The organism is uncultured Fibrobacter sp. (assembly GCF_947305105.1).
In the GTDB taxonomy this organism is placed as follows: Bacteria; Fibrobacterota; Fibrobacteria; order Fibrobacterales; family Fibrobacteraceae; genus Fibrobacter.
The window spans coordinates 1-57,671 of sequence record NZ_CAMZCS010000020.1 but is presented as its reverse complement, the minus strand read 5'-3'; the positions used below and the strand labels follow the sequence as shown (position 1 = coordinate 57,671).

Below are 57,671 nucleotides of genomic sequence, written 5' to 3'. Positions count from 1 at the left end.
CGGCAAAGAGCGAGCCCACCATCACGGCATGGCCGCCAGCGGCCAAGGCCTTCACGATATCGCCAGAGAACTTGAGGCCACCGTCAGCGATAATCTTCACGCCGACCTTGCGAGCCATCTTGCCGCATTCAACGACTGCGGAGAACTGCGGGTAACCCACACCGGCCACGATACGCGTGGTGCAGATGGAACCCGGACCGATACCCACCTTGACGATGTTGGCACCGCACTTGGCGAGTTCTTCGACAGCTTCCGGCGTGCAAACGTTACCGGCGCAAATCGTGAGCTTCGGATATTTTTTGCGAACGGTCTTCACCATGTTGCGCACACCGATGTGGTGGCCGTGAGCCGTATCAATAATCAACAGGTCGACGCCGGCGTCCACGAGGGCTGCCACGCGTTCGAGAGTATTGGCAGAGGTACTGACAGCGGCGCCCACGAGCAACTGGCCGTTCTTGTCGAGGCTAGCGTTCGGGTTGTTTTCGCGCTTCAAGATGTCAGTCATCGTGATGAGGCCCTTCAAGGCACCGGAAGCATCCACGAGCGGGAGCTTTTCAATGCGCTTTTCGGCGAGGATTTCCTTCGCCTTGGAAAGGCTCACCTTCGGGCTGGCCGTCACCGGGTTCTTGGTCATCACGGAACGGATCTTCACGTTCATGTCGCTCACCGTGCGGAGGTCGCGGCTCGTGAGCATACCGACGAGTTTGCCCTTGGAAAGAATCGGGAAACCGCTCACCTTGTTGCGGGCGCGGAGTTCAAAAGCTGCAGAGACCGGCTGGTCTGCATCGAGCGTCACCGGGTTAGTGACGATACCGGACTGCCACCGCTTGACCTTGCGGACTTCTTCGGCCTGGTCTTCGACGCTCATGTTCTTGTGGATGATGCCGATACCGCCCTGCAAAGCGAGGGAAATGGCCAAGGGAGCCGTCGTCACGGTATCCATGGCGGCACTGATGATAGGAATATTGAGCTTGATATTCGGGGCGAGCTGGGTGCTCACGTCGGTCTGGGCCGGCAAGACAGAAGATTCAGCGGGAACTAGGAGGACGTCGTCAAACGTCAAAGCTTCTGGCAAAAGTTTCATAATGTACCTCTTTTGCGTATAGAATATAGAAAATTTAGACGAGAGACGTGGGAGGAAAAATGAAAGATTTTTATCAAAAAGAGGAAAAAAGTTAAAGAAAGGCGTCACTCCTTCACGCAGCGGATATAGGCGGGACTATTTTTACTGAACTCCATCGTGCCGTACGAGAAGAATTGAGCTTGTTGCGGATCCATGGCATGAAAACTTACAGAACTAACATAGGCTAGGCTGTCGTTTACCTCCGTGGAAGACCAATACTGCCAGGCCATTAGGAAGGGATCAAGTTTCATCGTTCTCGCATTATCTCGCAACCCGCCCAATTGCCGGAACAGGCTGTCCCATTCCACCTTAGTGGGCAGCCGCCACCCCTCGGGGCATTCGTCCATCTCGGCCCACGTGAACGTGGTGTCGTGCAAGTTGTCAATCATCCAGTAGAGGCGCGACGCCCTGATGTAGGCATAGATTTTCCCGTCACGGGCATCTACGAGTGAATCAGTGAAGATATTCCAGCTTTTAGACTTACAAGTATAACCGAATTTGTCTGTTTCCCGGAATTCACCGTTCAAATCACTTGTACATAACCCGATTTCTCTTTCGATATCCAACGTTTGTCGCCACTTTCCAGACTCGCACACATAAGGAATACTATCCGGATTCTCGGACGAAATAAAAAAGTCCGTTCCGGAACATTCAATTCCATAAGTGTCGCTTTCCATTCTTGTAGCATCCATCCACCGCGTTGTAGAGTTGCAGTAACCTGTATAACAATGGCTATCAGGGCTCTTACACTTGTAAACTTCATCGTACCGAGTTTTCTTGAGTTCGTTCAAATTCTCCTGATTACAAGTGCCAAGTCCAAATTCCTTCTCCCAAAAAACAGTGAATACTGCATCTATATCCGATACAACGCTGGGACTGACAAAAGCAGAACTCGTGGAATCGAATTTTCTTCTCCATGATTCAATATCGGTTCCGCGTTTACCAACTGGATAAATCACATCACCAGACATACGGGAAAGGTTGTTTGTAAAAACATCTTTTGCAATGCGGTACATTGCGGAGTCGTTGTTCCACTTGCCTTCCAGCGCAAAATCTTCCAAAAGGCTTTCGAAAAGAGGATCAGAAAGACTACCCGGTACCCAACTCAGCAAGATTGACCCAGCCATCAAGAAGATATCGTCTATTGTATTGCCGAAAAAACTCCACGTTTCAGGGGGACGCGCCTCCCGTTCATTTCCGTTTTCGTCCAAGAATTTAACATGGAACAACTCCAATATCTCTTTCCGAGATTGCCTCTTGGCCTCGTCAAAAGAGAGATGCTTGTTGCGGACCAGTTCCCGCACGCGTTCAGTTTCCAGATGCGTAAACAGGTTCACGTTGATTGTATCTTGCAAACCGATATCCACAATCGCATTCATGATAATATCGTTCGTCGCCAGTACGGCTCTGACTTCCGAATATTTTTCCATCGTCGTTTCCCCGGCAACCGAAATCTGTACAAGTTTCGATTCGACGGAATCCACTTGGACCGAATATTCGCCAAAGTCGCCCTCGAACTTGCCCATATAAGCCTTCCCTACGCGGTCCAAAGTCGATTCGTCCAAGAAAACCACCCTGACTTCAGCCTGATCCACTGGAGTTCCCTTCTGCGCAAATCCATGAATTATCTTGGACTTGCCGATTCCCCCATAGCTACTGCTAGAAACTTTGCTGCTGCTAGAAACACTGCTACTGGAAACCTCGCTACTGGACGATGCCGTACAATCGTCGTCACATTCGTCAGGAGTCGCGCTGCTCACGGACTCCACATCGTCGGATTCAAGAGTGATGATTTTCCCATCATCATCGCCACCGCAACCAGATAAGAAGGCAAAAGAAAGGAGTACGAAAAACAGGATCCAACGCTTCATAAAAATCACTCCTTCACGCAGCGGACACGGGCGACTTCGTCCTTTCCAACACTATTCAAATCGTATCCAATTCTCACTCTGCTCATAGGCCAAGGCAGGTCGGCAGTTGTAGACCAAGGAACAAGGGATGCGCTTACGGCATGGCCTTCATCTTGCTCCGTCGAGCTCCACCATGGGCCGGAATCTTCGGTAATATTCAATGGCGAAGCATTTTCGAGGAACGTGTAAAACTGTTCAAAAAGCCGTTCCCATTCCGCTGAAGTCGGGAGCCGCCAACCTTCGGGACATTGGTCAGCCTCGTCCCACGTAAACACTGTATCGCGCAAATCACCGAGCAACCAAAAAAGACCGGCCGCCTTACGGAATGCGTAACGTGTCCCGTCGCGAACGTCTTCGAGCGTATCGGTAATGGCGACCCATTCTTTCTTTTCGCATATATAACCATACTTGTCCGATTCCTGGAAAGTGCGCTCCATCTCTTCGTCACACACGCCGACTTTTTCCTCGATATCCAGAGCCTCGCGCCACGAGCGGAACTTGCACAAGTACGAAATACTGTCCGGATTATCAGCCGTCACAAACAAGTCGTTTATCTCGCATTTTATTCCATACGTATTTCTGTCCTTTCTTCTTGCCGGCATCCACCGGGTACGGGGACCCACGTAGCCATCGAACACATCTATCCTCACGCCTTCTCCCGACATCATAATACCGCTAAAACCACAAGTAAAATAATCGCCATACTGTGTTTTCTTTACTTCGTCGTAGTTAAGCGAACAATCGCCAAGATCAAGTTCGCGTTCCCAGAAAACGTTAAATATGGAATTGATTTTCTTTTCAACAACACCGGAAAGATAAATTTCCGTAGAGTCGCGCTTTTTCCTCCACGGATCGATATCGGAACCAGCCATAGAACGGTCGATGACGCCACCGTTTACCATCGTATCGAGTTCATTATAGAAACACGATTTTGCCATTTGGTATACCGCGGAATCGTTTAGGCATTTACCTTCCTTCGCAAAATCTTCCAGGAGTTTTTTAAAAACAGGGCCCGCAAGGCCTTCCGGAATCCACCCCAATAGGTAAGACCCCGCCATCAGAAAGATGTCATCAGGCTCATTCGTATAAAAGCCCCATGTTTCAGGAGATTTGCCGTCACTCGGCTTGCCGCTCTTCGTCGTAAACGAAGTATGGAACATATCGACAATTTCTTTCCGGGACTGAGCCTTGGCCTCGTCAAAAGAGAGGTGCTGGTTGCGGACCAGTTCCCGCACGCGTCCGGTTTCCAGATGCGTAAACAAGTTCAAATTAATCGAATCCAGGGTCCCGATATCCGCAATGGCATTCAAATCGATATCGTTCGCAACGGCAATCACGGAAATTTTCGACGAACTTTTCCCAGAAACCGTAACTTGCACATACCTTGATTTAACGGAATCAATCTGGACAGAATATTCGCCGTAGTCCCCTTCAATCTTGCCATAATAGGCCTTGCCCATCGAATCCAGAGTAGACTCGTCCAAGAAAACCACCTTGACCTGGGCCTTATCCACCAGCGGTCCCTTCTGTGCAAAGCCATGAATCGTCTTAGGCTTGCCTATACCCCCATAACTGCTGCTAGAAACCGCGCTGCTACTAGAAACACTGCTACTCAATGCATCGCTGCTGCTGGATGCGTTGCTGCTAGAAAAAGAGCTGCTGGAAAAATCCTCTTCTGCAGATAAATCAAGGGGATCATCGACCTGACTACTATCGCACCCCGCAAATACGGCAAGAAGCGAAAGGATGCTGATGAGATAAAGCCGTTTCATATACCCCCACGGTCAACCCATATAAAGTATATAAAACGGCACGTCGATGCAATACGGGCCAGACTTTTTTAGGAAAAAAACACTCGCCGCGTATCATATTCCGCGGGGTATGTGGCTACTTCCCGTTGTAGCGTTCCATGCACTTCTCGATACCGAACTTGAAGTAGCATTCCACAAGCGCAGGGACCTTGGCGATTGCCTCTTCGAAAACGGGGCGGTCTTCGGGCGGGAACTTGGCCAGCACCCAGTTGCTCAGGTCGAATTTCGGAGGGCACTTTCCCACGCCAAAACGGATGCGCGGGAACTTGTCGCCCACGTGTTCAATGATGTTCCGAAGTCCGTTCTGCCCGCCGTGGCTGCCGTCCTTGCGGCAACGGATGCGGCCTACGTCCAAATTAACGTCGTCGCTGAAGACGAGCAAGTGGTCGGTCTTCACCTTGTACCACGTCATCAATGCCTGTACTGCCTCGCCCGAGAGGTTCATGTAAGTCTGCGGTTTTGCAAGCAGGCATTCCTCGCCTGCGATGTTCACCTTCATAGTGAGCGCCTTGTGTTCGCTTTTCCAGTCCTTGTTCGGGTCGGCGAGTTTTTCGACAGCCATGAAGCCCGCGTTGTGGTGGGTGTTGGAATATTGCGTACCAGGATTTCCGAGACCGGCGATGATGTACATTAGTGAGTAGTGGTTGGTGGTTAGTGGTTAGTGCTAATATAGAAAAAGCTATGAGGTATGAGGTCGGCGCGTTGCGCCTTTGAGGTGTGAGGTAAGTAGGAAGTAGACAGTAGACAGTAAACAGTGGTTAGGAGATAAGCGAATTTGTCGCCGCTCATTGCTCATCGCTCACTGCTCATGACTCACTGCTCGTGCCTCGTGCCTCGAACCTCGGGCCTCATCGCAAAAAAAGAACCTGCCTGCGCTGGGCAGACAGGTTCAATTTCGCTTGCTTAAAGCAATTACTTGGCTTCGGCGGCCGGAGCAGCGGCTGCAGCAGGAGCGGCAGCGGCGTCAGCAGCATCGTCCTTCTTCTTGGACTTGGACGTAATCGTGAAGATCACGGTACGCGGACCAGAAGCGAGTTCCACGCCTTCCGGGAGCTTGAAGTCCTTGGCGTAGAAAGTGATGTTGGTGCCGAAATCGGAGATATCCATGTCGAGGATGGTCGGAATGCAAGCCGGCTTGGCAGCGAGCATCAGGTAGCGGGTTTCCTGAGAGAAAAGACCGCCCTGAGCCTTCACACCAATCGGAAGACCGGACAGCTTGACCGGAACGCGAACCTTGACCATGGAATCCTCAGCAATCTTGAGGAAGTCGATGTGGATGATCTTCTGAGAGATGGCATCCTTCTGGTAGTTGTAGATGACGGCCGGGTTACCAGCCTTGCCATCGATTTCGAGGTCAAGAAGCGTGTAACGCTTGCCCGGAGCGAGAACCTTGCGCAAGTCGATATCGCTTACGGTGATGTTCAGCGCTTCCATACCCTTACCATAATAGACGGCCGGAATCTGACCAGCCTTGCGCAAACGGGCGTTATCGCGGTTTGCAACTAGCACTCTCGAGGTAGCTTTGAGCGTTGTGAGTTCCATTTTATTTATCTCCATTTGGATTAAGAAAAAATTTCATTGGGGTAGCTGGATTCGAACCAACGAATAACGGAATCAAAATCCGTTGTCTTACCACTTGACGATACCCCAATGGTGCGGGCAAATATAACAAAATTTGGGATTTTTTAAAGGGGAGAGGAATCTTTTGAGGGATTAAACAGCTTTCCTTGTTATAAAATTTAAGCGGGAGGGGCCCCAGCTCAGAGTTGCGAAGGCCGCACGGGCCCCTCCCTGCACCCTCCCCATCCTTGGCCGACGCTCCTTTTAACAACCCGTTTTCCTTCTTTCTCAATGACTAAACGAATATCTCGCATTTACTAAGGGAATGCCCTTTTACAGGCATCTCTGTGAGTTTATGCCTTTTGTATTCAGATTTTTAATACAGACTACTTATGCCAGAATTTGGTGAGGGCGAGGTAGCGGGTGTCGGGTTTGAGGGCGGTGGCGGCGGCTTCGGCCGTTGCCTTGTCCGCAAAAATCCCGAATACGGACGCACCGGACCCGCTCATGAGGGCGACCCGCGCCCCGAGGTCGAGGATTTTGTCCTTCATCGCCTCAACAAGCGGGTGCTTCGGGAACACGGACACCTCGAAGGCGTTAAAGAAAGAACCCGAGTCAAGCAGATGGCAACCGAAGGCCTTTTCTGCATCGGTCCCGCCAGCCCAAGCGGCCTTGTACGCCTCCCAGCGGTCCGGACCGGACTTGGGGACGCCCGCATAGGCATCCTTGGTCGGGACAGCATCGAGCGGGGTCGCAATCAGCAGGACCTCCCCTGCCGGAAGGTCAAGCGGAGGAATAAAGCTCAAACGTTCGCCGATGCCCTCGGCGAAAGCCGAGCCGCCTCTGACAAGGAAGGGCACATCGGCCCCGAGCTTTGCCCCGATTTCTTCCAAAACCGTGGCCTCGAAATTCAAGTTCCAGAGGCGGTTCAGCAACCGGAGGGTTGCTGCGGCATCGGCACTCCCCCCGCCCAAACCAGCACCGAGAGGCATGACTTTCTCCAAGAACAAATCGGCTCCCAGCTTCGCCACGCGGGCCTTTTCACTTTCCGCGACACCGGAACCGGACGCAGCCACCTCGGCATAGTCCTTCAAAGCGAGCGCCGCCCTGTACACGAGGTCGGACTCCTTGGGGTAGTCCTGCGGCACACTGTACTCGAGTGTCACCACGCCGTCGTCCCGGAGCTCTGCCGAAACCGTGTCGCCAACATCCACCGTCTGGAAAAGCGTACCCAAGTCGTGATAACCGTCCTCGCGCTTGCGAATGACATCAAGAAAGAGGTTGATTTTTGAGGGAGCGTATTCTTTCATAGGAGTAGGAAGTAGGAAGTAGGAAGTAGGAAGTAGGAAGTAGACAGTGGTTAGTGGTTAGTGGTTGGTGATTGGTGGTTAGGGGGCTCGAGCCTCGGACCTACCTGAACGCGCCGGAGCGTTCGAGTTGCATGAGTTGGTCCATGTCAATGAGCATGGCGCGGGGTTTGGAGTTGCCCGTACTGCGAGCGCACAGCCCCATGCCGTAAAGCTGGTCCACAATCTTGCCCGCGCGGCTGTAGCCCACGCTGAAGTGGCGCTGCACCGCCGAGGTCGAAAGGCCGTTGCCGCATTCAATAGCCCACTTGGCGACTTCGAAAAGCAGTTTGTCCTTCTTTTCGTTCATGGCTGCATTGCCATCTTCTTCGTCTCCGGCACCATCTTCCACCACGTCAAAACTCTCGAGCTGCGGATAGCAGACGTTCTGGTTACTGCAGGCATCGGCAAGCTTTTCGGCTTCCTCGTCGCTGAGGAATGCGCCATGCAGGCGAATCGGGTCTGGTGCGTTCACGGCCTTGTACAGCATGTCGCCACGGCCCAGCAACTTTTCGGCACCGGCATGGTCCATCACCGTGCGGGCGTCCACCTGCGAGGCCACCTTGAAGCTGATACGCGTCGGCAAGTTCGCCTTGATGTTACCGGTAATCACCTTCACCGACGGGCGCTGCGTCGCAAGCACCAGATGGATACCCACGGCACGAGCCTTTGCGGCGAGGCGGCTAACGTTCTTCTCGATTTCCTTGCCCGCGACCATCATCAAATCGGCCATTTCGTCGATAATCACGACGATGAACGCCATACGGTGGCTGCGGTCCTCTTCGGGAACATCATCCGGCAGCTCGCCGGCATCGAATTTTTCGTTGAAACCATTGAGGTTGCGTACCTTCGCCTTCGCAAGCACCTCGGTACGGCGGTCCATCTCGTAGCAGAGCCACTGCAGCGCCTGGATAGCGACTTCCGGCTTGGTAATCACGGGAGCCAAAAGGTGCGGGATGTTCTCGTACATCTTGAGTTCCACGGCCTTCGGGTCCACGAGAATCATGCGAAGTTCGTCGGGAGTCTTGCTGAGCAACATGCTCGCCATGAGTGCGTTGATGCAGACGGACTTACCAGAACCCGTCTGGCCCGCAATCATCAAGTGCGGAGCCTTCGCCAAATCCATCGCGAACGGCTCGCCCGAAATATCCTTGCCGAGCGCCATCACGATCTTGTCGGGACTCGGCTTGAACGCGGCACTTTCGAAGATGTCGCGACCGTAAATCGTCTGCGTCTTCCTGTTCGGGATTTCGATACCCACAGCGCCCTTGCCCGGAATCGGCGTCAAAATGCGGATGGATGTCGCCTTCAAGGCCATCGCGAGGTCATCTTGTAGAGAGCTGAACTGGTTCACCTTCACGCCCGGGCCCGGTTCCACCTCGAAGCGGGTAATCACGGGGCCAGTCTCGCAACCGACCACCTTGCCCTTCACCTTGAAGTTTTCGAGCTTTTCCTCGAGCATGCGGCCAATCTCGTTCAGTTCCTCTTCGGTATAGTCGGCAGGCTGCGGGTCGTGCGTATCCAAAATCTCGTCGACCGTAGGAATCTTGTATTCGTCGTAATGCTGCGTCGGGTCGGGCTGAGGGATGCCCGTCGACTCGGCGGTCCCTATCCTGTTGGGCGGCACGTAAGTCGGGTCGCGGCCCACTTCGTCGGCACTCACAACCTCCGGGTAGAATGTCTCGTCATCGTCAGCGACGGGTTCATCAAAGCGGGTTCCATCGCTTCCCATCAAATCTTCACCAAGCAACTTCGGAGCAACCGTCGGGTCATTTTCGAAATCGGGTTTGCCCGCGACAACCGTCTGCGCTTCGGTCACATGCGGCGGCACCGGCGGCACCTCCACGGTTTCCACCTCGCGGGTATTCGAGCCACCGCGCACGGCACCCTTCACCACCAAGCGACTCGGGTGAGCCTTCTCCCAATTAATCAAGTCGCGGGCGCGGCGTAGCGCGGCAATCCGGTCCTTGATTTCCATAATTTCAAGCGCGTTCATGCGCCCTTCGTTGCGGCGGAGTTCTTCCTCGAGGCGGGCGATTTCCGGATCTTCGCCATCGGCAACCGCAGGGGGTTCTGCGACCGGCGGCGTATTCAAAGTATTCTCGTCCGGCGGCAACGGGCGTGCATCTTGGACCGGAACGTTTTCAGCAGGAGCCGTAAAGTCCGCCTCGCCTTCGAGCCAGTTATTGCGCCCGCTGAAAGGCTTCACCTTGTTCTTGCGCAAAATCTTGTAATCGTTAATGTTCCCGAGAAGAGTCTCATCGCTCATCATGGAAACACCGCGACGGTTCACCACAGTATCTTCGTCGTCGGAGGATTCCCCATCGTTATCCACTTCTGCCGCAGGAGCATTCGTCCGACGCCCAAAGAGCGACAGGAACCAGCGCATTGTCTGGGCTAAAAAGCGGAAATGCCGAGGACGCAGGCCAAACGAAAGCACCAAAATGAGAGCAAGGCCTGTGAGCAACACGATTAACGGAGCAAGGATAGACGCCGGACCAAAAAACGGCAACAGCACATACTGGCTAAAGAAATGCCCGACAGCACCCCCGCCCATCGACAGCGCCTCGCTAGACGGCAGCGATTCGCCATAAGACTTGAGGGCAAGCAAGAAACTCAGATCGAACGTGAGCAAGGAACACCCGATGGCAAAGCGGAGGAGTTTTGCGCGCAATGCAGGCAATGCGATACAGATGCCCCAGAACATGAGCGAGAAAGAAAGGAAAATCGCCCCGACGCGGCCAAAAACGTAGGTGGACAAACTCGGAAGAAGATCGCCGAGATAAGGCCCGAGCCAATTTTCATGGCCTGCGGTACATGCGGAGGTGATGCTCCCCAGGAGAATCAGGGCCCCGATGGCCGCAATAAGCCAACCGACAACCACCCAGAAGAACGGAGAATCTTGAACGTTCTCCGCTGCGGCACCGGACTTGGACTTGGTTGATTTCTTGGAGCTATTTTTCTTTTGGGTCGCCAATCTGGCCTCCTTATCGTCTACGGCATAATATAATTATTAATCCATGTCACGTTGTGACAACTCCGGGCTTTTTTTTATAAATTGAAACTAGTCGAAGAATAGGGGAAACATGCGAACGAAGCTATCTAAAGGATCCAAGAAACTCATTGCGGGATTAATCGGTGCCACAGTCACCACTATCGCCATTTTCCTATTCGCCAGTTCGCAGAACGATCTTTTCAACATCACGCACAGCGGTGCCGACACTATAGAAAACAACTTCTACGACCTCTTTTTCAAGGCAGTGACCAGCGTCGACGAAGAAGAAAACTACTCCAACGACAAAGTCTCCGTATCCAAGGGGTACGACCCCAACATCCTCATTGTCGACATCGACGAGCCCTCGCTCGCCAAGCTCGGCAACTACAACGAATGGGACCGTTCTATCCACGCGAACGTGGTGCGCAACCTCACCGCAGGGGGCGCTGCCGCCATAGGTTTCGATATTCTCTTCAAGAATGCAGATTTCGGCCAGCAAAAAGCGAACCAGATGCTGGGAGTCCTCAAGAGGCTGTACCCGGAAAACATGTGGGATTCCCTCTATTCGGCCATCAAGGAAAGCTTCAACTACGATTCCCTACTTGTCAAAGCGGTCAAAGAAAGCGGGAACGCCATATCGTGCCTGATGTTTGATGAAAGCAAGTCGTACAAGCACGAGACCCAGTGGAGGCCGCTCAGCACGACCGAACGCGCCGACGCGCTGGGCTACAGCTCCACATTCCGCCTCGACCAAGCCGACTCGGCCAACAACATCGAACCCAAAGACCTCCTCGACAACATCTTCCCCGAACTGGCCCAGGCTTCTGCACAAATCGGCTCCGTCAACGCCTACCCCGACGAAGACGGCGTGGTGCGCCGCGTATCGCTGCTCTACAGGTTCCCCAACCCGGAACTCTACCCCGATGTCACGCCGCATATCTATTCGACAATGTCGCTCATGACTGTCTTGCACTTGTTCCACCAAAAGCCCGAAAACGTAGTCATCAAGTTGGGCAAGTACATCGACCTTGGCAAGCCTTTCGGCATATACAGGGACTCCAACGGGGGCTACCACACGACATATCCGGGATTCAGCTACCCGATGTTCCTCTCGCTCTACAACAAGCTCAAGTTCGCAAGCAATATCGAAGCAGACCAGGAACAATTCATCGACATTTCTTCCAAGATAATCGTCACGAAAACCCAAGAAGGCGATTTCTCGTTTGAAATTTTTGAGGGGCAGCTCCTTACGCCTAGGCTTTCCAAGACGCTCATGAAGCTCACGCTCGAGACGCTGGAACACCTGAAACCAGAAGAAGAACTCGACCTGGGCGGGGACATCACGCTCAAGCACGACGAAGACGGTGACGGGAGATTCCTCCTGCACGACAACCAAGAAGACGAAGAAGCCGTCATTTCCCCGTATATCCTGAGCACCATCCAGTTCTTCCGCGATTCCATTGCGCGCATGCCGGTAAACCACCCAGTCCACCTTTCCATGGACCTGGATATCCGCTACGACAAGGCCACCAACAAGTGGTATTCGAACAACATCATCCTCTCGGACAACGTCATCCGCGACATCCAGGCCACACCCGACTCCGTCATCAACAGGCTCAAGGCCGGCGAAGAACTGCGTTTTGGCAACGTGAAGCGCGTCCCCATCGACCGGTCCGGCAAATTCCTCGTCAACTACCAAGGCCGCTACAACACCGCCGACATCAACCGCGCCTTCCAGCACCTCTCCTACTACGACGTGACCAAGAACCGCCTCGATCCGGCATTCTACCAAGGGAAGATATTCATCCTCGGGTCTGCGGCCCCGGCACTATTCGACTTTGTGCCCGGCCCCCACGAAGAAAACAACCCCGCCGTGCTCATCCACGCCACCATCATCAAGAACATCCTCAACGACAGCTACATGGTGGTGCTGGCCGAACGCCATCAAAAAGCCATCATCGTCCTACTCGCCATCATCTGCATGCTCCTCGGGCTTTACCTCAAGAGTTACTGGTCTATCGGCATTTCCGTCCTCATCGCCATCATCTACACCTTCGTAGCATACAGATATTTCGAGGCGGGCACCTATATCGGAGTGGCAAGGCAGCTCATCGCCATCTTAGCGACAAACGTCATTGCGCTGATTGTGCAGTTCTACTACGAATCCCGCGAAAAGAGATTCCTCGACAACGCGTTCAAGCAGTACATTTCCCCCGAACTGATCGACGAAATGGTGAACAACGAAATTATGCCGACCCTCGGCGGCGAAAAGTCGAACATTACCGCCTACTTCACCGACATCGGCAGTTTCTCCACGTTCTCCGAGAAAATCGGCGACCCGAGCCGACTCGTGGACCTGCTGAACGAATACCTGACCGCAATGACCGACACGCTCATCCACAACAAGGGAACGCTCGACAAGTACGAAGGCGACGCCATCATCGCCTTCTTCGGGGCGCCCATGCCGCTCGAAAACCACGCCCAGAGCGCCTGCGAAACGGCAGTGGATATGCAGCAGAAACTGGGAGAACTGCGCCAGAAGTGGAAAAACGAGGGCGACAAGTGGCCCACAGCCGTCCACGAAATGCACATGCGCATCGGTATCAACTCGGGTGACATCGTCACGGGCAACATGGGTTCAACCATGCGCAAGAACTACACCATGATGGGCGACGCCGTGAACCTCGCCGCGCGCCTGGAAAGTGCGGCCAAGCAGTACGGTGCCTATATACAGATTAGCGAAGACACGCAGGCGCTGCTCAAACCGGGATTCTTCATTTACCGCTCGCTCGACACCATCCGCGTCATAGGCAAGAGCCAGCCCGTCAAGACATTCGAACTGCTCGGCAAAATCGGGGACAAGGACGAACCCGTGCTGACGAAACTCGTCGAAATATGGGAAAAGGCCCGAGAACTCTACCTCAACATGCAATGGGACGAGGCCATCAAGATGTTCACGCTCTGCCTCGATTTCGAGCCCCACCACCCCGACCGCGACCCCGGCAGCAAAACCACCCCGTCGCATGTCTATATCCAGCGCTGCGAGCAATACAAAATCACTCCGCCCGTCGCCGAAGGCGAAGTCTGGGACGGAGTGTTCACTGCGACCGAGAAATAGCGAAAGCTACGTCAACTAGGGGAAAAGTGTCTGCATGCACTGGTTGAATTCGTCATCGTTGTCGTACTCGTAGCTATACGCATAGATGATTTCATCGCCGTTGGCGTCCACTTCCTCGTTATCAAAATGGAGATAATCCTTGTTTTCGGCCTTGCAAAGGTCCTTGGTTACATTTTGGACGCTCTTAAATTCGCTAGTACAGTTTTTTCCGTTACTGCTGACATCGACGATTACTTCGACATCTTGGCCTATACTGAATTTCTTGATGTTCACGCTGACCGTCTTGTCGCCAGCGCTAAGGGTTTCGCCATTTGAGGAAAAATCGGAAGAGGTGACGGCGGGGAAACGCGTTTCATAATCATTGTCACTTGTGGATTGGAACAGAGTCTTTGCCACAGGGAAACGGTCAGCCCCATCGCTTGACATGGCACGATAGAACATCATTCTATAATAGCTTGTTTCGTACTTGCGGTTTCGAGTATACTCGTCGTCTACATAAGACACGGAAACTGAATTTGACGAAATGATCATCTTGTCGGCATATTTCTGGTAATATTCAGAATCGGCATCCTCATCGCAAGAGGTTCTATCGGCGTCCATATAGTACGTGCAGGGAATAATCGTCCAAGTGCCAGTGATATCGCCGGAATGGCCACCAACAAACATTCTGCCCTCTCTTCCATATTTACCGTATTCTTCGCTCCAGAAGGAATAAACAAGAGTGTCCCCTACAAAACGGTACATCGCACGCATGGTTTCGGGCTCCGTCTTCACGTTTTTCCACCCCACCGACTCGCCATCCCAGATACATAAATTCACACTCGATTCGGACAAATAGATTGTAACAGTCTGCTCTTTCTTGTTCACGGAGATCCTGTAGGTTTCATACGAGCCGTCTCCCCCGCTCGAGCCAAAGCTAGAACTCGCATTGGTTCCGTTGTCGTCGCTGCAAGCGGCAAAGGTTAAGGCACCCACGAAGGCGCAGAACAGGGCCGAATAGGCTTTGAAAGACATTTTCACAGAAATCTCCTTTTTTTTGTTTACAAACTAAACGTAATTAAAAAAAATCAAAAAAGGAGATTTTTTTTCTTTTATTCCAAAAAAAAGAGAACCCCGCTCAAGCGAGCGGGGTTTCTTTGTAAAAGATTTCAAGCGGAAGCGCGGAAATCAGGTTGCCCGGAGGCTGTTACGTCCGCGCCACTAACGCTTAGCAGAAATCAATTACTTGGTGATGACGCGGGCCATTTCGCAAACCTTGTTGCTGTAGCCCCATTCGTTATCGTACCAGGCGCAAACCTTCACGAAGGTCGGGTCGAGCTGGATACCAGCCTTGACGTCGAAGATGGAAGTGCGAGCGTCGTTGCGGAAGTCGGTAGAAACGAGAGCTTCGTCGGTGTAACCGAGGATGCCCTTGAGTTCGCCTTCAGAAGCTTCCTTCATGGCCTTGCAGATTTCTTCGTAGGTAGCCGGCTTTTCGAGTTCGGCAGTGAGGTCGACGAAGGAAACGTCAGAGGTCGGAACGCGGAGGCTCATACCAGTGAGCTTGCCGTTGAGGGACGGGAGAACCTTACCCACGGCCTTAGCAGCACCCGTAGAAGACGGGATGATGTTTTCGAGGATGCCGCGGCCACCGCGCCAGTCCTTCTTGGACGGGCCGTCGACGGTCTTCTGCGTAGCAGTAGCAGCGTGAACGGTGGTCATGAGGCCACGCTTGATGCCGAACTTGTCGTTGAGGACCTTGGACATCGGGGCGAGGCAGTTGGTGGTGCAGGAAGCGTTGGAGATGATGTCCTGACCGGCATAGGTGGTGTGGTTCACGCCGTAGACGAACATCGGAGTAGCGTCCTTGGACGGGGCAGACATGATGACCTTCTTGGCACCGGCCTTGATGTGGGCGCGGGCGAGTTCGTCGGTCAGGAAGAAGCCAGTGGATTCCACGACAACGTCAACACCGAGGGCACCCCAAGTGATGTTGGTCGGATCCTTTTCGGCGAACACCTGAATCTTGTTGCCATCGACGATGAGGAAGTTGCCTTCGAAAGACACGTCGTGGTTGAACTTGCCGTGCACGGAGTCGTACTTGAGCATGTAGGCGAGGTAGTCAACGTCGAGAAGATCGTTGATACCGACAACCTGAATGTCGTTTGCGAAGTTTTCCACGGCGGCGCGGAACACCATACGGCCGATGCGGCCGAAACCATTGATACCGAGTTTGAGAGCCATTATTGGATCCTTTTTTTGTTTGTTGTGAAATTGCTTCACCCCGCTTTTTGGGGCAGGATGGTGCGTTGTTGGCTCCAAAGATACAAAAAAAGGGGGCCTTTGTGTAGTTCCGGAAGCAAAAAAAGGGCAAACCGGCAATGGAGGATGAGGAAATACTAGTAGTCCTTGACGCAACGGACGGAGAGGGCATTGCACTTCTCATCTACATTCAAGCTACATGGTTGATATCCTTTATATTCTCGGTCTCATAATCTAGGTTTTCTGCCATCCAGGTATAAGCTCCGATAGTTACCGTCTTGTAGGTTTTACCATCGCGATCGTCTATCAATATGCCGTATTCGCAATCATCAGTACTATCTGTTTTGCAAGGTCCAGCCAAATTCGTTGTAACATCCATTTTATCAACAATATCAGGAAGCTCCGGGGCACCATCAAAAGCCATTTCTGACTCTGAATCCTTGATACAACGAATAAAAGAACCAGTAGCAGAAAAGCCAAAATCATCAGTGCCTTTACCATTCCAACCATCAACAGACTTAAGCACGTGAGCCGTATACATATCAACATACCAAGGATGGCTACCGAATTGAGTATCACCAGCTACCGTTGAAAGCAAAACACCCCATTCAGCATTCATCGGCAAATGCCAGCCTTTAGGACAGGTTCCGCGTACAGGATCTCTAGGCGTACAAATCTTCCCAACTCCGCACCCTTTGCTATTTGTAGAAAAAAATCCAGCGCTGTCAAATGCCGAGCTCCACAGGTATAGACGTCCATACTTATCGCAAACATATTCACCAGGATCACTTTCGCAAAAACTGGACGAATCCAGTTCAAACGTCTTTCCAGGGTAAGCATAGTTTAGATTTTCGGCCATCCATATCTGGTCACCAATCGTCACAGTCCTATAAACATGTCCATCGCGAAGGTCCGTCAAAGTATTGTTTTCCGCATCGTAAATGCTGTCTGCAGAAATACCTTTCCCTTTGCCCGACTTGCTCTTAGTAGACTCATTTTTTTTATCGCGGATTTTCCGAATGGACTCCGTCAACGCGGCGTCCACGGCCCAGTCAGCGCCATCGCAGGCGTAGGCCTTTTTCTCGTCTTTCACGTAAGCGGTCGTACTTTCGCGCGCATCGGTGCATACCGGCAAATCATCGAAAGAAGATACAACCAGGTCAGACATTTCGGCAAGCTCAGAGTCCTTGAGTTCCGTGTCGCTACTGGAATCAGCAACTGCAGAGCCACCGCTATCGCAGGCGGCAAGAATGGTTAATGCAAGGAGCCCTACCAGCGTAAGGCCTTTCGCTCCAGCCATAAAATCACACAATCGCTTCATTTTACCCCGCGGTCCAAACCGTCATTGAATATAGAATCTTCCCTTCGCCTCCGCATTGTAAAAAAAATAACAGATAAAAAAAAATCGGAAAAAAAGTCGGCAAAAACGTCTATAGAGGATTAGGGGCCAGAATCTAGACTCATTTATTATCAATAGGGAGAAACGTTATGAACCGCAATGAAGACAGGCTAAAGAAACTGCTTGACAAGGACTTTGCAAAAGATGTATCTTTAGAAGGGTATACCGATATCACCAAGTTACCCAAAGAAAAGGTCCTCAAGTTGAGGGCGCAAGCCTCAAAGGATTTTGCATCTGCATGATTATAGCAAAGAGCCTCCCGACGGGGGGCTCTTTCGTTACATTCTTCCTTAATTTTTTATTTTTCGCCCTATGAGCGATTCGTCTAAAATTTCACGTCACATTGTCCGTTTTTGTACTTCCCTGCTCGGTTTTTCCGTCCTGGTTTCTTGTGCCGGGAACCCGGCTCCCACCACCGAGCCCGAAGCGCAACAGGGCAGCTCCAACGCAAGCAGCTACTACAGCGACGACTACACAGCCGACTTTGACGGTTCATCCCTCCCGGCAAGCGGGAACAGTTCCGCAGGCATTTCCCTCAAGAATGGGGTCATAGATGCACCGGGCTACCGCTTTGAGCCTCCTGCAGGGAACTGGTCCATCATCGGCGGCGAAGACGGCGCCCCCTACGAATTCTACAACGCCGAAACGGGCCGCCGCGCCGTGCTCGTAGAGGTGGAGCTCCCCCAGGGCGAACCGATGCGCCTGATGGATCGCGCCCAGATGGAAATGCAGAGCTTCGAGTCCAGCGGCAAGAAGGCGACTCTCGCCGAGACCTACCCCGAGGAGGCTTTCGGGGTCACGGGCGCATTCTTCGACGTGGCCGGCAAGCGCTACGAAACGCCCTACGAGGCGGTCGGGCTTGTCACCGGCTCCGGCGGCAAGGTCTACACGCTCACGCTCTCGGCCACCGACGTGACGCTACCCGCAGGGGCGCTCAAGCAGGAATGGAAGGAATTTTTCGCCTCCTTCGCGATGAAGGAAACCACGCAGGAATCGGGCCCGGAACTCTCCCCGGAAACCATCCGCGAACACAGCAGCGACGCTCTGGGCTACCGCTGGGAAGTCAAGGACAACTTCTGGCACATCTGGAACGGCGTCGCCCGCCAGAACGAAGACCCGGATCTGGTGCTCAGCAACAAGGACGAAGACATTTCGATGTTCGTGTACGGCGCCATGGTCCCCAGCGACGAAGTCAGCCAATCCGACATGTTCAAGGTGCTCCTCACCCGCCTCGGCGTCGACCCGAATGAACCGAGCATGGATGTCCGCCGAGTCAAGGTCGGCGACCGCTACGCCCAGGAATTCACGCTCACACACGTAGTGAACAAGTTCGACTTCTACTACAAGGGCCGCTATTTCTACGACGACGGCCGCGGCATCCTCGTGGTCAGCTGGACGCAGGGCATCAACAAGAAAAAGTACGAGAAAATCATGGACAACGCCGTCGAAGGCCTCAAGGTCGGTGCAAAGCCGAGCCTCGCCAACGACAAGAAGCAGGCGAAGTTCAACGCGGCCATCATGAGCCAGGTCGGCCTGTTACGCCTCATGGAAAACCAGCCGCTCGTCGCGCTCAGCTATTTTGAACGCGCGAACAAGATGGACCCCGAAGAACCGCTGTACCTCATCAACTGCGGTTTCGTGTACCAGCTCAAGGAACTCTACGGGCCGGGCATCAGCTATTTCACGAGCCAGATGGATCTCGTGCGCAAGAACGGCAAGCTGCTCTCCATTCTGGGCGAAATGTACGAGGCGCTGTTCGACTACGGTCACGCCCGCGAATGCGCCGAAGGGGCGCTCCGCTACACGCCGAACAACCCGGAATACGTCATCAACCTGAGTGACGCGCTCTGGGGACTCGGACAGCGCAACCAGTCGCTCATCGTGGTGCAGCGCCTGTACGACACGCAGCCCAGCAGCCGCCTGGGCGTCTACCTCGCCAAGACTTACATGGGCCTTGACCAGTACGCCGAAGCCGTCGACGTGCTCTATGGCGTACGCGGACGATTCGGAATGAGCGTGGACCTCGGTTCTACCCTCATGGACGCGCTCGTGTTCCTCGGCCGCTACGAGGAAGCCCGCGCCATCAGCGAAGAGACCATCGCCAAGGACCGCAACAACTACAAGACATGGACAACCCAGGGCAAGATCCTCTTCTATAGCAGGAACTACCGCGAAGCCGAAAAGTCGCTCACCAAGGCGCTTTCGCTCAAGCCCGACAACGAAGACGCCAAGAGCTTCTTGAGCGCCACCAAGGCGTTCCTCGGCAAGGCCGACAACCGCACGCTGCAAAAGCCCATCACCCCAGTCGAAGAGCGCACGGCAAGCATCAAGGGTCTGCTCTCTCCCGCCGCGAAGAAGGCCGGAACCGAGGGCGACTTCCCCGCCGTCGTGCATTACCACAAAGAAGCGCTCAAGGCCGAGAAGGGTTCCAACTGGGTCCGCACCGACGAGATGCTCATGGAAATCCTCGACCTGCGCGGCACGGCCATCTACCGCGAGTTCACCTTCGACTTCTTGCCCGGTTTTGACCGCATCTACATCAACGCGCTCGAAGTCTACGACAGCAACTGGAACCTGAAGCAGAAAGTCGGCCTGAACGGGGCCTACATCACCTACGCCACAGAAATCGGCGGCGGAAACGAGAGCCAGACGGCGCACTTCCCGCTGCAGGAACTCGAGCCGGGCGACTTTATCTACGTGCAGTTCAGCCGCACCAACATCGAGAACAAGGGCATGATTCCCTACACCGACTACGTAAGCAGCAGCGACGTGCCCGTGGGCAAGAGCATCTTCCGCATCTATGCCGACCCGAACCGCTTCGTGACCGAAGAATACGGCCCGCTCGAGAAGAAGACGTTCAAGGGCGGCGTGGAATGGAGCATCGAGAACCCGGTCATCGTGCGCAAGGAAATGTACATGCCGGTGTACCGCGACTTTGGCGCGGGCCTCATGCTCACCGGCAAGCAGGAATGGAAGAACGTAGGCGAAGATTACCAGAACCTCATCAAGCACCAGTTCAAGCAGGCCGTGAGTGTGCGCGAGAAGGCATTCGAGGTGCGCGGCAGCCGTATCGGCGACGAGGCCGTGAAGGCGATTGTCAACTTCGTGCGCCACGACATCCGCTATCGCGATGTCCGCTTCGGCGGTCATAGCCTTATCCCGCAGACCGCCGAAGTGACGCTCAAGGAGCGTCGTGGCGACTGCAAGGACATGGCCCTGTTGCTCAAGGAAATGCTCGAGGCCATCGGGGTCAAGAGCCACCTCGTGGCCATCCACCTCACCGAAGAAGGGTTCGAACAGCTGCCGACCATCCAGCAGTTCAACCACATGATTCTCTACATCCCCAAGCAAGACAAGATTAGCGAGCGCTGGATCGACGCGACCGACAAGACGGGCAACGACCGCCCCGTGCCGCTCGACATGGAAGGCAAGGTCGCGCTAATCATCGACGATGACAACAGCAAGGTCGTGACGACGCCTATCCTCGAAGACAATCAGGAACACCAGATTGCCATAGAGCACCGCCTCCACATCGGCACCGACGGAGCCTGCGAATTCCGCGATTCCGTCACGCTGCAGGGCAAGTTCGCATCGGCCATCCGCAATAAGTTCTTCAGCCACGACGTCAAGGAACAGGAAACCCTGCTCGAGGACTTCCTCGCGAGCGGAGTCCCCGACGTGAGCATCGGCAACGTAAGAATCGAGAACTTGAACGAGTTCAACAAGCCGCTGATCATCGTGAACACCTACGCCTCCAAGGGATACTTCGGCCAGGGCGGTTCCGAGCTCAAGGGCCGCTTCCCGAACGTGTGGGAACGCAGCCTGTTCAAGATTCCGAAGGTTTCCAAGCGCCACCACCCCATCCGCATGCCGCACGAGACGCAGTTCAGCTACACGCTCAAGGTCACCGCCCCGAGCGGCCACACCGTGACGGTTACACCGCCCAAGCCGTACCCGAAAACGCCGGACTACGTGAGCTACGAAAAAGGTAAGGAATCCACCAGCGGGACAAGCGCCGGCACCTCCATCCGCTGGACGACATTCGCCCTGTACGCGGACCCCGCCGAATACGAGAAAATCCGCGCCGAGTGGAACTACCTGCTGAGCGAAACGAGCCCGATGATTGTGGTGAAGTAGCGATGAGGTGTGAGCTATGAGGTCGGCGCAAGCGCCTTTGAGGTATGAGGTAGATAGTGGTTAGTGGTTAGTGGTTGGTGGTTAGGGGTTAGGGGGTGTATTCCGAGTTTGTCCTTTAACTGCTTACTAATCACCTGAAAACTCACTGCTCATTGCTCACTGCCCATTGCTCGAGCCTCGAACCTGGAGCCTGTAGGTGAGACGAAAGGAAAAAATTGTCATTGCGAGGGGCGAAGCCCTGAAGCAATCTCCGCCAGTAACCTGTCACCACACAGCCATCTACCATGTCAATTCAAATTCATAATAAATTTACCTCGAACCTGGAGCCTCGAGCCTACAATGAAATCCCTTATTCTCTCCGATATTCATGGTTCTGCGATTGCCGCGAGGCAGGCGCTTTCCTTCTTTGAAAAGTTCCGCTGCGACCGCATCTTTTTGCTGGGCGACACGCTCTACCACGGCCCGCGCAATCCGCTCCCTGCAGGGCACGGCCCTATGGGCGTCGTCGAAGCGCTGGCACCGTACAAGGAATGCATCACCGCCGTGCGCGGCAACTGCGACGCCGACGTGGACTTGATGATGCTCGATTTCCCTGTCGAGGACAGCTACACCGTCGTGGAAGACGCCAACGAGAATGGTGCATCTTGCCACCTCTTTTTGAGCCACGGTCACATCTACACGCCGGAATGTTTCCCCGCCGACGCGCTCCAGAGCCTCGCCCCGTATGCGCTGGACCTCGAAAAAGAGAATCCGTACCCGAAAATCGACGCCTACCTGTACGGCCACACACACATCTGGAAACTCGAAAAGAATTTCAAGGATGTCCTGCTGGTGAATCCGGGCTCCACGAGCCTCCCCAAGGGCGGCAACCCGCCTACCTTCGGGCTTTACGAGAGCGCAAGCGGAACATCCCCCGCCAAGTTCAGCATTCACAGGCTCAATGACGGTTGCGAACTCGCTAGCCAAACTATCGGCTAAATTGCTTTAAGACATTTTCTATCCGCGGGACCATAATGGCCGCAGCTTCGTTCAGCAAATGATCCTGGTTGTACGCAAGTGAATCGGGATAGTCATGCAGGCCCATCTTGTTCTCGTCCATAAAACGGAAATTGCCGTAGACATTTTCCAAATCCTTGAGTTCATTCAAGAGGCTGTCAGCTTCGCTCCGCCTAATGCCGTAACGGCCAAAAGAGCCCGTTTTCCTGTATCCGGGGCTCTGCGGGAACACAATCCCCACCACGTTCACGTCATGGAGTTTTGCAAGGCCAATCAGGCGTTTCAGTGCTTCCAGATTCTTTTTGTAATACTGCGGATAAGTATCTAGCCACGTGCTGTCATGTTCCACAGGAGGGTCTTCAAACCAGCCCATGCCGCTCAGGAGCCACTGCAACCCGCGATTTTTTGAATGTACAGTTTTGTCGAGGGCCACATAGAGGTTGTTTTCCGTATATTCCAAGAGATTTTCCGGGTAGCCGTCCTTCCAGAAATCATGATTTTCGTCGTACACGAATCCTGGATAAGACTTGTATTCGTAAGCAAAGAAGTAACTGTCCACATCGTCTTCGGTGCGCCACCACAAATCAATATCAAGCGAAACGACCACATACTTTAATCGGGACATGTGGTTCAGCACATAGTTCTCGAACAAGAAGCGATTCAGTTCCATATTGTCTGGAATGCACGACATATTGAAGGCGAAAATGCTGTCGCTAAACACGAACGGATCCAAGCCAGACGAGGGGCGCGACGAGCCAAGAATGATAAGATTCACGGAATCCCTATAGCGCCAAAACATTTCCATTTTTTCACGCAGTATCGAAGCGGCCGAACTGCCATTTTCTACGTAGTAAACACCCGCACTGTCCGGATTTAGAACAAATTCGCCATTCCCCGAAGATTCAATTTTTTGCATCCAAAAACTGGGATGCCATATTTCGGTCCCTGTAACGAGATCAGTCACCTTATTTGTCGATAAATCGACAAGGACAATCCTGGAATGCGCCCCGTTCACGTTCGTCAGTGTCGCAACAACCATGCCCGACTTGTAAGCCCATTCTGTATGGTCAAACGCATACCCGTCCGGTGCCTTGGCATACTGGACTAGGGCTCCCGTGCTATCGGCAACGAGGACGTATCCGTGTGTTCCATATTTTTGCCCGACAATTTCTTTCCCGATGGCACCGTCAAAATCCAGGAACAAGACGCGATTCGATCCATCTCCCGAGAGCGACGCATTGCAGGCCTGCGCCCCGTCAAACCACACTGTATCTTTCCCGTCTACCCGTACCCGAAGGAGCCTAGCCCCACTCACAGCCAAGGAATTCTCCGACGAAACCCCATCACGGTAAGCGCCATCAAAAAGCTTTTCCGGCTTCTTGAATTTTCCACCAGACCAGGCTACTTGCCATGTAGAAGCCTCATTCCAAACCGTTTCATCACTATTAATTCCGGCATTGGTCACATACACAATAACTGTATCACCCGAGGGCAAAATTCTCCACCGGGGAACCGCCGCCGATTCCATATCTAGCCGGAACACCTTCGTACTGTCTTCGTTCATGGAGCGCACATACAAACTAGACTTCCCTGAAGAACCCTCGTACTGTGTGCAAAAAGCGACCCAATTCCCGTCAGGTGAAATTTCAGGATGATAGACGTCAATCGTATCTTGAATTTCGAAATACGTCTGCCCGTCGGCAGCGAAATTGACAAGCACTAGGTTCCCTGTCATATCGTTCCGGAAAGCAAGCCGCATGTTGAATGTGCCCGTAATAGGCCTGAGCGAGGTTCCCGAGGCAACAACCTTAATATTGGACAACGCATCGGCACTGGACAGGCCACTCCATTCCGCATCGGGAATGCTTCCGTAACAAAGCCTAAACCCCAAATGGGCATAGCGGTTCGCCGAAAACACGGTATAGACATCGCTGCGAGAAACCACGCTGACATGCTGCGGATCGCTTCCGTAGTAGCCACCCTTCACAATCCGTTCGCCCAAGCGACCACCGTCTTTGCCACCCACGAAATTCGTGTAAACCGTATCGGCAAAATAGGAGAACCAATCCTGCACCCACTCGACCACGTTGCCTTCCATGTCACAAAGTCCCAGGCCGTTTTTCTGTCGAGAACAGACCTTGTGTATCTCGTAACCGGAATTTCCGCCGCTCCAGCTATTTTCCACATTCCATCCGTCCGATGCGGCAAACACCCATTCCGCCTCGGTCGGCAACCTATAAGCTTGAACTTCGGGATGGAATTCCAGACCTTCCAAACTCATGCAGTTTCCCAAGGAATCGAATTGTGCAGCCGTGTACGTGTAAGCCGTATCTAGCGACTCGGAGCGGCTTTTTGCATTGGCAAAGAGAATCGCATCAAAATAAGTCACGCTTGTCACGGGGAGAGAATCGTCAACGAACGCATCCGCAGGCCTTTTCAGCAATTTATAGAATTCACCACGGGTCACTTCGCTTTTGCCCATTGCAAAATCATAAGTAAAATTGACTCGCATCGCCGGAGATTCCTTGACGGAGGCTCCTTCGGCAGAAGTTCCTAGAAACACGGACTTCCCATGTGCGGCAACATAGACCATTCCACGGGGTGCTTCGAACTGAACTTTTCCATCATCAGACGAACTGTACATGCTGCTATTGGAACACGAAACAAGGCATCCCAAAAGAAACAAAAGAACAGGAAATACGAAATTCTTGACAGCCATCATGGACGAAAGATAACTTATTAAGGACTGGTTCCGACTTTTTTTATTTAAATTTTCAACATGGTTCTAAACGTCATCTGGCTTATATTCTTCTTTGGCGCGTTTGTCGCGTGCATGGTGCAGTGGCTCGCCTTCGGCGATACCGGAATCTTCAACAAGGCCATCCTCGGCGCGTTCGACATGTCGAAGACCGCGTTCGAAATCGCCCTCGGCCTCACGGGCATTCTTTCCCTCTGGCTCGGCATCATGAAAATTGGCGAGAAGGCAGGCGCCGTCCAGATTCTCGCAAAAATCGTCTCCCCGCTGTTCAGCCGCCTGTTCCCCGAAATTCCGAAGAACCACCCGGTCGTGGGCACGATGCTCATGAACATCAGTGCGAACATGCTGGGCCTCGATAACGCGGCCACACCGATGGGCCTGCAGGCGATGAAGCAGTTGCAGGAGCTCAACCCGAACGAAGACAAGACCGTCGCAAGTAACTCGCAAATCATGTTCCTCGTGCTGAACGCAAGCGGGCTTACGCTCATCCCGGTCAGCATCATGACTTACCGCGCACAGCTTGGGGCGGCAAACCCGAGCGACATTTTCCTCCCCCTCCTGCTTTCGACGTTCTTCAGCACCATGGCGGGTATCTTCGCGCTTAGCTTTTTCCAGAAGGTCAAGCTCAAGGACCCGGTGACGGTCGCTTGGCTCGGCGGGCTTTCGGCCTGCGTCATCGCCATCATGTTCTACTTCAGCCACCTCACCGCCGAAGCTATCGGCACCACGAGCCTCTTCATCAGCGGCATCGTGCTATTCGGCATCATCGTTGCGTTCCTCGGGCTCGCGGTGTACAAGAAAGTGCAGGCCTACGAAGCTTTTGTCGAAGGCGCTAAGGACGGTTTCCACACCGCCGTAATGATTATCCCGAACCTCGTCGCCATCCTCGTGGGTGTCGCCGTGTTCCGCGCGAGCGGCGCGATGGATTTGCTCATGAACGGGATTTCCTGGGTGCTTGGGCTATTCGGTGTCGGTAACGACGTTGTCCCCGCGCTCCCCACCGCATTCATGAAGCCCTTAAGCGGGAGCGGTGCCCGCGGCATGATGATCGACGCCATGAAGGCGCTCGGTCCCGACAGTTTTGCCGGCCGCCTCAGTTGCATGTTCCAGGGAGCCGCCGACACCACGTTCTACATCATCGCGGTGTACTTCGGTTCTGTAGGCGTAAAGAAGACTCGCCACGCCGTCACCTGCGCACTCATCGCCGACGCCGTCGGAGTAATAGCGGCGATAGCGATAGCGTATTTGTTCTTCCCGCCGGTATAGTGATTAGAGACTAGGATCTAGGGGTTAGGATCTAGGGGCTAGAATCTAGAGAAAAATGTCACGGCTTCGCCGTATGTTATTGACGCACGAAGTGCGTGATTCTTATGCACTAGCCTCTATTCTCTAGTCTCTAGCCTCTCACTACCTACACCGCTTGTGCTATCAAGAACCCAATGTATCCTACGTAAATGGCGAGGAAGGTCGTTCCTTCGAGGCGGTTGATTCGCCCGATTCGCAGTCCGTTCGCATCCAGGCGCTTCTTGCGCACCGGCAGCCCGAACAATAGCAACAACACCGTCAACACGGCCACCACGGGCAAGTCGCGGCTGAACACCAGCGGATCAACTGTGTGCATCGGAGAAATCGTCGACGCGATACCCACGACCGTAAGCGTATTGAACAAGTTAGACCCGACGATATTGCCAAAAGCCAAATCATTTTCGCCCTTACGGGCAGCGGCAATGGAGCTTGCCAATTCCGGCAGGGATGTTCCCACGGCCACGATGGTAAGGCCAATCAAAAGGTCGCTCACGCCGAGTGCCTGAGCAATTTCCACGGCACCCCAGACAAGGCACCTCGAACTCAGCACAAGCAAAGTAAGGCCGAGCAAAAGCCAGGCAATGGATTTCGGCAGCGAAGCCTTCCCGGACTCATCACCGTCATCGGCATCCATTTCTTGCGCCGAAGCCTTCTTTTTCGCCCGAAGTTCGCTCCAGATATTGAAGCCCATGATTCCGGCAAAAAGCATGAGCAGTACGACGCCATCCATGCGACTGATGGAACCATCTGCCGCCTCGATGATGGCAACAGCCGTCACCCCAATCAAAATCGGAACGTCGCGCTTCAATGCGTCACGTTTGACGATGACTGGAGAAATCAGCGCCGTGACGCCGAGAATAAGAGCGATATTCGCAATGTTGCTGCCGTATGCGTTACCTAGAGCGAGTTCAGGTGCGTTTTCCATCGCTGACAAGGCCGACACGACCATTTCGGGAGCAGAGGTCCCGAAGCCAACGATAACCATCCCGATAAGGAGCGTGCTCATTCCAAAGAAACGAGCCACGCCCACAGCGCCATCCACAAATTTATCCGCGCTCCAGACCAGGACGGCAAGGCCAAGAACAACAGCAACTATAGGGAGGAGCATCTATTACAGGTAGTAAGAAAGACCTATGAGGAAAGCAGACGACGAGAGGTCGCTCAGCTTGATGACATCGTCGTTGAAGGAATCATACAGGTCGGTGAAGCCCGCGTCAACACGAACGTTTAGAGCAATGTGCTTGGTAGCCCAGTATTCTATGCCGAACGCCAGGTCCCAGCCCATATTTTTGCGATAACCTTCGTCAAGCATGTCGATGCGTTCTTCATGCTTACGTCCGCCATCCTTCGAAGAAGAAAGTTCAAACTTGTCATACACGGCGAAAGACGCCTGGACACCAAAATCAAACATGAGGCCAGAATTGGGAGCCTTGATGGAGAACAGCACCGGGACATCGATCTTGCGCTGTTTGAATTCCAGATTGTAGACTGTCACAGTACGCGTATTGCGGTCGTCGTAGTGCAACGTACCACCGGCCAAGCTCTGCTCATAAAGGACACCAATTTTCATGGCCACGGTGTACTTATTCAACGGCAAGACAGACGAAAGACCGACTCGCCATGTGAAATCGTCAAAGGAGTTGTCGTAATACCCGTAGTCGTTCAAGAAATACCCACCGAGGAAAGCCTGGGCACCAACGGTGAATCTCAGAGGGAACAAGCCGCGAAGTTCATCGAGCGTGACCGTATCTTCGCCAGACCTTTCAGCCACATAAACTGTCTTGACAGGAACTGTGGTGGTGCGATAGACAACAGCCGGCTGGAGCGTATCGGGATCGATACGGCGCTGCTGCGTAGGAGCAGGGGCCGAGGCCACGGGGGCCGGTTCTGCCGGAGCAGGGGTTTGAGCGACAGGAGCGGCAGCATCGGCGGCGCGGACGGCCGTCGGGGCAACCGGTTCAACAACAGGTTCTTCGGCCGGGGCGGCAGGGGCCTGCGCCTCGGGAGCGGGAGCAGCCGCGGGTGCGGCTTCGGCAGCGGGTGCAGCGGCAGGGGCTTGAGCCACAGGAGCAGCAGCATCGGCGGCACGGACTGCGGTCGGTGCCGCAGGTTCAGCGGCAAAAGCGAACGCGGACAACGAAAGAATAGCTACAATGGACTTGATTTTTATATTCATAATTCACTCCATTTTTATTACACACGATTATTATAGCAATTATCAAACAAAAAAAGCGACTCTGCACCGCTAAAAAACGCCCTGAATACACTTTTATTCTAAATTTTGGACGTATGAAACTCAATATTATTTCTTCCGAATCCGCAAAGGCCCAAGAAAACAAGGCCTACGCTCTATTTTTTGTCAAGCAGTCCGTCCAATTTTCCAAGGTGCTTACCGAAGCCGGTAGCGCCCAAGTGGAATCCGTCCTCGAAGGCATGAAGGACGGACCCTTCGAAGACCTTGAACTTTTGGAAATCGACGGAGACAACACCCTGTTTGTCGACGCCGCCAAGGAACGCGGGCTATCGAACCTCGACCACCTGCGCATGGCCGCCTACCGCCTCGCCGGCCGCGCCATGAAAAAGCAGATTCCCTGCGTGAGTATATTCCTCGCCGACGCCGCCGACGAACAGTTCAAGGCCATCGTCCACGGTCTACATTACGCGAACTACAAGTTCGACGCCTACAAGAGCAAGCAAAAGCCGAATTTCCAGGTCACCTACGAAATTATCGCCGGTGAACACGTCGCCGCATTCAAGAAAATCGCCGAAGAAGTCGCCGTCGAACAGAAGGCGGTGACCCTTGCGAAGAACCTCATCAACACTTGTGCCGCAGACCTCTACCCCGCCGAATTCGTCGAGAACGCAAAGACGATTGCCAAGTACACGCCGGGGCTTTCCATCAAGGTGCGCGACATGAAGCAGCTTGAAAAAGAAGGTTTCATGGGCCACGTGACCGTCGGCAAGGGCAGTTCCCGCGAGCCCTACATGATTACGCTTGACTACAAGCCCGCCAAGCGCACATCCAAGGACCACCTCGTCATCGTCGGCAAGGGTCTCACGTTCGACACCGGCGGACTTTGTCTAAAACCGCCCAAATCCATGCCCGAAATGATTAGCGACATGAGCGGTGCGGCCACCGCACTTGCCGCCATCCAGGCCATCGCAACACTCAAGCTCCCGATCCACGTAAGCGCTGTCTGCTGCCTTGCCGAAAACGCCATCGGCAACAAGTCCGTATTGCCGGGAGACATTTTCAAGGCCAAGAACGGCAAGACCGTCATGGTCGACAACACAGACGCCGAAGGCCGCCTGGTTCTCTCCGACGGACTTGCCGAAGCAGGTGAAATCGGAGCAACGCACATCGTAGACCTCGCCACCCTCACGGGCGCCATGGTCCGCGCCCTCGGCTACGCCGTCGCCGGGTTCTTCAGCAACGACGACGACCTCGGACTCAAGGTCATCAACTGCGGCGAAGCCTGCTGCGAAAAGTTCTGGAGCATGCCGCTCGAAGAAGAATACGCCGATGCGCTCAAAGACAAGTTCGCCGACCTCAAGAACACCGGAAGCGATGCGGGAGCCATCTCCGCCGCCCTCTTCTTGCAGGAATTCGTACCCGAAGACACCGCCTGGGCCCACTGGGACATCGCGGGAACCGCCTTCGTCGACAAGAAGTGGAAATACACCGAATACGGTGCGACCGGATTCGGCGTGCAGACACTTATCGAGCTTGCTCGCGAAATGAGCGCTGCCGAGTAAATTTCTATCTTTGTTCGGGAAAGGAGATTCCCGGCCAAGCCGGGAATGACAGTTTAAAAATTCCGTTTTTCACGAGAAAGCGAATATGAAGAACGTTGATACGATTGCAGTTTTGGACTTTGGCGGGCAGTACGCCCACCTGATTGCTAACCGCGTGCGCCGCCTGGGCGTGTTTACCGAAATCCACTCCCCCGCCGCTCCCGTCAGCGAACTGGAAGGCGTGAAGGGAATCATTTACAGTGGCGGCCCCTCCAGCGTGTACGCCGCGGACGCCCCGGAATACAATCCCGAAATTTTGAACCTCCCGGTGCCGAAACTCGGCATCTGCTACGGACACCAGCTCATTGCCCAGCAGCTGGGCGGTCACGTGGAACCGGGCAAGGTCAAGGAATACGGCATCGCCGACCTGATTGTGGGCGACGAAAAGTGCCCGATTTTGAAGGACCTCCCGAAGGCCTCCCCCATGTGGATGAGCCACGGCGACCAAGTCACGAAGCTCCCCGAGGGCTACAAGATTGTGGCCAGCACCAAGGACTGCGAAATCGCGGCCGTCGCCTTCGACAGTGACAAGCCCGAACGCCAGATTTTCGGTATCCAGTTCCACCCCGAAGTCACGCACAGCAAGTTCGGCATGAAGTTGCTCGAAAACTTCATCGACTTCACCGGCGCGAAGAAGACCTGGAACATGAAGAGCTACCTGCCGCTCATCACGCAGCGCATCAAGGACCAGGTCAAGGACCGCAAGGTGTTCCTGCTCGTCTCCGGCGGCGTGGACTCTACCGTGGCATTCGTGCTCCTGAACCGCGTACTCGGACCGGAAAAGGTCCTCGGCCTGCACGTGGACAACGGCATGATGCGCCTCGGCGAATCCCAGAAGATTATGGATTTCCTCACGAAGGAAGGCATGAACAACTTGAAGGTGCGTGACGCAAGCGAGCACTTCCTCGCGAAGCTCAAGGGCATGACTGCGCCGGAAACCAAGCGCGGCATCATCGGCAAGGAATTCCTGACGGTGAAGGACGAGGAAATGGCGAAGCTCAACCTCGATCCGAACCAGTGGATGATGGCGCAAGGCACCATCTACCCCGACACCATCGAAAGCGGCGGCACCAAGAACGCCGACAAAATCAAGACGCACCACAACCGCGTTCAAGAAGTTTTGGACCTCATGGAAAAGGGCCTCGTGCTCGAACCGCTCGCCGACCTGTACAAGGACGAAGTCCGCGCATTGGGCGAAGAACTCGGCATCCCGCACAACCTCGTGTGGCGCCACCCGTTCCCGGGTCCGGGCCTCGGCGTACGCCTGCTCTGCAGCGATGGCGTGCTCGCCAGCGACATGGTGAAGTTTGAAGACGTGAAGGATACCGCCGGTCAGTCCCTCGCCGACTACCTGAAGGCGAACAACATTGCAGGCCGCCTGCTCCCCATCAAGAGCGTGGGCGTGCAGGGCGATGGCCGTACTTACGCACAGCCGTTCCTCATTACCACTCCGGGCCTCTCCTGGAAGGATTGCGAAAAGTTCTCGACAGAACTCGCCAACCGCTTCAAGGCCATCAACCGCGTGATTTACCAGATTGGCAGCGTCGCCGACGAAGATCCGAAACTCGTGGAACAGTTCGCCACCCGCGAAAACTTCGATACGCTCCGCAAGTTCGACAACATCTGCACCGAATTCCTGCAGGCCAACGACCTGTACGAAAAAATTTGGCAGATGCCGGTCGTGCTCGTCCCGCTCCGCACAGCAAACAAGCCCTGCATCGTGATGCGCCCGGTGAACTCCACCGAAGCCATGACCGCAAACTTCGCCGAAATCGATCAGGGATTGCTCGCCGGTCTCTGGCGCAAGTTCGAAGCCGAAGGTGCTGGCAGCCTGTGGTACGACGTGACGCACAAGCCGCCCGGAACCATCGAGTGGGAATAAGCGGCTTGTAACTTTGCACCGCCCGTTCCACTTTGTGTGAACCACGGTTCCAAACCAAGTTTGCGAACACCGAGAGTCAATCTCGGTGTTTTTTTTGTTTGCAACGGGTTTGAAACAGGGTTTGAAACAAGGTTTGCAACCAGGCTCTAGCCCAGATTACAACAGGGTTTGAAGCGATTGTTAGAACCAAAGGGGCCTTCTTTTTGCAACGAGCTGGCAACGATGGTTCGGGATGACGTTGAAAACAAAGTTGCAAACGAAGGGTGCAAACCTGGTTGGAACGAACGATTACACATGTTGGAACGAAGGTTACAAAGGTACATAGAGGAAATCAGCTCACCCCATTTTCGGGATTTCGGGAATGGCTTTTTTGAGCAAATTTCAAGGGTTTTCTGCAAAGACCACTTATCGGTTTCCCGAATTTCGGCCCGAATTCCGCAAAATTTTCCCGAAATCGGGAAAAACCATGCCTTTTTCGGGAAACTGGGAAACAAGGAAAATCTCTCTATGATGCGCAAAGACCCCAAATGTAAATGTGAGAAACGGAGTGTGACTAAGGCAGCTTCTGTGTGCCGCCTATATAGCAAGCTCCAATCAGTCTACCTGGACATCTTGCAAAAGACGGACTCAATAGAAACCATCCAGTGCAACGTCCCCCTTGATGGACTTAGTGTAGGCGCCTACACCAGCGATTTCTTATGCAAATGCAAAGATGGTTCATTCCTTGTCAGGGAATGTGTCGAGAGAAAATTCCTGGCTAAACCAATGACCATTGCCTTGCTCGATGCATCTAGGGAATTTTGGAATAAAAGGGGTATCTCCAACTGGGGCATCGTAACCAACCAGGAGAAACCTAATGTATAGCACAAATTCTCTATGGGATAAAAACGGCACAATTTACCGTATCCTAGAAAACGATGATAACAACGGTCTATTGGTTATCAACTGTATTCGTCAATGCAATCCCATGTTCATTCTAAAAGAGCAATTCGAAGGCGCCAAACAAATAACTGAAGACGAACTCCAAGCCAGAGCAAAAATTGAGCTAAGAACAGACTTAAATGAAAAGGAACTGGCAGAAACAAACAAAAGATATACACTCATAAGCGGAATAATCCCAATAATAGGCGACTCTCAGGAACGCTGTTCCATGCTTCGACAGATAGCCAAACTTAACGGTTACAGTATCCGTGGAGTCAAGAAATGGCTCTACAGATACCTCGCATTCCAGAACAAGGCAATCCTAGCCCCAAAAAAGGCACAACAAAAAGAACTTACCCCAGACCAAAAGAACTTCCGCTGGGCATTAAACAAGTTTTTCTACACCAGACATGGTAAAAGTCTAACTGATACGTATTATTCCCTAATTAAGGAACGATACTGTGAACCCGACGGTCAAATAAAGGCCGACAGGCCTTCGATTCACCAATTTCGCTACTTCTTTTATAGAAACCGAAAAATCCAAACGGAGCTCATCAGCAGAGGCGGTCTAAAAGACTATCAAATGAACCATAGACCTTTGCTTGGAAGTGGCGTTCAGGAATTTGCTCCGTGTATCGGAACGGGAATGCTGGATTCCACTATATGCGACATTTACTTATGCAATAGCCAAGGGATTGTCATAGGAAGGCCGATTCTCACAGCCTGCATTGACGGCTACAGCGGGCTTTGTTGCGGCTATTATCTTGGTTGGGAGGGAGGAATGTACAGTGTTCGGGAATTGATTTTGAATATCATCGCAGACAAGACTGAACTCTGTAAAGCTTTCGGAATCGAGATAAAGGACGAAGACTGGCCCTGCAAGGAATTGCCCTCCATCATGGTAACAGATAGGGGCTCAGAATATGCAAGCTTTAATTTTGAACAGCTGGCAGAACTGGGGGTAACAATCATAAACCTTCCACCATTTCGTCCAGAACTCAAGGGGCGTGTCGAAAAATTCTTTGACTTGATTCAGAATGCCTATAAGCCCTATTTGAAGGGAAAAGGCGTCATCGAATCAGATTTTCAAAAACGTGGTGGTCACGATTACAGGAAAGACGCCTGTATCTCATTGCATGATTTTGAGACCATCATCATCCATGCAATCATTTTCCATAACACCAAAAGAGTCCTCAAAAATTTCCCCTATACAGCCCAAATGCTTGATGAGAAAACGCCTCCGTACTCTGCCAGCATTTGGGGATTTCAAAAGAAACATGGATTAGGGAATCTCATCTTTGCATCACCCGAGACCATCACAGCGCTCCTGTTGCCTAGAACTACGGGGCATTTCACCCGAAAAGGTTTAATTGTGAACGGCCTCCGTTACGGTTCAGATGGATTTGTAGAACGTTTCCTCAAGGGTAACAAAGTCAATGTCGCTTTTAATCCCGATAATGTCACCTATGTGTACCTAGTCGATGAGAATTTCAGACGGTTTGAACTTATCGACACACAATTTGACGGGGCCAAGCTAGACAGCGTGAACCAAGCAAAAACAGCACAAAAGGAGCATGTCAAACATTTTTACGAAGAATCCATGCAAGGCCGAATCAACCTAATCTCCCACATCCAGACAATCGTCGAACAGGGCGCCATAAAGCCTAAAAAATGTCTCAAAGCCATCGGGGAAAACCGACGAATCGAGAAATACGAAACCCATAAAGACATCATCACGGAGGCAAAGAATGACAACTAACATTAGCTCAAAGCTACCAAAGCTTTTGCTTGGGGATGATTTAAGTCTAGCCCTTACCAGGCTCCCCCATTATGACCGAGCTGCAATAAAAAGCATGTCCGCAAGCGAACGCCTGCTAAAGCTTACAGACATCTATAAGGTCTTTATACCCTCTTCAATGACCTTTGAAATCTATCAGAAACTCTATATGATGGTCTCAATGTCGCTCCAGCAAAAAGGGTCCATCGATTCCATCAAGCAAAGAAACGCCACGTACAAGTGGGCGCACGGTGGTGAATTTCAGGGAGTTATTACAGGCGCCACAAGCAGCACGGTCATTGGCTCCAGCGGAATTGGGAAAACTTCGGCCATTCAATACGCCACCAAATTACTTGGACCAGTCATCGAAAGTGACGACAACATTCACAGGATAATCCCCGTCCTGATGGTATCTTGCCCATTCGACTGTAGCTATAAAGGCCTACTATGCCAAATTCTCATTAGCATCGACGAAATCCTGGAAACACACTACTACGAACGTAGCGAAAAAAGCAAGATGAACTCGCAGCAAATACTTGGGATGGTTTGCCAAATTTGCCATTTGTATGTGGGGACTCTTATCATAGATGAAATACAATTTATTGTGGAAAGCAAGTCAGGAAAATTGCTTTATCAGATGATTTTACAACTGATAAATACAAGCTGCATATCTGTTCTGCTCGTAGGAACAAACGAATGCCTAGACTTCTTTACCCAGGCGCCTCCCTTGACAGACTCTGCAATTCGCAAGCAATCGCAGCCGTTCCCGTCGAAATGAAAGGATAGGCCAGACCTTCCCTTTTTCTTCTTTTGGAGGTCGAAAACAGGGGTTTAAGAGCCTTTACGGCAACTTTTTTGCATCAAAACAGGGCTTCTAAAAAAAAAATGTTAGAGTAGCCTTCAAAAAGCGTACTTTTATTGGGAAAAACAAGACCCCTCATGGAAGTCGGGAACTCCCATGGGGGGATATAACTCCGAATGCTTTTCGGAAGGATGTTTACTATGAATATGAACCAAAACATGACCCAGCACCTTGACCTCAACTACTGCCCCCCACCTCCTCCACCTATCCCCGTTTTCGAGGAAGAACTCATCGTTTTCAATGCTTGCCCCACAAAAAAGTTCACAAAGTTCCAGAAGGGCTACACTGACAAGGATGGCAAGTTCCACAAGTACGTGAACAGATTCATTTCGCATACTCCTAAGTTAAAGAAGAACGGTTCTTCAAAGATTTACAAGGTCCACTTCAAGGGGAACGTTTATCGATTCTTTGAGCTTATGTTACTTCTTTCTGATTACGGTCTGACCTGGATGAGGAACAGATGGTGGTATAGGAATGAAGAAACTGGTGAAAACTACCACCCATCAAACTTTATTCTTGTAGATTTCGATGATTTGGGCATTCAAACGGGCGCTGAACTCAAGAAATGCGATTATGACAATGCGAATACATGTTTCGTCATTGAATCATCCTCTAATGAAACTGTTTTTTATTATGAAGAGGAGTATATCGAAGAATTTGGCGACAACATCGGGCGATTTGTGGCGGAAGACATCAACGGCAAGACTAAGTTCCATGTATTCCTAAAAACAGCCCCTTTCAACTACGACAACGAAACCTTGAGACAAAAAGTCACCGAAGAGACAGGCTACATATTTGGCCACGAGGTTATAAACACAGCCAAAGAAGCAAGAAAGAAACTGGAGGAGGGTCTCCCCCTAACATACGATGATAAATACGCCCTTGAAACCGCCTGGGACCCCCAGGCCGCCTACGTGACGCAGAAAACGTTTTCGGTCCTTAACTCAGCCCTTCTAGACAAATACCCCGAACGCTTTCACCTCGCATACCAGGCAGAAAGAGAAATCGGCCTTGTGTACACATTGAACGATTTCCCCTCCATTTTCAAGGGATTAGCTGAATGCGTAACCGTCGAGCCTCTCCTCTCCTTCCCCAAGCCCCCCCTCACACATATTAAACAGCAGCAAGATATAGCAGAAATTTCCCTAGAAGAAAACTACGACAACCCCAAAGCGAACCCGCAAGTAAATCCTCCCTATAATCCCCCTGTGGATGCCGAACTCCCTCCTCCCTCCCCCCTCACACATATTAAACAGCAGCAAGATACAGCTGACTTCAAAACATGGTTTAGTAAACGGGAAAAGTATTCTGACGCCCCTTTTATTCTGATGTCCTCATCAAGGATTCTTATGGAAATCGTAGATAAAAGGAATTTGCCTCGGGAAGCAAGTTACCCAATAGCCCACTGGGGCAACATTTACCTGAATCAAAACTTGCAAAGACCAATCAAGGTTGGGGCAAGGCACAAGAGAGTTGACCTTCAAATCATAGCTCTGTGCTACAACGCCCGTGCATTGGCAACCTATTTCGACATTGATTTAGACACAGATTCTACGCTATCCTATGACGGAATCATCAGGCAAGTCAACTGGATTGTCCAAAGGACAACGGAGCTTTCTGGAGCTGATGAGCGAAACCCAATGGACTTTACCTGGATAGCCCAAAAAGTTTATCATTGGCTCTTTGTCGCCACAACGGAAGAAATGACCAAGGCGCTATCTACCTCACTGATGAGAATGGACAAACGAATCGTCCCGAATTGGGATATAAACATCAGCGAATTTGAGCAGCTATGCAGTTCCGATTCTTCTACCAAAGAAGAATGTTTCAAGGCTGCAAATGCAAAATGGAGAATTTCAAAAGCCGTTTTCAACGGTTTATGGAGGAAGGCCGGAATCGCCCAAAAACAAGCCCATAGGCCCAGAACAAGGCGAAACATGTGTAAGGTCCCTTTGCTGATGAAACCCCCGCAAAAGGCGCCTAGCAAGGCGTAAGAAGCTACACACACTAGCTAAGGCGACATGGAGGGAAAACGACCCCTCCAGAGACCCAAAACAGGTTTTAACTACTGTATTTCCGCCATACGTACGAAAAACCACTCGCTTTGGGTAATAACCCCCTCATGGATGTCATTTGGGGGCATTTTGAAAAAAAAACAACTTTTTTGTCAAAACCACTTGTTGTCATTGACAAAATTTGTTATATTATAGTTATCGCTTGAGGTTACATACAATGGGAAAGACTACTAAACCAAGAAGACGCATTGCTATCACCTGTTCCTTCAGTTTGCCGCCTGAACTACGTCCACAGCTAGAATACATCCAGATGACCAGGGGCTTGTCTGAGTGGATTCAAGAGCAATTCTCCCAAATGGACGTGGACGATGTTCTAACCTCTCAATACAGCACAATCAAGGATATTGTTGACAAGCATCAACTATTTGTTCGGCGTCTGGGAATGAACGAACGGAAAGACCACCATAAATACGATTTTATTATCCATGGACTAGGTAAAACGAAAAATACCAGCATCGCCTTAGATATCGGCATAAAAAAAGGTTTCGTAGGTAATGCTCGTGAAGAGTATGGACTCGTTCTCGAAACCGTGAATGAAATCAAATCTCAGGGGTTCAATATTGAGTTATGTTAGCATTTAATTGTTAAAACCTATAGTCGATTGAAATAGACGACAAGGCCAGCCCAAGTCGTCTTTATTCAGGCAAAAATTTGTCATTGACAATGCATGTCAACAACAATTATAGAATAACCAATCAAAAAAAGTACGAAAAATGGGAATCTGAACATGAGAACCGTGAGACTTAAATTAAAAAGGAGCAAACCATGAAAAGAAAAATTACAGAAAAAGAAATAGAGGAAGCAGCAAGAAGTCTAACGATGGATAACTTTTTCTCGGCGGTAAAGGAAATCAGGGTTCTTGGCGTCCTCTTCTATGATGCTGAACATGACAAGTACTGGCGTGAACATGTAAACATCGAAGCACTTTCCGAGAATGACCCTGATTTAATTGACAAAGGCGATTCCCTTGAATCAATTCTTTACGGAGCATTCGAGACAATCAAGGAATGGAAGCGTCCAGAATGCGAAACGTGCGGTTTCTTCCGCCATGCATACCGTTACATGCAGAAAGACAATACATGGTGTGACATACATGACGCATGGAAACACCGTGCGCTCGTAGACTCTTTACAGTCATGGCTCCGTATACCTATGGAGGAAATACTTGTAACATGGGGTGTATCTCTCAGTGAATATGAAGCCATCAAATATGCTCAGGAACTTGACCAGAAAACTGTTATCAACTAAAGGAGAAACCGCAAAGAACAATCTTGAAAAACGCTTCCGCAACATCTTCTCCCGTATGGAAGGAATGGCCTATGATGGCCTTATTCCACACGAGGTCTTTGTGACCTAGGACTGTACATCAATCAAAAAGCGCCCCACAAGGGCTCAACCAAGGACTGTCCACAAGATAGCCCTATAGGGGACTCTTACCCAAACACACAAAAAAGGATATAAAATATGAGAACTGAACTAATGAACATTGGCTCTGAAGAACGCCTCACTTTTAAAGGTGTCTTTGAACGTTTCGGCATGAAACGTGGCTGGAAAGGGCGAACGGAAACAACAGTGTTGTTAACCGACATACGTGATACCGATGGCGATAAAATTACAGACCATCTATGGTTTAATCTAACAAAAGGATTTTGCCAGGCCAATCTTAAACAGGGTGACATCTTACAATTCGAAGCCAGAGTGAACACCTACTTAAAAGGATATCAAGGATATCGAACGGATGTCTATAAGCCTATCGAATTAGACGCCAAACTCTCAAGGCCAACGAAAATTAAAAAGGTTGGGTCTATTCACCAACCAGAATAAACCTAGTGAACCAAAAAACAAAAGGAAAAAACTATGAAAAACCAAGAAAAAATAGAACACATCGCCGAAACCTATTCAGAAGAATTTAGCCACGATATCGACCTCCAGAAAATAGCCGTTGTCAATGACGTGAAGAAAAAAATCATCAAAATACTATCCGACGAAGATGCTTGCGATGGACTCATAAGCGACGTACTATGCGAAGCACAATTCGGACCAATTTCAGCAACGGGAACCAAAAGAAATGCAATCCTAAATTGTGCAGGCTACCCAACGCTCGAACAATGCGATAACCCACGAATTTTTGTTGAAACAGTCAAGGATATGATTGAAGGTGTTAAAGACGTAAATGAATCCACCCTTGAAGATGCAATCCGTGATGGAATCGTTCATTCATGGACTTATGAATATTGCTGCTACGCAGAGAATTATTGGAATTTGGAGATGGATGATGCTGCTAAAGAAGAAGTAATCAAACTCGAACACATCGCCGAAATATATGCAGAAAAACTATTCCCAGAGATGATGCAGTTGATTGAGGACGAGACCAGAAAACGGTTTGAAGACCAACAAAAAAAATCCCATCGCAAAAAAAAACACTGCCGTACGAATCATCAAGGACGGTCCACGTGTGGATAAGGCAGTCGTTCTAAAGCGTTGAATCAACCAAAATCTACCCCAGCGGCAATATCCATGTGGATGTCCCTGTTGGGAAGGGTTTTCTCAATTTTACATCATAAACCAATATTTTTGTGAGTTTTCTACTTGCTTAAGTTTCGTCAAAAAGGTATATTGAGCTTCGAAAGAAAACTCTCTATGTAACTTTGCACCGCCCGTTCCACTTTGTGTGAACCACGGTTCCAAACCAAGTTTGCGAACACCGAGAGTCAATCTCGGTGTTTTTTTTGTTTGCAACGGGTTTGAAACAGGGTTTGAAACAAGGTTTGCAACCAGGCTCTAGCCCAGATTACAACAGGGTTTGAAGCGATTGTTAGAACCAAAGGGGCCTTCTTTTTGCAACGAGCTGGCAACGATGGTTCGGGATGACGTTGAAAACAAAGTTGCAAACGAAGGGTGCAAACCTGGTTGGAACGAACGATTACACATGTTGGAACGAAGGTTACAAAGGTACACGGCTTCGCCGCAGTAGACAGTAGACAGTAGACAGTAGACGGTAGGCAGTAGAAAGTTGGCAGGCATTACATACGAAATAGACGACAAGAACGTTGTCGAACAGATTCGTAACGACGCGATGAACGCCGCTAAGGAACTTGTGGAAAAGGCGCGCCTTACGGCGGGCAATATCGTAGTCATCGGTTGCAGCACGAGTTCCACGCTCGGAAACGACATCGGCAGCCACTCCGTGCCCGAAGTCGGCAAGGCCATTTTCGAAGGTTTGCAGTCCGTTTTCAAGCCGCTCGGCATCTACATCGCGGCGCAGTGCTGCGAGCACTTGAACCGAGCCATCATCGTCGAGCACAAGGCCGTACCGAACGCCGAAATCGTGAACGTGGTACCGCAACCCAAGGCCGGCGGCTCGTTCGCCACCGCCTGCTATAGCGCTTTTGAACAACCTGTCGCCATTGAACATATCAAGGCAGACGCCGGATTAGATATCGGCGGTACACTCATCGGCATGCACCTGAAAGAAGTCGCGGTACCTGTTCACATGCAGCTAACGCATATCGGCAAGGCAATCCTGATTGCAGCGCGCACGCGCCCGAAATTCATCGGCGGCGAACGCGCCCATTACGACGAGTCCCTCAAGGACGGCTACCCAAATTTTTAGCCTAGATAATCTATCTGAATTCCGGAGCGACAGTCATCACCATCTGGATTCCTTGGAGTCCGTGGAACCCGAACTGGATTCGGAAGAAATACATGTCCGGCCGCCGCACGCGAACACCGAAGCCCCAAGAATTCAAGAACCTTCCAAAAGACCAATCGTCAATCTCTTCGGAATAAAGAACATACTCGTCAAAGATAACGCCATCCACATAGCGATCTACAGGCCAGCGATATTCCGCACTTAGGCCCATTATATTTTTCGACATAAGGAAGGCTCCGTAGCCACGCAACGGATAGCGGGCGTTCAGGACCGGATACGCATTAAACGGAGCATTGCCTTCCTCCATCTCATGGATGGTAAGAAGCCTGTACTGCAGCGCAATCACACGGCGTTCAAACAGGTTTTCCTTCATGTTTTCAGGGTTCCATACGCGCGCCGCCTCGTCTAACGAAAAGTCCGTGTAGAACTTCCTGTTCTGGCGCCCTTCACTTGCCGACATCACGTACTGCCGAGCCTTGCCCAAATAGAAATAACGTTGTATTACGAATTCACCATTGATGTAGTCATGATTTGCTCCGTTATCTTCCATAACTTCGTCTTCGTAGTCCCCTTCTAGACCAAGTGAACGATAACGAACTCCACTATATTTTTTAACAATATTGTAATTGCCACTCAAAAGGATTCGGAAGCCCCTAGATGGAACATAAGGGAAATCCAGGTTGTTAAAAGTAAACGACAAGCCTAGCGGATATTGACCATGCTTCTGGTAAAGGCCCCTGTCCTGAATCCAGAAATCATCCCCGACATAGATTGTGTCTTCGGCAATATTAGGAACACTTGCGTCAATATACCTATACCCAAAATTAAAACGCATGGAAAGCGTTCTAGACGAATTCAAGGGGAAGCCGATATTTCCATCAATCTTGTAAGTGGAGTCTGGCTGCACATAAGGGTCCCACGAACTGGGCCTCGTAAACTTGGCATCGCGATTCAATTCCAGCGCATATTTCACCTCCCAAGAAAGCGGCGTCCCCCATATACCGCTCTTGCTGTAGTGCGTATCAAAAGAGATATCCCCGTTGGCGTAAAAATTTGAACTAAGGACATAGTAATCTTGACCCAGGATTACGTTGCGATGGCGATAGTTGAACCCGATTAGCGTCGACGAACCCGGTCTAAAATTGAATGCGGGATAAATAAAGATATTGCGGTTTTCACCAAACGTAATGAGGTCCTGGAACGTTTCAAAGACACCATTATCAAATGCGTAATGTAACGGCTGAGATACAGGCCAAATCGCCGCATTGAAAACTGGCTGGACCATGTTGTCAAAGAACCAAGAGAGCGGGTTAGAATCGTCTGTTGAGTCCGCCGCCACATTTTCCGTTTTATCGGCTTCTTCGGCAAAAACGGGCATAGCAGCATATACCGCCAGCGAGAGAACCAAGGGGCCCATCTTCAACATGCGCAAGAAGTCAAATTTGCCAAAAAAACAAAACATTTCCGATACAATTTATAATTATATTATTATCGATGTTTTCTTTTCTCGCAAAAACTATTCGACATCTATCGAGATTTCCCAAAGCCGTCATAGCATTAACGATTCTTTTCCTTTGTATCTGCCCGTATTTCATCTCGAACTTGAGATGGGAATTGCAGCTCCAGGACATCTTGGAAAAGGAAGACACGGTTAGCCAAGACCTTGAATCTATCGAGAAGTCTTTCGGCGGGCTCGGGAGCCTTACGGTCGTACTCCAGTCAGCAGATAGCCTCGCCAACTACACCTTGGCAAAGAACGTCGCGAACCAGCTCATGACGTACAAGGATCTCATCCATTTTGTCGAGTTCGAGACAGACATTAACTTCTACGAGAAATACAAGTTCTTCTACATCAACAACGACGACCTCGACACGATTATCAACCGGGTCGAGACGCTGCGTAGCACCCACATACTCAAGTACAACCCTCTTTTCGTTGATCTATCGGACTCCAACCACGCACAATCTGTAGCCCAGGACAGTTCCCAAGTACAAGGCGACACAGCAGCAAGCGCATTCGCAAACTTCCACTTGGAAGACATCGAACAAAAATACTTTGACAAACTCAAGCGCAGCCATTCCAACAGCGACGGAACCATACGCATCATCGACATTTACCCGACCCATTCAATAGCGGATCTCTATGCCAGCCGCGAACTTGTTTCCACAGTCAAACGCTGCATCGGGAACACGGTGGGTTCAAAGGGAATTGACGTGTACTACACGGGCAAGGTCTACGATGTCATCCAAACCGGGCGAGCCATTCTTCCCGAAGCAAAGAATGCGGGCAAGATCATGGCGGTTCTCATCCTGATTCTCCTTATCATCAATTTCCGCAAGCAACCGCAATTAATTCTCGTCTCGGCAATCCCCATCGCCATTCCGCTACTATTCGTACTCTCCATCGCCCAGATTCTCTACGGCCGAATCAACTTGTTCTCGCTCGCGCTCGTGCTGTTCCTGCCTGGGCTTGCCAGTCAAACCATCACGCACATCCTCACCCGTTATTTCAAGGAACGCGCCCACAACCTGAGTCCTGATCTCTGCATTGAGAGCGCCATCCTCGGAATTGGCCCTTCCACTGCGGCATCGGCACTGATGATGGCACTGATTTTTGCAGGGCTCTCGTTTATCCCGCTGGCGGGAATCAAAGAACTCGGTGTACTAGGAGCCATCGGAAGCCTCTTGAACTGGGGAATCTGCTCCACGCTCGTCGCTACACTTCTCCGTTTGCTCCAGAAAAAACGTCCCTTCAAAATTCCAAAATTCAATTTCAAATACAAGTACCGCTTCACGTTGGTGTCGTTCAAGACAAACTCCATCATGCTCATCGCCGTCATCGTCGTAAGCCTTGTCGCGCTGTTCTTTGGCGGGACAAGCCTTCGCGTGTTCTACGATTTCAGCCGGACCGAACTGCAACACAAGAAATCCATAGCCGATTCACTCGTCACGCAGACAGAATTCCCGCAGTACGACCCCATCATCGTACAGCTCCCCAACGCCATAGCAGGCGACTCGCTGGTAAACAATTTCCAACGGCTCAAGAAAAAGGGCCTCGCAAAAACCATCGACAAGATTCTCACCCTTTCACAGATTTCTCCGACTTTGCAACCCGAAAAGCGGAAAAAATTGGAAAAGCTGGAATCGATGATTTCGGACAACATCGTCATCGAGAATCTCGCTCCATCAGAAAAGACGACAATCCAGCGCATAGTCCAAAGCCTCAACGTACAATCCTTTGAAGAGACAGAATTCACGCAAGCTCTGCGTCAGAAATTCAGCGACACCGAAGGGAACCTTGGCGTATTCGCATTCATCTTCCCCAACATCGACCCCAACAACGGCCTGGAATGCCGCCGTCTTGTAAAGGACCTCAAGAATTTTGATGGTGTCATCGATGGTTCCCTGAAAATGAGCGGCACGCCGATTCTCCGAGCGACGATTTTAGACAAGATTTTCCCAAACCTGTACAAGTCCATTATCTTCGGCAGCATCATCGTGTGCTTCTTGCTCCTGGTATTCTACAACAACTTAAGCCGAGCGACATTCACGGTCCTCCCCTCATGCTTTGCCATGAGCTGGCTTCTCATTGCCCTCAAGTTCTTGAACATCGAGATTTCCATATACAGCGCCATCGCCTTCGTGTTCCTCATCGGCGCAAGCGTCGACGGTTCACTGCAACTCTGGGCCTCATTCTACGAGAAACAAGGCGGCACTGCACTTATCGTACTCCAGCGCAAGTTCACAGGAATCGTGATTTCTCAGATGGCATGCCTCGTGGGAACCTACGGGCTTCTCATCTCTTCGCACCCAGGGCTCCGGAGCATTGGAGTTCTCTCGCTTATCGGGCTTCTCTGCATTTTCGCAGCCCAGCTCACCATATTCCCGCTAATTGCCGGAGCACTTGACAATTACAGAATTCGCAAGAAAAAAAAGATTTATGACAAAGCCCATTTCCACTAGAACGCAAAACATAGCCGCCTCCCTCACCGTCGCCATCGACACGATGGCAAAACAAATGATCGCCGATGGCAAGGACGTCGTAAGCCTAGGTGCCGGGGAACCGGACTTCCCGACACCGGAACCTATCCGCGAAGCCGCATGCAAGGCCATAAACGACGGCAAGACACGCTATACCGCCCCCGTGGGCATTCTCGAAGTCCGCGAAGCCGTGGCAAACAAGCTCCGCACCGAAAACGCCATTGAATACGAACCGTCGCAAATCATCATGACTAGCGGTGCAAAGCACGCCATATTCAACGCGCTCGCAGCACTCATCAACCCAGGCGACGAAATCATCATTCCCTCCCCTTACTGGGTCACCTACCCCGAACTTGTCAAATGGCTCGGTGGTACCCCCGTCATCGTAAACACGACTATCGAAAGCGGGTTCAAACTCAGTCCCGAGGCCCTGCGCAACGCCTGCACCGGCAAGACCAAGGCCATCATCCTGAACAATCCGTGTAACCCGACCGGAGCCACGTACACAAAGCAGGAACTGGCTGGGCTCGCCGAAGTCATCGTTGAAAAAGACATCTACTGCATCTCGGACGAAGTGTACGAATACTTTGTCTACAACACAGAATTTTGCTCCGCCGCCGCATTCCCCGGCATGCCGGAACGCACCATCGTCGTGAACGGTTTTTCCAAGTCGCACTGCATGACCGGCTGGCGCATTGGCTACGACGCGGCACCCGCCCCCATCGCGAAGATTATCGGAAAAATCCAAGGACAGGCGACGCACCATCCGAGCAACGTCGCGCAGTACGCGGCACTAGGCGCACTGCAGATGAACAAGAGCCACGTAAACGAAATGCTCGCCGCCTTCAAGCGCCGCAGGGACTACATGGTCTCTCAGGTCAGCGAAATCGTGCCCGAACCGGTACGCCCCCCGGAGGGCGCATTCTACCTGTTCGCCCCCGTGAGCGCGTTCTACGGCAAGTCCACAGCGAGTGGCAAGGTTATCGGCGGTTCCGTCGAACTCTGCTCCTATCTCCTCGAATCCGAGGGGCTCGCCATCGTGCCCGGCGCAGCATTCGGCGACGACAACTGTGTCCGTTTCTCCTATGCGGCTAGCGACAGCACACTGCAACAGGCTTGCGAAAGATTCAAACGCGGACTGCAATCCCTGAAATAGCACGGAGCGCACATGACCGAAGCGTTCCAGATTGCATACCCGGATCCGGAAGTCCCGTTCACCATCGGGCGCAAGCAGGAAAATTCCCTGTGCATCCAGGATATGCTCGTCTCGCGCCAGCATGCCGTCATTGAATACTGCGAAGGCAAATGGTTCCTCAAGAACCTCACGCAGAATAGCATCACCGAACTGAACGACGCCCCGATTGACGAGGCCGAAATCAACGACGGCGACGTCATCCACATCGGGCCGCACCAGCTCCGCGCCATCATGAAGGACGGGCGTCTTTCGCTCATCGTGCTGGAACTGAACGATATCCCGTTGCAAGCACAACTCTCGGAAAATTGGGAAACGGTCCCTCTCGGCGAGAGCGAGAACCGTTTTGAAAAGACGAAGGTGCGCGTAGCAGACAGCAAAGGGGAACTCCTCCTGCCCCACTCCGTCACCGACGAGTCTGGAAAAAGGCTCAAGCGCATTACGCTCAAGAACGGCGAACATGTGCGTTTTCCCTGGAGCGACATCTCGTACAGGGATGGAATACTTTATTCACAAAAAGCGCCCGTTGGCTACGATGTTCACGTGAAGGACCTCGAAGTCCGCGCCGGCAAAAAGACACTGCTCAAGGATATCAACTTCGATTTACCCGCCGGTGAAATTCTCGCCATCATCGGGCAATCCGGACAAGGGAAGTCAACACTGCTCCGCCTGCTCGAAGGCTTGCATCGGGCACAAAAGGGCTCGGAAGTGCGTATCGGCGGAATTGACTACAGGAATAAAGACGTAAGGCAGAGGATTGCGATACTCCCGCAAGACCCGGAACTCCGCAAAGACCTGACCGTCCGCGAGACGCTCGTAAACGGGGGACGCGTTTCGATGGACAAGAAGGATTTCCGAGAAAAGGCCCAAGGGCGGCTCGAAAAGTTCGCAGAACTTTTCGGGCTGAGCGCGCGACTCGATAACCGTGTCGCGACGCTCAGCGGCGGCGAGACCCGCCGCGCCGCCCTCGCCCAGGAACTCATGGGAACCCCGGGGCTTATCCTGCTCGACGAGCCACTTTCCGGCCTTGATCCCTACAACTCCAAGATTCTCTGCAACCACCTCAAGCAACTCGCGTTCCTCGGCCACACCGTCATCCTCACGACACACAGCTACGAGGCGTTGCGCATCGCGAACAAGGTCCTGCTTTTGCACAGGGGCCGTCAGGGATTCTTCGGCACCACGCAAGGCGCTTTCCAATATTTCAAGACAAACGATGCCGAAGAAATTTTGAACAACCTGGACGACGAAACAAACGATCGCTGGGAAAAATCCGGGACAAAACTTTCAAGCGCCGAAGCCACGCACTACTCGCATTACTACTTCCCGCGCACCAAACGCCCCGCCTCATTCTTCTACACGCTCGGGCTTTCTGCCAAGCAGTGGGCCCGCGACAAAGGTAAGCTCGCAGCAATGCTCTTGCAGCCGGTCATCATCGGGTTCCTGCTTTCGCAAATTTTCTCCAAGCAGACCCCGCTCGGGATTGCCGCCTTCGCGCTCATCCTTTGTGCCAACTGGTTCGCTCTTTCGCTTTCTATCCGCGAAATTGTCCAAGAAAAGAAGATTCTTGCCAGTGAATTCCGCAAAGGTTCCGGCATTTTCGCAGTCGTTTCTGCCAAGATGGGGCTCCCTTTTATCGCAGCACTCCTGCAAATCGGCATAACCTACGCATGTTGTGCATTCCGGCTCGCAACGCAACCCTCCGTGGCGCTCGTGACCGCTGCATTCGCTTGTACCGTCGCCCCTGCGGTCGCTATCGGCATCATGGTGAGTTCCCTCGCCAAAAACGCTGGGCAAGCGAACGCATTCCTCCCCCTTCTCATCATTCCACAAGTGGCACTCGCCGGAGCACTCGTCCCTCTCGACCAAATGCAACAAATCGGCAGGGCTCTTTCTGCCGTCATCTGGTCGCGCTACAACCAGGCATCCCTACTCAACGTGTTTCTCGAACGCAAAGACGACATCCTGAACATCGTCGCGCCACTCGCCTTGGCCGCGGGTTTTTATATTATAGCCATACTGATTCTCACTTACTCTAAGAGAGCGAAATGAAAGCATCTGCACAGGACGGAAAAGCACCCCGTCCGTTCAACGAGAACTACGACATCCTCGACACGCTCGGCAAGGGCGGCATGGGCTGCGTCTATAAGGCGCTCGACAAAAAGCTGAAACGCGAAGTCGCGCTCAAGGTTTTGGACAAGTCCTCCGACAACGAAGCCATCCAGCGTTTCTACCTCGAAGCCCAGGCCATGAAGGAGATGGACCACCAGAACGTCGTCCATGTGTTCGATTTCGGAGAACAGAACGGACAGTTGTTCATCGCGATGACCTACGTCAAGGGAATTTCGCTCGCCGACATTCTCGAAAAGCAGAACAAGCTCCCGTTTGAAGCCATTGAAATCATCATCAAGCAGATTGCAAGAGGTCTGCTCTACGCGCACTCCAAGAACATCATCCACCGCGACGTGAAACCCTCGAACATCATGATTACGCACGACAACCGCGTGTACATCATGGATTTCGGCATCTCGTACATCCAAGAGATGGAAAAGGAACACCTCACCAAGACGGGCATGACGATGGGAACGCCGGAGTACATGAGCCCAGAGCAGTGCCACGGCGACGAAGTCACCATCCAGTCCGACATTTACAGCATGGGCGTTATCTTGTACGAAATGACATGTGGCAAGTTGCCCTTCAACGGGAATCGCCCCATCGAAATCGCGCTCAAGCACGTGCAGGAACTGCCCCCCGACCCGCGACAGTTCCGGCCCGACATGCCGCCGGGACTTGCCGAACTCATTCTCAAGTGCCTCAAGAAAAAGCTCAACGAACGTTTCCACGACATGCAGGAATTTCTGGATGCCTGCGATTTGGTATTCCCGCAAAAAGACGGTTCCACATCGGCATTTCCGAAAAAGCAGTCACTTTTACGCTTCGGCAAGCGTTCATTCGCCGACGCGGCCACGAGATTCCCTTCGCAAGCGAACAAGATTCGCCTCAAGCTCACAGCCATTGCGCTCTCGCTGTTCCCGCTTATCATCATCCTCCTTGTGCTGCTCATGTTCACGCACAAGCCAAGCAACATGATGCAGCAACTCGAATGGTCGGAGGCTCTCGGCAACTTCGAGCAAACTAGCATGGAAGGCGACGAGACCAAAGGTTACCCACTTTCGAACTTAGAAGACGGCGACCTGCGCACCGCATGGCTCTACACCATGCCGCAAAAACCGCAAAACCCGATTCTCACGCTGTTCTTTGACAGCCCCGTACTCGTCACCCATTTCGGCATCGCAACCGGTTACCAGAAATCCGTCGATGACCCGTACGGCGACCGCTTCCGCATATTCAAAAAACCACGAACGCTCACCATCGAAACAAACAACGGATTCAAGCAGAAAATCAAACTTGAAAATATCAAAGGCGTGCAATACCCGAACATTCAGGCTATAGAGACAAGCGAAATCAAGGTCTATCTCGATGACGTATTCGAAGCCGAAAGCAACGACTTCGCTATCTCGGAAATCCGGCTGTTCGGCATGGAACTGTAATGTAAACCGGGCGCAAAGCGCTCACGACAATCTTATTGAGGAACGTGCGAAATCCGCACGTTCCTTCTTTTTAAAAAGGAGGACACATGAACTACTCGACGTACAGCGCACAATATGGCGCAAACGGGACAACAACAGGCAAGCAGCAGAACAAGCCCAAAGGCAATTACATCGAAACGCTTGCTGCAGAACACCTGAAGCGCGAAGGCTACGAAATCCTCGCCCGCAACTACGCCTACCGCGGCGGAGAGCTCGACATCGTTGCCCGCGAAGGGGAAACCATCGTCTTCGTCGAAGTCAAATCAGTCTGGAACAACCAGCAAGGGAACCCAGCAGCGAGAGTGAACGCCAAGAAGCAATACAAAATATGGCAGACGGCATGTCATTTTTTGTACACGCGCAAAGACGTCGCCCCCAAAGGATTCGATCAGCCCTGCCGCTTCGATGTCTTGAGCACGAGAGCCTACCATCGACCATTGCAGTTCGAACACTTCAAAAACGCATTCGAATGCTCGCAAGTCATCCCGAAGTGCTAGTGGCGAACCCTAGGGTTTTCACCATCTTTTTGCTACATTTCCAGCATGCGATTTGAAGTACATCCAGACAACCCGCAAGCCCGCATCGTCAAGCTTGCCGCAGCAGCGCTCGAAGACGATGCCCTTGTCCTCTACCCGACCGAGTCTGGCTACGCCATTGGGTGCAGCGCGGAATCCCCGAAGGCAATCCACAAGCTTTATGCCCTCAAAAAGCCGATGAAGAAGTTCTTCATGGCGCTCATCGTCCCCGACATCCGTGCAGCGACGGACTACGCCCGCATCGACAACTTCGCATTCAACATCATGAAGCCCCGCGTCCCGGGCCCGTACACGTTCATCTTGCCGGCGGCCCCGCACATCGCAAGGCGGCTCGACGTCAAGCGCCCCGAAATCGGCATCCGTATGCCCACGCACCCCTTCTTCAAAGAACTATTCCAGCACTTTGACAAGCCCATCCTGAGCACAGCAGCAAAGCTAAGCGAGGAGGACATCTACGAAGTAGACGAACTCTGGAAGACTTTCCAACATTCCGTCGACATGATGGTGGACTGCGGCAATATCGAAATCAACCCGACGAATATCGTGAGCCTCGTCAACGGCGACATCGAAGTGCTCCGCGGAGAACTGCAATAAAAACTCTTTCGTGGTTGCCCCGTTTTCTTATTCAAGGTCTTTCCAGTTATCATAGGATGCAAAGACTAAGACTTTTCTCTCGTATAGTCTCTTTCTTACCATTACCGATTCAATATGGCCATCATTAGGATACATAAACGACACGAAAAGCGTTACGTCAACAGCCTTGACCTCTTTGGGAATTAATGGCCACCGCATTGTTTCTCGAGATTTAGAATTAACTATGGAAAAATATTTGGCATCATGACGCACAGGAGGTGGGTGTTTATATCTCCAAATTGGTTTTTCAGCATGACTAAAGCTACTATCTTCGTTTATACGCTTATACACACGTTCCCCGAACTCCAAGTATAACGAATCAAAATGTACCGCTACATTTTTTAAAGAATCTTCATCCAGATACTTTCCATCTATCACGAGCATAACTTCACAAGAGGCTGAATCCGATCTTGAACAATAATCCTTACTATGGATCCAAAAATATGCCACCCAATTATCGATGACCGGAGTCTGTCTATCCCCTTCATCCGCACCAAAACTTCTATTTAAACAAGGGAAAAAACACCCCGAAAGAAGCAGGATTGCACATAGCAGAAATATCCTTTTTTTTATCAAAAGATTTCCCATCATGTCATAATATATACAAAATTGCTAGAAAGCGTACATTTGTACGCATTGGAGGCTAAAGCTTAGCGATTTCTTCTATGGTGAAGCCGAAAACCTTCACCATGACGTTATGGTCCCATTTTTCGTGATACACTTTCTGGTAAGCCTCGAATTCTTCTTTACTGAATTTAGACACTTTTGAACTTTCCGTCAAGTACTTGAACAATTCCGTTTGGAACGTCCAAAAAAATAGGGTTTCTTATGATTAATTAAAAAACTCACCTAAGTTTAGAACAATATCCAGATGGCAATCCAGAATACCATCAGGCAGAATTCCATTTCTTTCGAAATCCGGGAAAGCAGCGTACTGCAGCAACACAGCAGGAATATAGCCAGAGAGCGGGCCCACGCGAATTCGATACCACGGTAGGCAAGCGCAATGCCGCCGAACAGTTCCACCCAGAGCCAAAACGCCTGCGCCATTACTAGATAACGCCTGCGGTAGCGCGGCAACGACGTGGTCGAGAAACATAGGCACAGAGCAAGCATGCGCAGCGGATAGTGTTCAATCTGCGGATCGTCCGGCGAACCTACAAGTAAAGTAAACACACACGAAATGCAGAAGAACCCAAACAGCAACAGACCTTCTTTAAGAATGTGCATTTTTCCGCGCCACAGGAAAAATGCCTGGGCCAAGGCCATCACACACGCAAGGGAAGACATCAAGGGAGTCATTCGTCACCTCCCTCGTTCCGTGTAGTATTGTCTGCTGCGGGAGTTTCCGCAAGCAGTCGCATGTAACGAATCAAGCCACGAGCCATCTGCGGGCTGATTCGCCCCGCATAGGGATTCATGTTCGTTCTGCCATTTAGGATAACATTTACCAATGAATCTTCCCCGAGGGCATCTATGCGGGAAACGTCCAAATTCTGCGGGACCGGATAGTATTCACGGACAAACTTTTCGTTCAGGCGTCCATCGGTACCATGGCACCCAGCGCAACGCGCCTCGAACACAGCCTTCGTGTGGATTACAGCCACAGAATCCAATGTGGATGTAGAATCGGGCAAAGTTCCAACGTCAAGCATATCCCCCGTGCTGCTGACCACAGCACCCGACGGAACCGACGTTACACCCCCGTAAACCATTCCAGCTAAGACTCCCAAGAGAGCAGCCAACGCAACCATCACAGCACCGCCGACTTTGCCGATGTGCATCACCAGCGGACGCAGGCAAAGTACGATTCCGGCCACGGTCGTAATGATGGGGCATGTCAGTGGAACAAGATTCACATCCGAGAATGCGATACCGTTCTCTTCCAAGCAACCGACGACCCAAACCAAGAACAATGTACATGCGATAATCCCCAGCAAGAGCGGGAACCGCAACATTCTGAATTCGGGAGTTGTCAGCGGAGCAAAATAGGAGAACCGGCCCGTCGCAGGGCGTTTCGGCACGGTGTCTTCCACTTCACCCATCAAGACTTCTTCGCCCTCAATAACGCGGGAAAGCTTGAGACGCGCCACCAAGAAAATCACACCGAACAGGCCGAAGCCAAAACAAATCAACCCTAGGTCGACCCAACCGAACCCCACCACGCCCGACGGGAAGACGAGGAAAACGCGTTCAAGGAGCAACCCGACAATGATAGAAGACGAGACCAAAACACGGCCCAACGTCGACTCGCGAACAACAGAGACGAACATGAGTTGCGGGAGCAAGACCGCGAATACGAGCACCGTGACGCTCAAGTTGCCCTTCAAAGCAAAGTCCCACAGCAGGAACGCACCCAAGAACCACGAGCCCACCAGCATGAGCTTTTCCAGTTGGCGCATCCGGTAGCCCTCGGCACAGAGCATGATGTTCACCATCGCAAGCCCCGAGAACACGGCCCCTACGATAAAGTAAATGGGGAAAAATGCACCGCGCCACGCCGGGACAAACGTTGCCGCGAAATCAAGGCTCACAATCGTATGCACCCAGAGGACCATGGGGAAAAGGAGCCAAGCCAAGGGACGGTGAATCGAGGCCGCTACAGCCGACTTGTCCGCAAGCACATGGACAACTAGATAGACAACGGATAAGAGCCCGTAAGCCAGAATGCAGCAGAAATCCCATACCAGCGGGGAGCACACGTTGGCCATGCTCCCGCGGGATTCCATGTACGGGGCAACCATGTAAAAATTCTGGATGACACCGAGGTGCATCAACGGGAAGATGACCGCCACGACTAACGCGCACAGCGTCGCAAGTTCGGCGAGAATGGATGTGCGACGTTCCATCTTGACATCGAGAACGAGGAAAATTGCCGAAATCAGCGTTCCCGCGTGGGCAAGGCCAATCCAGAACACAAACAAACTTATGGGCATGCCCCAGAACACGCCGGAATCCACGGACCACGCCGCAGGCCCCTGCCACAGCGAATACCCCATGGACACAAGCCCCGGGGCAAGCAGGCAGAGGAAGACGATGAAGAGGATGCGGACCACTACTTACCCCCCATCATGTAGACAATCGAGGGATCAAAGCCCGCAAGGTCTGCCGGAGCGTACAAGTCGCGGCGGCGCGCCACCTTCACGAGTGGAGAATCCGGGTCGAGCCAGTTGCCGAATACGATGGCTTTCTTGGGGCAGGCCTCGGCACAAGCCGTATTCACGCCACGACCACGCCAGACACCACCAGCCGCCTTGACTTCCAGGCGGTCGTCTTGCAACCTGTGCAAGCAGAGCGAACATTTTTCCATGACGCCCTTACTGCGAACGGGTACCTTGTCGTTGAACTTCAGCGAAAGCCCCTGCTGCACAGCATCGTTAAAATTGAACTTGCGCGCATGCTCCGGGCAGTTCGCGCCACAGTAACGGCTCCCGGTGCAGCGCTTGTACATCATGGCACTCAAGCCGTCGGGCGTATGGTTCGCCGCCCCCGTCGGGCAAGCCCGTTCACAAGGGGCATTCCCGCAATGGGCACACATGAACGGCACTCCGCCGCGCATCTCTATCCAGTGCATGAACCGTCCCTTCGCGGCCTCGTCTTCGGTCACTAGCGGGATGTTGTTTTCTTGGATGCAAGCCAAAATGCACTTGCCGCATCCGTCGCAGGCATCAAGGTCAATAGCCATCCCAAATCGGTTTTCTAACGACGCTCCCGGAGTTTTCAGGCGGCCGGGCATCGGAACGCGCACCAGTTCCATCCTTCGCGAAGGCTTCGACATGGCACGCCGGACCTCGGCCTCGAACATCTTGAGCGAGGGCAGATCCTTCTTCGCGGCATCACCCACAAAGGGCAGCTTGCGACAACCGCCGAGCATCGAGCCCACGGCCAGCAAGGAACACCACTTGATAAATTCACGCCGATCCATTCCCATAATCCCTACCGATGACACGCCGCGCAATACACCGCAGCCTTAAAATTCTTGTCCTTGAAAGTCTTTCCGCGGTGGCAGTCCAAGCAGGTCCGCATGTCAAAGCGCTCTCCCCCGTAAACGTCCGCCCCATAGCCGGTGCCGTGGCAATCTGCACAGGCCACACCGGCGCTATGGTGGACACCGTGGTGGAACACCACGTGTTCGGGCAAAGAGGACTTCTTCGACCAGGGATGTTCCGGAGCCTTCGCCAAGGCCGAATCAAGCGCCTCGATACCGGCGCTCTCGGTAAGCGGCAACCGGTGGCAGTCCATACATTCCGCCTTGGAGGGCAGATACGCCCTAGCAGCGGCATAAGCGCCCGTATGGCAGGCGCTGCACGAGAGCCCGATGGAATCCCCGTGCATCGCGTGCATAAAAGGTACGGCGGAACCGTCACCGCGACGCGTCGGTTCCGCGACGCGGTTCATCAACAAATCCGCGAGGAAAAAGGCACACATAAGCGCAACGAGGGCAACAAGGGACCACTTCATGGCGCCATCCCTATTTCGGCCTCCCCGGATCGTCCGGGTTCTTGAGGATGTACAAAAGCCAGGCGGTCATCATCTTCGCCTGCTCCTCCGTCAGCGGAGTAATTTCCATCGCGGGCCATTCGTCCGGATGCTGCGGAGTCGGGTGTTTAAGGTATTCGACCATCGCGGCGGGGTCGCTGGCATAGTGCTGCACATTGTCGCGCATGGGCGGGGCTGCGAACTTGCGCGCCCACCGGTGACACCCCTTGCACTCGTTATTGAAGAACTCGGATGCGCTGGACTTGAGTTCCGGCGTCACGTCGGGCAGCACGAACACGTCCACGGCAAAAATCCCGCAGGCGAGCAGGAGAACCAGCCAGTATGTCCTTGATACCTTTGTCAAAGAAATTCCCTTGAAAACTCGGATACTATGTAAATATATTTATATTTTTAACAAAGAAACACACAAGAGAGAGAGCCGTATGGAATGGACCGATTTTACAAGCTTGACTAGGGAGCAGATGCTCCCCATCTGGGACTTTTACTGCAAAGACCCGTTTGACGTGCTGGGCATCCACCCGCTCGAGACGGATCGGGGTATCAAGACCGCCATACGCACGTACCAGCCGCAAGCGAGATTCGTCCGCGGTGAATCCATCGACGGCGAAATCGAGTTCGATTTCGTCAAGCTCGGCGACACCGGGTTCTTCGAGGCCATCCTCGACATCGAATTCAAGCCTTTCTTCTACAACCTCGTCATCAAGCAGGACGACGGCAACGAGTACAAGCTCACCGACCCGTACGCATTCCAGCCGGTCCTCTCCGAATTCGACAGGCACCTCATCGCCACGGGCACGCACTACGAACTCTACCGCAAACTCGGCGCGAACCTCGTAGAACACCAGGGTTTCAAGGGCGTGCAGTTCGCCGTATGGGCCCCCAACGCCAAGGCCGTTTCTGTCGTCGGCAGTTTCAACAGCTGGGACGGACGTCGCCACCAGATGCGCATGCTCGGCAGTTCCGGCATCTGGGAAATCTTCATCCCGAACCTCGGCGAAGGCGAACTCTACCGCTTCGAAGTCCACGGCGCCGACGGAAACCTCCACGTGAAAGTGGACCCGCTCGCGAAACTCAGCGAAGTCCGCCCGGCAACCGCCTCCATCACCACGCACCTCGACGGCTACGAATGGGGCGACGACCTTTACATGAAGACTCACTGGGCAACCAAGGTTTTCGGCTCGCCCATGAACATCTACGAAGTCCACGCCGGTTCCTGGCGCCGCGACCCGGCCAACCCCGACCGTTTCCTCAACTGGGACGAACTCTCCGAAAGGCTCATCCCCTACCTCAAAGAAATGGGCTACACCCACGTAGAATTCCTGCCGCTCGCCGAACACCCGCTCGACGAATCCTGGGGCTACCAGGTGACGGGCTACTATTCCCCCACCAGCCGCTACGGCACCCCCGACCAGTTCAGGCATTTCGTGGACCTGTGCCACCAGGCCGAAATCGGCGTGATTCTCGACTGGGTCCCCGCGCATTTCCCCAAGGATGCGCACGCACTCGGCCGCTTTGACGGCACCGCCTGCTACGAGCACGCCGACCCGCGCCAGGGCGAACACCCGCACTGGGGCAC

42 protein-coding genes, 1 tRNA gene and 2 pseudogenes (1 of these 45 running past the window's edge) are annotated in these 57,671 nt (G+C 52.2%); 23 read left to right on the top strand and 22 right to left on the bottom strand.

Features of this window, described 5'->3' with window-relative positions:
• The 8 genes from guaB to Q0Y46_RS09985 all read right to left on the bottom strand — a co-directional run.
• The coding region annotated (guaB, locus tag Q0Y46_RS10020; protein ID WP_297947089.1) for an IMP dehydrogenase crosses the window boundary (this coding region is incomplete at its 3' end): on the bottom strand, positions 1-1,084 show 1,084 of its 1,250 nt. The annotated region extends 166 nt beyond the left edge of the window.
• Between the two features lie 104 nt (positions 1,085-1,188).
• Positions 1,189-2,994 (bottom strand): hypothetical protein, encoded by a 1,806-nt coding sequence (locus tag Q0Y46_RS10015; RefSeq protein ID WP_297947087.1) that lies wholly within the window; start codon positions 2,992-2,994, stop codon positions 1,189-1,191.
• A gap of 5 nt (positions 2,995-2,999) precedes the next feature.
• On the bottom strand, positions 3,000-4,805 hold the full coding sequence (locus Q0Y46_RS10010; RefSeq protein WP_297947085.1) for a hypothetical protein: 1,806 nt from the start codon (positions 4,803-4,805) through the stop codon (positions 3,000-3,002).
• 115 nt (positions 4,806-4,920) lie between these two features.
• Positions 4,921-5,475, bottom strand: a complete 555-nt coding sequence (pth, locus tag Q0Y46_RS10005; RefSeq protein WP_297947084.1) for an aminoacyl-tRNA hydrolase — start codon at positions 5,473-5,475, stop codon at positions 4,921-4,923.
• Positions 5,476-5,756: 281 nt separating this feature from the next.
• Positions 5,757-6,386, bottom strand: a complete 630-nt coding sequence (locus Q0Y46_RS10000) for a 50S ribosomal protein L25 (protein ID WP_295685091.1) — start codon at positions 6,384-6,386, stop codon at positions 5,757-5,759.
• A 36-nt stretch (positions 6,387-6,422) separates the two neighbouring features.
• Positions 6,423-6,494: transfer RNA gene (locus Q0Y46_RS09995), tRNA-Gln, on the bottom strand.
• Positions 6,495-6,790: 296 nt separating this feature from the next.
• Positions 6,791-7,714: a 4-(cytidine 5'-diphospho)-2-C-methyl-D-erythritol kinase gene (gene ispE / locus Q0Y46_RS09990; RefSeq protein ID WP_297947082.1), complete on the bottom strand. Its 924-nt coding sequence runs from the start codon at positions 7,712-7,714 to the stop codon at positions 6,791-6,793.
• 100 nt (positions 7,715-7,814) lie between these two features.
• Positions 7,815-10,727 (bottom strand): DNA translocase FtsK, encoded by a 2,913-nt coding sequence (locus tag Q0Y46_RS09985; RefSeq protein ID WP_297947080.1) that lies wholly within the window; start codon positions 10,725-10,727, stop codon positions 7,815-7,817.
• A 109-nt stretch (positions 10,728-10,836) separates the two neighbouring features.
• Here Q0Y46_RS09985 and Q0Y46_RS09980 point away from each other — a divergent pair, with 109 nt between their 5' ends.
• A complete protein-coding gene (locus Q0Y46_RS09980; RefSeq protein ID WP_295685082.1) occupies positions 10,837-13,863 on the top strand; it encodes a CHASE2 domain-containing protein in 3,027 nt (1,008 codons plus the stop codon).
• Between the two features lie 15 nt (positions 13,864-13,878).
• Here Q0Y46_RS09980 and Q0Y46_RS09975 read toward each other — a convergent pair whose 3' ends face one another.
• The 4 genes and pseudogenes from Q0Y46_RS09975 to Q0Y46_RS14950 all read right to left on the bottom strand — a co-directional run.
• The gene (locus Q0Y46_RS09975) at positions 13,879-14,883 is read right to left on the bottom strand and encodes a hypothetical protein (protein ID WP_297947078.1); all 1,005 of its coding nucleotides are present in this window, start codon (positions 14,881-14,883) and stop codon (positions 13,879-13,881) included.
• A gap of 201 nt (positions 14,884-15,084) precedes the next feature.
• Positions 15,085-16,086 carry a type I glyceraldehyde-3-phosphate dehydrogenase gene (gene gap, locus Q0Y46_RS09970; RefSeq protein ID WP_297947076.1) on the bottom strand — a complete coding sequence of 334 codons (1,002 nt, stop codon included), beginning with the start codon at positions 16,084-16,086 and terminating at the stop codon, positions 15,085-15,087.
• A 244-nt stretch (positions 16,087-16,330) separates the two neighbouring features.
• A pseudogene (locus tag Q0Y46_RS14955) lies at positions 16,331-16,420 on the bottom strand (FISUMP domain-containing protein); the annotation flags it as partial.
• A gap of 144 nt (positions 16,421-16,564) precedes the next feature.
• Positions 16,565-17,272 (bottom strand): annotated as a pseudogene (locus tag Q0Y46_RS14950) (FISUMP domain-containing protein); the annotation flags it as partial.
• 320 nt (positions 17,273-17,592) lie between these two features.
• Between Q0Y46_RS14950 and Q0Y46_RS09960 the strand changes: the two are divergent.
• The 3 genes from Q0Y46_RS09960 to yfcE all read left to right on the top strand — a co-directional run bounded on the left by Q0Y46_RS09960 (position 17,593) and on the right by yfcE (position 22,618).
• The gene (locus Q0Y46_RS09960; protein ID WP_297947072.1) at positions 17,593-17,745 is read left to right on the top strand and encodes a hypothetical protein; all 153 of its coding nucleotides are present in this window, start codon (positions 17,593-17,595) and stop codon (positions 17,743-17,745) included.
• Between the two features lie 70 nt (positions 17,746-17,815).
• Positions 17,816-21,640, top strand: coding sequence for a DUF3857 domain-containing protein (locus Q0Y46_RS09955; RefSeq protein WP_297947070.1), 3,825 nt, complete (start codon positions 17,816-17,818; stop codon positions 21,638-21,640).
• Positions 21,641-21,979: 339 nt separating this feature from the next.
• The gene (gene yfcE / locus Q0Y46_RS09950) at positions 21,980-22,618 is read left to right on the top strand and encodes a phosphodiesterase (RefSeq protein WP_297947068.1); all 639 of its coding nucleotides are present in this window, start codon (positions 21,980-21,982) and stop codon (positions 22,616-22,618) included.
• Here yfcE and Q0Y46_RS09945 read toward each other — a convergent pair.
• Entirely contained in the window at positions 22,608-25,358 is a 2,751-nt protein-coding gene (locus tag Q0Y46_RS09945) for a TIGR02171 family protein (RefSeq protein WP_297947066.1), read from the bottom strand. The two genes, yfcE and Q0Y46_RS09945, sit on opposite strands and share 11 nt — an antisense overlap.
• Positions 25,359-25,415: 57 nt before the next feature.
• Between Q0Y46_RS09945 and Q0Y46_RS09940 the strand changes: the two genes are divergently transcribed.
• Positions 25,416-26,660, top strand: a complete 1,245-nt coding sequence (locus tag Q0Y46_RS09940; protein ID WP_295684994.1) for a spore maturation protein — start codon at positions 25,416-25,418, stop codon at positions 26,658-26,660.
• 145 nt (positions 26,661-26,805) lie between these two features.
• Here the strand turns inward: Q0Y46_RS09940 and Q0Y46_RS09935 are convergent, their stop codons facing one another.
• Together Q0Y46_RS09935 and Q0Y46_RS09930 are read right to left on the bottom strand one after the other, a co-directional pair.
• The gene (locus Q0Y46_RS09935) at positions 26,806-27,807 is read right to left on the bottom strand and encodes a calcium/sodium antiporter (RefSeq protein WP_297947063.1); all 1,002 of its coding nucleotides are present in this window, start codon (positions 27,805-27,807) and stop codon (positions 26,806-26,808) included.
• Between the two features lie 3 nt (positions 27,808-27,810).
• A complete protein-coding gene (locus Q0Y46_RS09930; RefSeq protein WP_297947061.1) occupies positions 27,811-28,875 on the bottom strand; it encodes an outer membrane beta-barrel protein in 1,065 nt (354 codons plus the stop codon).
• A 113-nt stretch (positions 28,876-28,988) separates the two neighbouring features.
• On the opposite strand from Q0Y46_RS09930, the gene Q0Y46_RS09925 reads away from it, so the two are divergent.
• The 11 genes from Q0Y46_RS09925 (at position 28,989) to Q0Y46_RS09875 (ending at position 41,624) form a co-directional block, all read left to right on the top strand.
• Entirely contained in the window at positions 28,989-30,455 is a 1,467-nt protein-coding gene (locus Q0Y46_RS09925; RefSeq protein ID WP_295684984.1) for a M17 family metallopeptidase, read from the top strand.
• Between the two features lie 85 nt (positions 30,456-30,540).
• A complete protein-coding gene (gene guaA / locus Q0Y46_RS09920; protein ID WP_297947059.1) occupies positions 30,541-32,376 on the top strand; it encodes a glutamine-hydrolyzing GMP synthase in 1,836 nt (611 codons plus the stop codon).
• 168 nt (positions 32,377-32,544) lie between these two features.
• Complete coding sequence (locus Q0Y46_RS09915; RefSeq protein ID WP_297947057.1) at positions 32,545-33,240, top strand: hypothetical protein; 696 nt, start codon at positions 32,545-32,547, stop codon at positions 33,238-33,240.
• The gene (locus Q0Y46_RS09910; protein ID WP_297947055.1) at positions 33,233-35,056 is read left to right on the top strand and encodes a Mu transposase C-terminal domain-containing protein; all 1,824 of its coding nucleotides are present in this window, start codon (positions 33,233-33,235) and stop codon (positions 35,054-35,056) included. The genes Q0Y46_RS09915 and Q0Y46_RS09910 overlap by 8 nt, the downstream gene beginning before the upstream one ends.
• Before the next feature lie 187 nt (positions 35,057-35,243).
• A complete protein-coding gene (locus Q0Y46_RS09905) occupies positions 35,244-35,852 on the top strand; it encodes a TniB family NTP-binding protein (protein WP_297947054.1) in 609 nt (202 codons plus the stop codon).
• Positions 35,853-36,076: 224 nt separating this feature from the next.
• Positions 36,077-37,930, top strand: coding sequence for a hypothetical protein (locus Q0Y46_RS09900; protein ID WP_297947052.1), 1,854 nt, complete (start codon positions 36,077-36,079; stop codon positions 37,928-37,930).
• A 238-nt stretch (positions 37,931-38,168) separates the two neighbouring features.
• Positions 38,169-38,585, top strand: coding sequence for a hypothetical protein (locus Q0Y46_RS09895; protein WP_297947050.1), 417 nt, complete (start codon positions 38,169-38,171; stop codon positions 38,583-38,585).
• Between the two features lie 191 nt (positions 38,586-38,776).
• Positions 38,777-39,259 carry a hypothetical protein gene (locus Q0Y46_RS09890; RefSeq protein WP_297947048.1) on the top strand — a complete coding sequence of 161 codons (483 nt, stop codon included), beginning with the start codon at positions 38,777-38,779 and terminating at the stop codon, positions 39,257-39,259.
• 216 nt (positions 39,260-39,475) lie between these two features.
• The gene (locus tag Q0Y46_RS09885; protein WP_297947046.1) at positions 39,476-39,835 is read left to right on the top strand and encodes a hypothetical protein; all 360 of its coding nucleotides are present in this window, start codon (positions 39,476-39,478) and stop codon (positions 39,833-39,835) included.
• 33 nt (positions 39,836-39,868) lie between these two features.
• Positions 39,869-40,474 (top strand): hypothetical protein, encoded by a 606-nt coding sequence (locus tag Q0Y46_RS09880; protein ID WP_297947044.1) that lies wholly within the window; start codon positions 39,869-39,871, stop codon positions 40,472-40,474.
• 613 nt (positions 40,475-41,087) lie between these two features.
• A complete protein-coding gene (locus Q0Y46_RS09875; protein ID WP_366522516.1) occupies positions 41,088-41,624 on the top strand; it encodes a TIGR01440 family protein in 537 nt (178 codons plus the stop codon).
• A 10-nt stretch (positions 41,625-41,634) separates the two neighbouring features.
• On the opposite strand, the gene Q0Y46_RS09870 is transcribed toward Q0Y46_RS09875, so the two are convergent.
• Positions 41,635-43,125 carry a BamA/TamA family outer membrane protein gene (locus tag Q0Y46_RS09870; RefSeq protein WP_297947040.1) on the bottom strand — a complete coding sequence of 497 codons (1,491 nt, stop codon included), beginning with the start codon at positions 43,123-43,125 and terminating at the stop codon, positions 41,635-41,637.
• A 140-nt stretch (positions 43,126-43,265) separates the two neighbouring features.
• On the opposite strand from Q0Y46_RS09870, the gene Q0Y46_RS09865 reads away from it, so the two are divergent.
• The 6 genes from Q0Y46_RS09865 to Q0Y46_RS09840 all read left to right on the top strand — a co-directional run bounded on the left by Q0Y46_RS09865 (position 43,266) and on the right by Q0Y46_RS09840 (position 51,556).
• Positions 43,266-45,626, top strand: coding sequence for an MMPL family transporter (locus Q0Y46_RS09865; RefSeq protein WP_297947038.1), 2,361 nt, complete (start codon positions 43,266-43,268; stop codon positions 45,624-45,626).
• Entirely contained in the window at positions 45,604-46,800 is a 1,197-nt protein-coding gene (locus Q0Y46_RS09860) for a pyridoxal phosphate-dependent aminotransferase (protein WP_297947036.1), read from the top strand. Before Q0Y46_RS09865 ends, Q0Y46_RS09860 begins: the two co-directional genes overlap by 23 nt.
• Before the next feature lie 12 nt (positions 46,801-46,812).
• Complete coding sequence (locus tag Q0Y46_RS09855; RefSeq protein ID WP_297947034.1) at positions 46,813-48,888, top strand: ATP-binding cassette domain-containing protein; 2,076 nt, start codon at positions 46,813-46,815, stop codon at positions 48,886-48,888.
• Complete coding sequence (locus tag Q0Y46_RS09850; protein WP_297947032.1) at positions 48,885-50,387, top strand: serine/threonine-protein kinase; 1,503 nt, start codon at positions 48,885-48,887, stop codon at positions 50,385-50,387. The genes Q0Y46_RS09855 and Q0Y46_RS09850 overlap by 4 nt, the downstream gene beginning before the upstream one ends.
• A gap of 86 nt (positions 50,388-50,473) precedes the next feature.
• Positions 50,474-50,923, top strand: coding sequence for a YraN family protein (locus Q0Y46_RS09845; protein WP_297947030.1), 450 nt, complete (start codon positions 50,474-50,476; stop codon positions 50,921-50,923).
• 45 nt (positions 50,924-50,968) lie between these two features.
• Positions 50,969-51,556, top strand: coding sequence for an L-threonylcarbamoyladenylate synthase (locus tag Q0Y46_RS09840; RefSeq protein ID WP_297947028.1), 588 nt, complete (start codon positions 50,969-50,971; stop codon positions 51,554-51,556).
• A 27-nt stretch (positions 51,557-51,583) separates the two neighbouring features.
• Here Q0Y46_RS09840 and Q0Y46_RS09835 read toward each other — a convergent pair whose 3' ends face one another.
• From Q0Y46_RS09835 to Q0Y46_RS09810, 6 genes are all read right to left on the bottom strand, one after another.
• Positions 51,584-52,186, bottom strand: coding sequence for a hypothetical protein (locus tag Q0Y46_RS09835; protein WP_297947026.1), 603 nt, complete (start codon positions 52,184-52,186; stop codon positions 51,584-51,586).
• Between the two features lie 264 nt (positions 52,187-52,450).
• The gene (locus Q0Y46_RS09830; protein ID WP_297947024.1) at positions 52,451-52,897 is read right to left on the bottom strand and encodes a hypothetical protein; all 447 of its coding nucleotides are present in this window, start codon (positions 52,895-52,897) and stop codon (positions 52,451-52,453) included.
• Positions 52,894-54,651 (bottom strand): c-type cytochrome, encoded by a 1,758-nt coding sequence (locus tag Q0Y46_RS09825; protein WP_297947022.1) that lies wholly within the window; start codon positions 54,649-54,651, stop codon positions 52,894-52,896. The genes Q0Y46_RS09830 and Q0Y46_RS09825 overlap by 4 nt, the downstream gene beginning before the upstream one ends.
• The gene (locus tag Q0Y46_RS09820) at positions 54,651-55,520 is read right to left on the bottom strand and encodes a 4Fe-4S dicluster domain-containing protein (protein ID WP_297947020.1); all 870 of its coding nucleotides are present in this window, start codon (positions 55,518-55,520) and stop codon (positions 54,651-54,653) included. Before Q0Y46_RS09820 ends, Q0Y46_RS09825 begins: the two co-directional genes overlap by 1 nt.
• A gap of 11 nt (positions 55,521-55,531) precedes the next feature.
• Complete coding sequence (locus Q0Y46_RS09815) at positions 55,532-56,056, bottom strand: cytochrome c3 family protein (RefSeq protein ID WP_297947018.1); 525 nt, start codon at positions 56,054-56,056, stop codon at positions 55,532-55,534.
• Positions 56,057-56,066: 10 nt separating this feature from the next.
• Positions 56,067-56,438 (bottom strand): c-type cytochrome, encoded by a 372-nt coding sequence (locus Q0Y46_RS09810; RefSeq protein ID WP_295684372.1) that lies wholly within the window; start codon positions 56,436-56,438, stop codon positions 56,067-56,069.
• A gap of 79 nt (positions 56,439-56,517) precedes the next feature.
• Here Q0Y46_RS09810 and Q0Y46_RS09805 point away from each other — a divergent pair.
• On the top strand, positions 56,518-57,671 hold a 1,154-nt coding region (locus Q0Y46_RS09805), incomplete at its 3' end, for an alpha-amylase family glycosyl hydrolase (protein ID WP_297947015.1).

What these genes read in the sequence shown, in the direction of transcription:
- Q0Y46_RS09900 (WP_297947052.1), top strand. Translation starts at nt 36,077, where the DNA reads ATGAATATGAACCAAAACATGACCCAGCACCTTGACCTCAACTACTGC.
- Q0Y46_RS10015 (WP_297947087.1), bottom strand. Translation starts at nt 2,994, where the DNA reads ATGAAGCGTTGGATCCTGTTTTTCGTACTCCTTTCTTTTGCCTTCTTA.
- Q0Y46_RS09840 (WP_297947028.1), top strand. Translation starts at nt 50,969, where the DNA reads ATGCGATTTGAAGTACATCCAGACAACCCGCAAGCCCGCATCGTCAAG.
- Q0Y46_RS09855 (WP_297947034.1), top strand. Translation starts at nt 46,813, where the DNA reads ATGACCGAAGCGTTCCAGATTGCATACCCGGATCCGGAAGTCCCGTTC.
- Q0Y46_RS09925 (WP_295684984.1), top strand. Translation starts at nt 28,989, where the DNA reads ATGAAACTCAATATTATTTCTTCCGAATCCGCAAAGGCCCAAGAAAAC.
- Q0Y46_RS09880 (WP_297947044.1), top strand. Translation starts at nt 39,869, where the DNA reads ATGAAAAACCAAGAAAAAATAGAACACATCGCCGAAACCTATTCAGAA.
- gap (WP_297947076.1), bottom strand. Translation starts at nt 16,086, where the DNA reads ATGGCTCTCAAACTCGGTATCAATGGTTTCGGCCGCATCGGCCGTATG.
- pth (WP_297947084.1), bottom strand. Translation starts at nt 5,475, where the DNA reads ATGTACATCATCGCCGGTCTCGGAAATCCTGGTACGCAATATTCCAAC.
- Q0Y46_RS09980 (WP_295685082.1), top strand. Translation starts at nt 10,837, where the DNA reads ATGCGAACGAAGCTATCTAAAGGATCCAAGAAACTCATTGCGGGATTA.
- Q0Y46_RS09895 (WP_297947050.1), top strand. Translation starts at nt 38,169, where the DNA reads ATGGGAAAGACTACTAAACCAAGAAGACGCATTGCTATCACCTGTTCC.
- Q0Y46_RS10010 (WP_297947085.1), bottom strand. Translation starts at nt 4,805, where the DNA reads ATGAAACGGCTTTATCTCATCAGCATCCTTTCGCTTCTTGCCGTATTT.
- Q0Y46_RS09955 (WP_297947070.1), top strand. Translation starts at nt 17,816, where the DNA reads ATGAGCGATTCGTCTAAAATTTCACGTCACATTGTCCGTTTTTGTACT.
- Q0Y46_RS09835 (WP_297947026.1), bottom strand. Translation starts at nt 52,186, where the DNA reads ATGATGGGAAATCTTTTGATAAAAAAAAGGATATTTCTGCTATGTGCA.
- Q0Y46_RS09890 (WP_297947048.1), top strand. Translation starts at nt 38,777, where the DNA reads ATGAAAAGAAAAATTACAGAAAAAGAAATAGAGGAAGCAGCAAGAAGT.
- Q0Y46_RS09830 (WP_297947024.1), bottom strand. Translation starts at nt 52,897, where the DNA reads ATGACTCCCTTGATGTCTTCCCTTGCGTGTGTGATGGCCTTGGCCCAG.
- Q0Y46_RS09860 (WP_297947036.1), top strand. Translation starts at nt 45,604, where the DNA reads ATGACAAAGCCCATTTCCACTAGAACGCAAAACATAGCCGCCTCCCTC.
- Q0Y46_RS09870 (WP_297947040.1), bottom strand. Translation starts at nt 43,125, where the DNA reads ATGTTTTGTTTTTTTGGCAAATTTGACTTCTTGCGCATGTTGAAGATG.
- Q0Y46_RS09940 (WP_295684994.1), top strand. Translation starts at nt 25,416, where the DNA reads ATGGTTCTAAACGTCATCTGGCTTATATTCTTCTTTGGCGCGTTTGTC.
- Q0Y46_RS09945 (WP_297947066.1), bottom strand. Translation starts at nt 25,358, where the DNA reads ATGATGGCTGTCAAGAATTTCGTATTTCCTGTTCTTTTGTTTCTTTTG.
- Q0Y46_RS09845 (WP_297947030.1), top strand. Translation starts at nt 50,474, where the DNA reads ATGAACTACTCGACGTACAGCGCACAATATGGCGCAAACGGGACAACA.
- ispE (WP_297947082.1), bottom strand. Translation starts at nt 7,714, where the DNA reads ATGAAAGAATACGCTCCCTCAAAAATCAACCTCTTTCTTGATGTCATT.
- Q0Y46_RS09815 (WP_297947018.1), bottom strand. Translation starts at nt 56,056, where the DNA reads ATGAAGTGGTCCCTTGTTGCCCTCGTTGCGCTTATGTGTGCCTTTTTC.
- Q0Y46_RS09850 (WP_297947032.1), top strand. Translation starts at nt 48,885, where the DNA reads ATGAAAGCATCTGCACAGGACGGAAAAGCACCCCGTCCGTTCAACGAG.
- yfcE (WP_297947068.1), top strand. Translation starts at nt 21,980, where the DNA reads ATGAAATCCCTTATTCTCTCCGATATTCATGGTTCTGCGATTGCCGCG.
- Q0Y46_RS10000 (WP_295685091.1), bottom strand. Translation starts at nt 6,386, where the DNA reads ATGGAACTCACAACGCTCAAAGCTACCTCGAGAGTGCTAGTTGCAAAC.
- Q0Y46_RS09930 (WP_297947061.1), bottom strand. Translation starts at nt 28,875, where the DNA reads ATGAATATAAAAATCAAGTCCATTGTAGCTATTCTTTCGTTGTCCGCG.
- Q0Y46_RS09875 (WP_366522516.1), top strand. Translation starts at nt 41,088, where the DNA reads ATGAACGCCGCTAAGGAACTTGTGGAAAAGGCGCGCCTTACGGCGGGC.
- Q0Y46_RS09910 (WP_297947055.1), top strand. Translation starts at nt 33,233, where the DNA reads ATGTATAGCACAAATTCTCTATGGGATAAAAACGGCACAATTTACCGT.
- guaA (WP_297947059.1), top strand. Translation starts at nt 30,541, where the DNA reads ATGAAGAACGTTGATACGATTGCAGTTTTGGACTTTGGCGGGCAGTAC.
- Q0Y46_RS09905 (WP_297947054.1), top strand. Translation starts at nt 35,244, where the DNA reads ATGATGGTCTCAATGTCGCTCCAGCAAAAAGGGTCCATCGATTCCATC.
- Q0Y46_RS09820 (WP_297947020.1), bottom strand. Translation starts at nt 55,520, where the DNA reads ATGGATCGGCGTGAATTTATCAAGTGGTGTTCCTTGCTGGCCGTGGGC.
- Q0Y46_RS09960 (WP_297947072.1), top strand. Translation starts at nt 17,593, where the DNA reads ATGAACCGCAATGAAGACAGGCTAAAGAAACTGCTTGACAAGGACTTT.
- Q0Y46_RS09885 (WP_297947046.1), top strand. Translation starts at nt 39,476, where the DNA reads ATGAGAACTGAACTAATGAACATTGGCTCTGAAGAACGCCTCACTTTT.
- Q0Y46_RS09935 (WP_297947063.1), bottom strand. Translation starts at nt 27,807, where the DNA reads ATGCTCCTCCCTATAGTTGCTGTTGTTCTTGGCCTTGCCGTCCTGGTC.